General features: G+C 31.3%; 46 protein-coding genes, 1 tRNA gene and 7 pseudogenes (1 of these 54 running past the window's edge). 37 read left to right on the top strand and 17 right to left on the bottom strand.

What is annotated here, in order from left to right; all coding sequences use genetic code 11:
• A pseudogene (locus ILS93_RS23510) lies at positions 1–450 on the bottom strand (hypothetical protein) (its annotated part extends 180 nt beyond the left edge of the window); the annotation flags it as partial.
• 19 nt (positions 451–469) lie between these two features.
• Positions 470–1,422, bottom strand: a pseudogene (locus tag ILS93_RS23505) (hypothetical protein).
• 3,304 nt (positions 1,423–4,726) lie between these two features.
• Here ILS93_RS23505 and ILS93_RS23500 point away from each other — a divergent pair.
• Complete coding sequence (locus tag ILS93_RS23500) at positions 4,727–5,467, top strand: MerR family transcriptional regulator (protein ID WP_088047579.1); 741 nt, start codon at positions 4,727–4,729, stop codon at positions 5,465–5,467.
• A gap of 34 nt (positions 5,468–5,501) precedes the next feature.
• On the opposite strand, the gene ILS93_RS23495 is transcribed toward ILS93_RS23500, so the two are convergent.
• Positions 5,502–6,956, bottom strand: a complete 1,455-nt coding sequence (locus ILS93_RS23495; protein WP_088047578.1) for an FtsZ/tubulin family protein — start codon at positions 6,954–6,956, stop codon at positions 5,502–5,504.
• A 4-nt stretch (positions 6,957–6,960) separates the two neighbouring features.
• Entirely contained in the window at positions 6,961–7,383 is a 423-nt protein-coding gene (locus tag ILS93_RS23490) for a hypothetical protein (protein ID WP_016089810.1), read from the bottom strand.
• 1,683 nt (positions 7,384–9,066) lie between these two features.
• Between ILS93_RS23490 and ILS93_RS23485 the strand changes: the two genes are divergently transcribed.
• The 6 genes and pseudogenes from ILS93_RS23485 (at position 9,067) to ILS93_RS23465 (ending at position 14,716) form a co-directional block, all read left to right on the top strand.
• Positions 9,067–10,350 carry a replication-relaxation family protein gene (locus ILS93_RS23485; protein WP_222661412.1) on the top strand — a complete coding sequence of 428 codons (1,284 nt, stop codon included), beginning with the start codon at positions 9,067–9,069 and terminating at the stop codon, positions 10,348–10,350.
• Between the two features lie 190 nt (positions 10,351–10,540).
• Entirely contained in the window at positions 10,541–10,927 is a 387-nt protein-coding gene (locus ILS93_RS23480; protein WP_258126921.1) for a hypothetical protein, read from the top strand.
• 17 nt (positions 10,928–10,944) lie between these two features.
• Positions 10,945–11,751: pseudogene (locus ILS93_RS23475) on the top strand (hypothetical protein); the annotation flags it as partial.
• Between the two features lie 14 nt (positions 11,752–11,765).
• Positions 11,766–13,697 (top strand): annotated as a pseudogene (locus ILS93_RS23470) (ABC transporter permease); the annotation flags it as partial.
• A 592-nt stretch (positions 13,698–14,289) separates the two neighbouring features.
• Entirely contained in the window at positions 14,290–14,421 is a 132-nt protein-coding gene (locus ILS93_RS28785; RefSeq protein WP_261784306.1) for a hypothetical protein, read from the top strand.
• Positions 14,399–14,716, top strand: coding sequence for a GNAT family N-acetyltransferase (locus ILS93_RS23465; RefSeq protein WP_241949910.1), 318 nt, complete (start codon positions 14,399–14,401; stop codon positions 14,714–14,716). Before ILS93_RS28785 ends, ILS93_RS23465 begins: the two co-directional genes overlap by 23 nt.
• A gap of 266 nt (positions 14,717–14,982) precedes the next feature.
• On the opposite strand, the gene ILS93_RS23460 is transcribed toward ILS93_RS23465, so the two are convergent.
• The 4 genes from ILS93_RS23460 to ILS93_RS23445 all read right to left on the bottom strand — a co-directional run bounded on the left by ILS93_RS23460 (position 14,983) and on the right by ILS93_RS23445 (position 20,999).
• The gene (locus ILS93_RS23460; protein WP_229135896.1) at positions 14,983–16,206 is read right to left on the bottom strand and encodes an MFS transporter; all 1,224 of its coding nucleotides are present in this window, start codon (positions 16,204–16,206) and stop codon (positions 14,983–14,985) included.
• Entirely contained in the window at positions 16,203–17,318 is a 1,116-nt protein-coding gene (locus ILS93_RS23455) for a SagB/ThcOx family dehydrogenase (protein WP_088107211.1), read from the bottom strand. Before ILS93_RS23455 ends, ILS93_RS23460 begins: the two co-directional genes overlap by 4 nt.
• A gap of 884 nt (positions 17,319–18,202) precedes the next feature.
• Positions 18,203–18,346 carry a hypothetical protein gene (locus ILS93_RS23450; protein ID WP_165915447.1) on the bottom strand — a complete coding sequence of 48 codons (144 nt, stop codon included), beginning with the start codon at positions 18,344–18,346 and terminating at the stop codon, positions 18,203–18,205.
• A 943-nt stretch (positions 18,347–19,289) separates the two neighbouring features.
• Positions 19,290–20,999, bottom strand: a complete 1,710-nt coding sequence (locus ILS93_RS23445; protein WP_222661408.1) for a hypothetical protein — start codon at positions 20,997–20,999, stop codon at positions 19,290–19,292.
• Positions 21,000–22,481: 1,482 nt separating this feature from the next.
• Here ILS93_RS23445 and ILS93_RS23440 point away from each other — a divergent pair.
• On the top strand, positions 22,482–24,179 hold the full coding sequence (locus ILS93_RS23440) for a helix-turn-helix domain-containing protein (protein WP_222661406.1): 1,698 nt from the start codon (positions 22,482–22,484) through the stop codon (positions 24,177–24,179).
• A 161-nt stretch (positions 24,180–24,340) separates the two neighbouring features.
• On the opposite strand, the gene ILS93_RS23435 is transcribed toward ILS93_RS23440, so the two are convergent.
• Positions 24,341–24,808 carry an RsfA family transcriptional regulator gene (locus ILS93_RS23435; RefSeq protein WP_064474261.1) on the bottom strand — a complete coding sequence of 156 codons (468 nt, stop codon included), beginning with the start codon at positions 24,806–24,808 and terminating at the stop codon, positions 24,341–24,343.
• Between the two features lie 342 nt (positions 24,809–25,150).
• On the opposite strand from ILS93_RS23435, the gene ILS93_RS23430 reads away from it, so the two are divergent.
• From ILS93_RS23430 to ILS93_RS23395, 8 genes are all read left to right on the top strand, one after another.
• Positions 25,151–26,791, top strand: coding sequence for a S8 family peptidase (locus ILS93_RS23430; RefSeq protein WP_222661403.1), 1,641 nt, complete (start codon positions 25,151–25,153; stop codon positions 26,789–26,791).
• Positions 26,792–26,999: 208 nt separating this feature from the next.
• Positions 27,000–27,347 (top strand): YxeA family protein, encoded by a 348-nt coding sequence (locus ILS93_RS23425; RefSeq protein ID WP_098502132.1) that lies wholly within the window; start codon positions 27,000–27,002, stop codon positions 27,345–27,347.
• Between the two features lie 337 nt (positions 27,348–27,684).
• Positions 27,685–28,092: a type VII toxin-antitoxin system MntA family adenylyltransferase antitoxin gene (gene mntA, locus ILS93_RS23420; protein ID WP_000577223.1), complete on the top strand. Its 408-nt coding sequence runs from the start codon at positions 27,685–27,687 to the stop codon at positions 28,090–28,092.
• A complete protein-coding gene (gene hepT / locus ILS93_RS23415) occupies positions 28,082–28,495 on the top strand; it encodes a type VII toxin-antitoxin system HepT family RNase toxin (RefSeq protein WP_046956013.1) in 414 nt (137 codons plus the stop codon). The genes mntA and hepT overlap by 11 nt, the downstream gene beginning before the upstream one ends.
• Before the next feature lie 415 nt (positions 28,496–28,910).
• Positions 28,911–29,321, top strand: coding sequence for a hypothetical protein (locus ILS93_RS23410; protein WP_222661401.1), 411 nt, complete (start codon positions 28,911–28,913; stop codon positions 29,319–29,321).
• An 895-nt stretch (positions 29,322–30,216) separates the two neighbouring features.
• Positions 30,217–30,393 carry a hypothetical protein gene (locus ILS93_RS23405; RefSeq protein ID WP_222661399.1) on the top strand — a complete coding sequence of 59 codons (177 nt, stop codon included), beginning with the start codon at positions 30,217–30,219 and terminating at the stop codon, positions 30,391–30,393.
• A 328-nt stretch (positions 30,394–30,721) separates the two neighbouring features.
• Entirely contained in the window at positions 30,722–32,476 is a 1,755-nt protein-coding gene (locus tag ILS93_RS23400; RefSeq protein WP_222661397.1) for a methyl-accepting chemotaxis protein, read from the top strand.
• Positions 32,477–32,642: 166 nt separating this feature from the next.
• Positions 32,643–32,858 (top strand): alpha/beta-type small acid-soluble spore protein, encoded by a 216-nt coding sequence (locus ILS93_RS23395; RefSeq protein ID WP_061667306.1) that lies wholly within the window; start codon positions 32,643–32,645, stop codon positions 32,856–32,858.
• Positions 32,859–32,934: 76 nt separating this feature from the next.
• On the opposite strand, the gene ILS93_RS23390 is transcribed toward ILS93_RS23395, so the two are convergent.
• Positions 32,935–33,348, bottom strand: coding sequence for a hypothetical protein (locus tag ILS93_RS23390; RefSeq protein WP_064474265.1), 414 nt, complete (start codon positions 33,346–33,348; stop codon positions 32,935–32,937).
• A gap of 719 nt (positions 33,349–34,067) precedes the next feature.
• Between ILS93_RS23390 and ILS93_RS23385 the strand changes: the two genes are divergently transcribed.
• The 12 genes and pseudogenes from ILS93_RS23385 (at position 34,068) to ILS93_RS23335 (ending at position 43,079) form a co-directional block, all read left to right on the top strand.
• Complete coding sequence (locus ILS93_RS23385) at positions 34,068–35,165, top strand: S-layer homology domain-containing protein (protein WP_064474266.1); 1,098 nt, start codon at positions 34,068–34,070, stop codon at positions 35,163–35,165.
• 1,136 nt (positions 35,166–36,301) lie between these two features.
• Positions 36,302–36,595, top strand: coding sequence for an ArsR/SmtB family transcription factor (locus tag ILS93_RS23380; protein WP_064474267.1), 294 nt, complete (start codon positions 36,302–36,304; stop codon positions 36,593–36,595).
• A gap of 415 nt (positions 36,596–37,010) precedes the next feature.
• Positions 37,011–37,493 carry a hypothetical protein gene (locus ILS93_RS23375; RefSeq protein ID WP_222661395.1) on the top strand — a complete coding sequence of 161 codons (483 nt, stop codon included), beginning with the start codon at positions 37,011–37,013 and terminating at the stop codon, positions 37,491–37,493.
• Positions 37,490–38,095 (top strand): hypothetical protein, encoded by a 606-nt coding sequence (locus tag ILS93_RS28780; protein ID WP_255299861.1) that lies wholly within the window; start codon positions 37,490–37,492, stop codon positions 38,093–38,095. The genes ILS93_RS23375 and ILS93_RS28780 overlap by 4 nt, the downstream gene beginning before the upstream one ends.
• Before the next feature lie 247 nt (positions 38,096–38,342).
• On the top strand, positions 38,343–38,705 hold the full coding sequence (locus ILS93_RS23365; protein ID WP_222661393.1) for a hypothetical protein: 363 nt from the start codon (positions 38,343–38,345) through the stop codon (positions 38,703–38,705).
• A gap of 68 nt (positions 38,706–38,773) precedes the next feature.
• Positions 38,774–39,103, top strand: a complete 330-nt coding sequence (locus ILS93_RS23360) for a nucleotide pyrophosphohydrolase (RefSeq protein ID WP_222661391.1) — start codon at positions 38,774–38,776, stop codon at positions 39,101–39,103.
• 433 nt (positions 39,104–39,536) lie between these two features.
• Positions 39,537–40,040, top strand: coding sequence for a MutH/Sau3AI family endonuclease (locus tag ILS93_RS28775; RefSeq protein WP_258126928.1), 504 nt, complete (start codon positions 39,537–39,539; stop codon positions 40,038–40,040).
• Positions 40,041–40,265: 225 nt separating this feature from the next.
• Complete coding sequence (locus ILS93_RS28770) at positions 40,266–40,886, top strand: PDDEXK family nuclease (RefSeq protein ID WP_258126929.1); 621 nt, start codon at positions 40,266–40,268, stop codon at positions 40,884–40,886.
• 193 nt (positions 40,887–41,079) lie between these two features.
• Positions 41,080–41,511, top strand: a pseudogene (locus ILS93_RS28985) (hypothetical protein).
• Between the two features lie 40 nt (positions 41,512–41,551).
• On the top strand, positions 41,552–42,547 hold the full coding sequence (locus ILS93_RS23345; protein ID WP_222661388.1) for a type II toxin-antitoxin system antitoxin SocA domain-containing protein: 996 nt from the start codon (positions 41,552–41,554) through the stop codon (positions 42,545–42,547).
• Between the two features lie 234 nt (positions 42,548–42,781).
• Positions 42,782–42,855 (top strand) — tRNA-Ile (locus tag ILS93_RS23340).
• A gap of 71 nt (positions 42,856–42,926) precedes the next feature.
• Complete coding sequence (locus tag ILS93_RS23335; RefSeq protein WP_154401050.1) at positions 42,927–43,079, top strand: hypothetical protein; 153 nt, start codon at positions 42,927–42,929, stop codon at positions 43,077–43,079.
• 211 nt (positions 43,080–43,290) lie between these two features.
• Here ILS93_RS23335 and bla read toward each other — a convergent pair whose 3' ends face one another.
• Positions 43,291–44,226, bottom strand: coding sequence for a class A beta-lactamase (gene bla, locus ILS93_RS23330; RefSeq protein ID WP_222661386.1), 936 nt, complete (start codon positions 44,224–44,226; stop codon positions 43,291–43,293).
• A gap of 677 nt (positions 44,227–44,903) precedes the next feature.
• Between bla and ILS93_RS23325 the strand changes: the two genes are divergently transcribed.
• Both ILS93_RS23325 and ILS93_RS23320 read left to right on the top strand, forming a co-directional pair.
• Positions 44,904–45,524: a DsbA family protein gene (locus ILS93_RS23325; RefSeq protein WP_064474270.1), complete on the top strand. Its 621-nt coding sequence runs from the start codon at positions 44,904–44,906 to the stop codon at positions 45,522–45,524.
• A 173-nt stretch (positions 45,525–45,697) separates the two neighbouring features.
• Complete coding sequence (locus tag ILS93_RS23320) at positions 45,698–46,519, top strand: MBL fold metallo-hydrolase (RefSeq protein WP_064474271.1); 822 nt, start codon at positions 45,698–45,700, stop codon at positions 46,517–46,519.
• An 83-nt stretch (positions 46,520–46,602) separates the two neighbouring features.
• Here ILS93_RS23320 and tnpB read toward each other — a convergent pair whose 3' ends face one another.
• The gene (gene tnpB / locus ILS93_RS23315; protein ID WP_222661384.1) at positions 46,603–47,724 is read right to left on the bottom strand and encodes an IS200/IS605 family element RNA-guided endonuclease TnpB; all 1,122 of its coding nucleotides are present in this window, start codon (positions 47,722–47,724) and stop codon (positions 46,603–46,605) included.
• 210 nt (positions 47,725–47,934) lie between these two features.
• On the opposite strand from tnpB, the gene ILS93_RS23310 reads away from it, so the two are divergent.
• Complete coding sequence (locus ILS93_RS23310) at positions 47,935–48,462, top strand: nuclear transport factor 2 family protein (RefSeq protein ID WP_222661382.1); 528 nt, start codon at positions 47,935–47,937, stop codon at positions 48,460–48,462.
• Positions 48,463–48,685: 223 nt separating this feature from the next.
• Here ILS93_RS23310 and ILS93_RS23305 read toward each other — a convergent pair whose 3' ends face one another.
• The 3 genes from ILS93_RS23305 to ILS93_RS23295 all read right to left on the bottom strand — a co-directional run bounded on the left by ILS93_RS23305 (position 48,686) and on the right by ILS93_RS23295 (position 50,896).
• Entirely contained in the window at positions 48,686–49,681 is a 996-nt protein-coding gene (locus ILS93_RS23305) for a zinc metalloprotease (protein ID WP_064475109.1), read from the bottom strand.
• 85 nt (positions 49,682–49,766) lie between these two features.
• On the bottom strand, positions 49,767–49,958 hold the full coding sequence (locus tag ILS93_RS23300; protein ID WP_064475110.1) for a hypothetical protein: 192 nt from the start codon (positions 49,956–49,958) through the stop codon (positions 49,767–49,769).
• Between the two features lie 14 nt (positions 49,959–49,972).
• A complete protein-coding gene (locus ILS93_RS23295) occupies positions 49,973–50,896 on the bottom strand; it encodes a M28 family metallopeptidase (RefSeq protein WP_222661380.1) in 924 nt (307 codons plus the stop codon).
• 525 nt (positions 50,897–51,421) lie between these two features.
• Between ILS93_RS23295 and ILS93_RS23290 the strand changes: the two are divergent.
• Both ILS93_RS23290 and ILS93_RS23285 read left to right on the top strand, forming a co-directional pair.
• Positions 51,422–52,378, top strand: a pseudogene (locus ILS93_RS23290) (S8 family peptidase).
• Positions 52,379–52,592: 214 nt separating this feature from the next.
• Complete coding sequence (locus ILS93_RS23285) at positions 52,593–53,795, top strand: S-layer homology domain-containing protein (protein WP_222661378.1); 1,203 nt, start codon at positions 52,593–52,595, stop codon at positions 53,793–53,795.
• 262 nt (positions 53,796–54,057) lie between these two features.
• On the opposite strand, the gene ILS93_RS23280 is transcribed toward ILS93_RS23285, so the two are convergent.
• Positions 54,058–54,486 (bottom strand): ImmA/IrrE family metallo-endopeptidase, encoded by a 429-nt coding sequence (locus tag ILS93_RS23280; protein ID WP_222661375.1) that lies wholly within the window; start codon positions 54,484–54,486, stop codon positions 54,058–54,060.
• Between the two features lie 22 nt (positions 54,487–54,508).
• Entirely contained in the window at positions 54,509–54,937 is a 429-nt protein-coding gene (locus ILS93_RS23275; RefSeq protein WP_048543952.1) for a helix-turn-helix domain-containing protein, read from the bottom strand.
• A gap of 136 nt (positions 54,938–55,073) precedes the next feature.
• Here ILS93_RS23275 and ILS93_RS23270 point away from each other — a divergent pair.
• The 4 genes and pseudogenes from ILS93_RS23270 to ILS93_RS23255 form a co-directional block, all read left to right on the top strand.
• Positions 55,074–55,309: pseudogene (locus ILS93_RS23270) on the top strand (helix-turn-helix transcriptional regulator).
• Positions 55,310–55,395: 86 nt separating this feature from the next.
• Positions 55,396–56,292 carry a DnaD domain-containing protein gene (locus tag ILS93_RS23265; RefSeq protein WP_222661373.1) on the top strand — a complete coding sequence of 299 codons (897 nt, stop codon included), beginning with the start codon at positions 55,396–55,398 and terminating at the stop codon, positions 56,290–56,292.
• Between the two features lie 104 nt (positions 56,293–56,396).
• Positions 56,397–56,783, top strand: coding sequence for a hypothetical protein (locus ILS93_RS23260; protein WP_097864234.1), 387 nt, complete (start codon positions 56,397–56,399; stop codon positions 56,781–56,783).
• A gap of 237 nt (positions 56,784–57,020) precedes the next feature.
• Positions 57,021–57,671, top strand: a 651-nt coding sequence (locus ILS93_RS23255) for a lysozyme family protein (RefSeq protein WP_222661371.1), incomplete at its 3' end; no start/stop codon positions are given.

Here is a 57,671-nt window from a genome sequence, read left to right as displayed (position 1 = left end):
TGTTTGTTGCGGCGCCTGACTTGCTCCTACGATTTCTGCTACATTTTTAATATCCGATTCCTGCAGCAGCTGAGGGATGACTTTATTATCAAGATCAATTTTACGAGAGTTAAAAATGTCATAGATACCTAGATAAATCAATTTCGCCAAAAACTCATCATCATTTTCACGCTCTGTAAATACCACAATACGAATATCCCGATTAAAGCGAATATCTCTTAGTTTTTGTAAGATAATCAATTCACGTTTCTCTTCATGTCCCGCATCAATATTTAATCGTTTGTCATTAATACATAGAATATTGGGCTGTTCCATATCTAGAATTTCATCTAGGTACTTGATGTGCATCACATCACTATCAGCTAATTCAAATCCCGCACCAATAAAATCCTCACGTAAATATGCCGTATATACAGTATCACTAATAGCTAAAACGATTTTTTTCAACATAGTTAACCTCCTACAAACTCTAACGTTGGATTAATATCATATTTTCAATTGGAATCTGTGCCTGAAGATGAACCTTCCCAATAATCTCATTCAGAATATACTCGATTTCAACTTGTTCCATTGGACGTGGAGCCCCAAAATTTGAATTTAATTTTACTCGTATTTCTAATCAATCTTGTATCTCATGTAAAGGTGTATCAAGATAAAGAATGCTGTAGTATAAAACACCATCTTCAATATTTTTTTGAATCATATTCTTTGTTTGATAAATAAATATAACCTCAGCAACCTCAATAAAAGGGTCGTCAATTGTTACTTTACTATTCCAATTTAGATTCCAGATCTCACAATGCTCTTCTGCATGCACAACAACTCCATTAATTGAAGACGTAATAGCAAAAAGAAGATCTACAGGAGCTTTGGTTAACGAGGTAATATCACCTTTCTCTAATTCAAAACCTTTTTCCAATCGCTCATGTTCAAAAGCACATTCAGCACCAGCGAATGCGATTTCACAGAATACTCGTTCTAGTAATGGATGAATCCCCTCATATGTTCGTACGGCAAACACACAAAACTCCTGTGTTTCATCTGTTCGAATGATTTCGTATAATTCAAATTCAGATGCATTTGCTAAGGCAAAGGAATATCTTTTATAAAGTTAGGATCAGTATATAAAGTGTCTGGAATTTGTGTTTCAGGATGATGTATAAACTCTAGGCAAAGATGATACCCTTTTAAAAACGCATTCTTAGCTGCTGCTGGGAATAAAGTTTCAAAACGTTTTACATTATTTTTAAATTTTTGTTCTTCAACTTCGTTATTAAATTCTCTTTCTTGTAAGATATTCGTTCTATTACCTAACTGCAAAAAGTAATGATTAATCATCCGATTAATACTTTCCTCAAATGTTGTATTATCCTCACAATACTTTGTAAATCTCTTTTTACTCAGGTTTATAATTTCATTCATAGTCTGGATTCTCCCTCTCAAATGTTATATATACAAAAAAAAGACACACCAATGGCAGGTTATGTGCCTTCGGTGTGTCCGTTTAGCTAGTAATTAAATCTACTAATTTGCATATTAATCTTGAATAATTGTTATTCACAAATAAGAATAAAGCTATAATTTTTAAAAGTCAATAGCTTTATTGCATCCTTGTGCACATATAACTATTCCTCTTTCTCTATACTTCCATGTATCTAAACTCAAAAATACAGTTAATTACACAAACTTCTATATTATTCAAACAATTTTTAGAATAATACAATGTACAGAAGATTATTTACTAGGAATCTGCGATTATTATAACAAAATCTCGTAATTTTATTTACGATTAAATTTTTAAAACTACTTAACATACAATCGTCCTCATATTAATATTATGTAAACAATAAAAACCCATTTTATTAAGTACACTCACATTCATATATAAACAGACATTAATATACAAAGAAAAATCCAAGGAGAATTGTTAATTTCATATCAACATTTTAATAGAATAAGTATATATATTAGATAGCATTAAAATCTTATAAGATACACTTCTTAACAGGAAAAATTATAAATAACCATCTATTAATAGCAATATACATTTAGATTTTTATCATCTTCATGTAGAAAAACTATTACATTTCAATAAACCCTCTTAACAGACCACTATATTCAAAAGATTACTTCAAGAGATCTGGAGCTTTCATAAAAACACTATAATCTTTATATATTATTCAACTTTCGAAATTCCATTATCTCTGTTATTGATGTCATATGAACAAGAAAATCCATTTCGCACCCTAAACTCACATTGACATATCAACTCACATTGACATGTCAAACGAAAATAAAAAAGAAATGTTAATTTTATATCAACAGTTTTTATGCAATAAATACAAATACTCATTAATAATTTAAAAATACGTTTTACGGTAATATTATTCATAGCTATTAATGCTGTAATATAAACAGTTAATAAATAAATTAATTAATTACTTATTAACTAAATATAAAACTTCTAATCAAATGCAAATCTCAATCTATTAATATACTATCACATTAACATTTTATCCTTTTGGTTAACATGAAGTTAACAATAGAATATAGTAAAGTATTTAAATTCAATTTTATGTTAATAATAGTGGTGCAGATATTTGCAACAGATTCAACCAATCATTGTTTACATGTTAATTATACACACAAAATCAAGCAATTATACATTCAGATCCTTGTCACTTTCATTTAAATTAACTTTTACATGTCATTCAAATCTTTTAATGTATCACTTATTTAAATGATTACTTCAAGATGCCTGGAGCTTTTGTACAAAATACCAAGATGTTTATATACCATTTGAACTTTCAAAACTACATTATCCCTATTATTGATGTCATTTGAATAAGAAAATCCCCCTTTGAAACGCGCACTGACATTGACATATCGACTAACATTGACATGTAATCTCAGAAACTACAATATATGTTGATTTCATATCAACATCCTGGGTGCATTAACTATAAATATTTATTAACACCCCTATAGAAAAACACTTTTTTAATAGAAACATTGTTAATAGCTATCAATTCTGTAACTTGATCTTCTAATAAATTTATTAATCACTTAAATACTTATCACAAGATATAAAACTCCTAATCATGTACACAGTTCCATCTATCAATACTCTATATGAAACTATCGTATTAACATTTCATCCCTTTGGTTGACATAAAATTGACATTAGGATTTAGTAAGGTGTTTAAATATCAATCTCATGTTAAAGATAGAAGTGTAGATTTGAGGAATTATGCATTCAGATCCTCGCCACTTTCGTTTAAACTAACTTTTACATGTAAATCAAACCTTATAGCGTACTACTTATATTTAAATAATTACTTCAAGAGACCTAGAGCTTTTGTACAAAATACCATAATGTTTATATACAATTGAACTCTCAAAGCTACATTATCAATGTTATATGAACAAGAAACAACCTCTTCACAACACGTACTCACATTGACATATCAACTGGCATTAACATGTAGTACTAAGACTTAAAGTAACGTGTTAATTTCATATCAACACCTATAATGCAATAAGTATAATTACTCATTAATAACTCTATTAAAAACAGTTTATAATAGGGTATTGCTAATAGCTATTAATTCTGTAACTTGAACTTCTAATACATTAATTACCAACAAGATATAACTACCATATTTACATTTTATCCTTTTGGTTAACATGAAATTGACAATAAACTAGGGTAATGTGTTTAAATATCAATCTCATGTTAATAATAGAAGTTTAGATATTTGCAACAGAATCAGTCAATAATTAATTATATGTTAGTTCATCCGCTAAATTAAGCATTATTACAGAGTTGTTAAAAGACTTATTCGGTTAATTTGAATGAGTCTTTCTTATATTTGATCCCATATAAATAAGAACATCATCAATACAACAATAGCTAATGATAGTTCAGTTGACAAGACATTGATATTTATCCACCAAAAATCCTTACTGTGTCAATCTCACATCTCGTGTTAATATCAGTAGGGGTGAAATTTCATCCAAAATGAGTGCTTTCAACCTTTAACAACAGCTGTCTTGTTGAAAATTAAACAAATGACATCTTGTGATTGTTTGAAAATCACGAGTGTTAACACGGTGACATAAATCTATCTCAAATATTCCATACACTATTAATATCCTATTGATCGTGACATAGAGTAGGCATTAAACCTTAAAGTCGATTCACATTAATTCTAATCCTATATTCCTAGCAATATTTGTTCTCATAAAATACTGCTAATTTGGTTATATTATTACCTTTTTTTCTAGCGATTATACATTATAATTTAAATTCCCTAGCTTACATTAGTTGATTTTTCCGCACTATCATTGATTATCTCCTCATAACTTGTTTACAAAATACCTATATTTCCTTATCATTAGTATTAAGTAACGTGTTTTGTTAATCTCATGGCAACTATCAGTAATCTTGCTAACATAAAAGATAGTGTTATCCATTGATAGAACATTGCCATTTGTATGCTTTAGGGTGACAATAGTATCAACAAGTCCAGCGTATTCTATTTAGATAGGTAATGTTCTGTTAACAAACATTCGATTACATGTTAATTTTATATTTCATGTGAGTTACTGATTACATAGGGATTTGCATACGTATTAGCGAAATACTACCTAACATGTTAATTTCAGTCCACATGTTAATTTCAAATTGAGTGTTCATAAGCTGATTTTTAAGGAGGTTGTTACAATGATTGAACAAAAAAGCGAATCACAAGACCATCAAATTAACGATGATGACATATTAGATGATAATATTTTTGAAAAGGCATGGCGAATAACTGAATTCTCTAAACTAGTTGGACGTCATCACAATACCGTTTATAATTGGTTCAATATTTTAGAGGAAAAAGGGCTCCATGAAACGTTAAGAACCCAAAATACAAATGAAAAACTTTATAATACATTAGATCTTGAAATTGCTCTATTTATTAAGCAGAAAAGGGATGAGAAATGGTCTTTAGATGCAATTATTGACCTATTACCACACCAATTCGATTTAAGACCTGTATCACTAGAAAATCAATCAAATGAAGTGTCTACTGAATTAAACCTTCAGGCCACTGCAGAAATCATTGAAAAAATGGTAACTAAACAGGTAGAAGAAAAAATAAAACATATTGAGTCTCGTTACGAAGAGAGGGTAGACAGTATACTTAAACAGTTACCACAACCCGAAGATGCAGAAACCATAAAATTACGTCAGCGCCAAGATAGACTTGATAATTTCATTATTGAGCATAGGGCACGTCAGGAGTTAAGAAAGCAGGCAGAAGGCCTGTGGAATAGTAAAGCTGAAGAGGAACGTACTAGAAAGGTAGGATGGTTTAAAAAAGAGGAAGATTTGGGTAAAAAACAACTCTTCATTGAACAGTATATACAGGATAATATAATTGATTATATTAAATCTCTTATGAATTCTGTGGAATAATAAAAAAGTCTGGAACTTAGTCCAGACTTTTTTATTATTTTGTAGTACCAAACATCTTATCAGGATCTAGAAAATCTGCTAAATCTTCTTCTTCATTTGCTCCAGCATTATTATTTTCTTCGTCACTACCCATATCGATAAAATCTCCAAATGCAAAGCCTAAATCCTCATCCTCATCAATACTCTCGATAGTACTAATTTGAGACTTAGTAAACTGAATTTGGCTTTGTCTTTCTTTAAACTCATTAAATTCTTCAACTAAACCTTTAGATAATCTCGATGGTAATGCATCAGTTTTATAGAACGTATATACACTTCCTAAGAAATCATTTTTACTTACCAAATATCCGTTAAAAACTGTACCGTTTATTGGTAGATTATTTGAAACCTCTACCTTAGCATCATCCATAAAGGAATCATTAATATTTTTTTGCTCATCTAAGATAGCAAGCATACCAAAATGATGTACTTTTGACGCTTCTACAGAACCATCGTTATTCTTCTTCATCAAATCAATTGGGGGATGGAAAGAGCTACCTCTTAATGATTCTTGGAACATCTCGATAATTGCATGGCTATTTTCTATCTGGTTCATATTACGTGAAACCTTATTAATTACTAAACAGCCCGTTTTCTCAAGTAAAATACGCTTAAAGTCTTGGGAATCGAGTATTACAGATGTACCAGATCCATTGGCAGCGGTATTTAGCTCATGAATAATTTCACTAATGCGTTGATTTGCATAATCCCGTGAATTGGCGATACCTTTTTTCTCATTTTCATTTAATCCCTTAAATTCATCGTAGAAGTGCTGATTATCAGCAAATACTACAAAGGCTACACCTTTGGATTTATCATTTGCTAATTTCCAAATCTCCTGTGAAAATTTATTTACTTGTCGTAATACATCCGGCCCATCTGCTCGGACAGGAAGTGTTACAACAATCCCCATTTTAATAAAATCTTTGCGCTCAATAGCATTTTCAAATGCAATTCTCGCAAACTTTGCTTGATTTGCTTTGATTTCAGACATTGGATATTGCTGCGCAACTTTTTGTAATTCTTGTCTGATTACTGGTTTGTTATGAAAAGAAGAAAATTCTTCAATAGCTTTAATGATTGTAGAAGTTCCTGTTCCTCCACCTAAACCCGCAAAGAAAAGAACAAGTTCATCAGAAGGTCTTACACGTTCAGTAATAAATTCTTTTAATTTATCTTTTGCTTCCTCATTTGAATCAAGAACTTTTACCGCACGCTCAGGGTTCTTACCTAAACCACCTAATTTAAGTGAAACTTGATTACTTTTTGGTACATTTTTTAATTCAGCTAGATCTCCATCATTACTATTTAGTGCTAAGCAATTATATACTGCTGTGCCATCTGTATGTGTATATTCCGCAAATTTATCTACCATTCTAGTACCAGCTTGACCAAATCCAACCATTGTCATTTTGACTGCTACTTCATTTTTCAAGAAGTTTTTTGCCATTATTTTATCTCTCCTTATTTACCTTTTTTCTTTTCCCTAACTCAATAAGTACTTGTTGCCCTCTATAAGTTGAGATTAAAAATTTATATGGATGCATAGTCTTTTCATAGATTAAAGACATTGATGATAGCGTACTCACACTTATTTCTGCTGAACGCCTAGATATATTCGTACGTTCAACTTCTAATGAATAGGATTTACCTTTTTTCTTCTTTACTCTCCTATCAATAACTACATTTTCCACTATTTCATTAATCGATATGCCTCTCATGTACTTTGTCTCTTGAAATTGTTTATTTACTACGTTTCCTATGTATAGAAATACACTGTAGAGTATCTCATCTTGTTCAAGTATATCAGCAAACATGTTTACTACTTCATCTGCAAACTTGATTGTTTGATATTTTTCACTTAAAACCTCGTTCAAGTTGTCCCCCCCTTAAAGCATTGGTTAATTATTCCTAGAAACATAGTACATCATTACACGTTGTATATCAAGTCATTATAAATAAAACTTATATATAGGACTTATATATAAGCCTTATATCAATAAATCATAAAGAATCTATGCTTTATAAGGGTTTATATATACAACGTATATATAACGTGTATATATGTTATATCAATCTTAAATTTCATGTGATTTACATTTTAATTGCGGGTAATAAAATACTATAAAAAAAACTGCTAAAAACACAGGAAAAATTACTCATTTTTATTAACATGAAACTCACAATTAATAATATACGACTTATATATAAATCTTATATATAAGTCGTATATACAAACACCTTTATAAAAAGGATAAATTAAATTATATTTACAACGTAATACGCTATTATTTTCTTGTAAGCCGCTTATATAAGTTTTATATATAAACTTTATTTATACAACTTATATAAATCACACGTAAAATATTTAATATTCAAATAATCGATATCATACTTGCGTATATATGTTACTAAGAAGATTTCATAAAGATTTTTTAATAATTCACACTAAGTTTTTTATTACTTAGTTGTTTTAAAGGGATTTATCTCTTATAAGGATGACAATTGTTAATGTTATGTTAATGCACTATTCTTTACCTATTACTTGTTAGTTCACGTGAATGTATCTGTTGACAGAAAAAATTTACTCTGTGCCTCATTAAAATTCAATTCCTTGTCAATTTCAGTCATTCTTAGAAAGCCATTAGGAGCGGCTGTTAATTTCATATGAACAACAGAGATCATCTCAATTTATAATTAACATGTTAAAAAGGGGATCAAAGGTTAAGCTGACTGATGCAATAGTTCTTAAAATCCCTGTAAATAATCTCTTAAACTAAGACATTCTAATAGTATTATGCTAAAAAATGCATCACTGCTATGAAAAAGAAATATTTCTGTAAATTGGATTATTAACAGAAAATCCTTATCTTATTAACATCAAAGTGATACTTACATTACACTAAAAGTTTTATTAATTTAGTACGAATAATGATAGCAATTAGAACTTCACATAAAATTAACAACTAATTGATTTCATGTGAATGGAACCTTCATGTTAAATACATGTAGACACATTTTTAACTTACCAACAATTATGTAGAAACACTCATTATTTTTTTGTCTAAATGAATTAATAAGTATAATAAGATAAAAATTACCTAAAAGAATAAGTCGAATTTTTACAATGAATCAGTAACAAAAGTAGGAGAGGGCACTTCAACAAAGAGTTTACTTTCTAAAAAAATATAGAGAAAACTCCTCTTTATAATTCTTGAATAATTGTAATCAATCAAAATGTTATTATTCCTATCTAATAAATGTTAGGACGTCATAACATTATTTTTATAACAGAATTTCATTATAACTATTGTTAGATGTCTAGTAGTATATCGGCCTAACAACATGAAAGATTTAATAGGTCCATATAAACCCATGATTTTTAATGGATTTATAATAGTAGTTACCATCCCAACTCTGGTGTACAAAATAGGGTATCTCTGAAAAGCAAAACCTCTTATTCATGTTTTCTTATTTTACAACCACTATATCAATGTAATAGTATATTAAAAATGACAATTATTTAATTTAAGTCTAATTCAATATAAGAGGTGTATACTTTGTCCGGAGAAGTGTATAAATATAAACGACCAGGTACCAAAAAACATTTTCACTTAAAAGAAGCAGACGTTTTTATGTTAACAGTTTTATATTACAAAAGAGCTCTTACAACACGACAAATCACAATGTTATATAGTGCATTTGAGGGAAGAGAATGTTCTGAAGCTAGCATATTTACAAAACTTGACCGATACTCACAATACGGGGCTATGCTAACTAAAAAAATAGATAAAAGGGATGACAGCATTACGAAACGTGCCTTATTTTCCTTAAAAGAAAAAGCAATTGAATTTTTAATGGGGATAGGGAGAATTCCCATTAAAAGTTCCAAAAGAAGGTACTCACGAGCAACTTCTTTTCACACAGTATGTTCACGCGAAGTCATTATGCGTACTCTTCTAGCGACTACAAAGAAAACTCAAACCAATGAATTATTATATAAAATGGATATTCGTTCTTTTTACCAGAAACAAAATATGAAAATTGAGGATGACCAGTTGCCTTTGATTCCAGATGAACATATTTCATATCAAGGTAAAAATATCTATATCGAGATGGATATGTGTAAAGAAACAAATGCTACCTTAGTTGAAAAAGTAGGTAAGTACATAGAATTCTCACAAAAAACGACTGAGAATATAACCGTTGTTTTTGTTATGTACGACAAAACTATGTTTCTTGCAGAAGATGCTGAACCACCATACGTGCGGATGAAAAATCTATTATTTTCTATGCGGAAATATCATGAAATTTTAATGAATCAAACCAATCTACATCTACACGTCTGCTCACTTAAAAATGCTGGAGATGTTATTTCAGATATCATCCTTGGAAAAGATGATAATCAAAACTTCGAACAAGATATTCTTTTATCTTTATCTCAACGTACAGTAGGAGATGCCGATTGGCGTTACGCATTTGTTGAAAAGGTTCAAACGTTCAAAGAATCAATAGATGGAGGACTTCGACGAACGTATAGGAGAGATAAAGATGTGATCCAAGATTTCTTTTTTATTTTCGGAAATGAAAATGATTACAGGATGATTGCTAGACTAGACGATGTCGTATTTTCAAGAAAAGAAGGGGACGAAGGCGTTCCACTTGTTGTTATTTATCCGAAACGTGAGAAACCTAGAGATATTCTTTTAATGAACACTTATAACAACGTACTACTACTATCCTTACAAAATGAGAGTGTCACTATGGACGCGAATGAACAGATCATGGCACGTACTGCAAATAACATTCATCCAAAAAGACGTAAACTTGTAGAATTATATTAATCTATTGTTTTTTATATACTTATATACAATTTTATTGATTTCTATTTTTTAAGGTGTTAGAATAGCGATTGAACATATAATAAAAACTACAATCAAATCAGAACATATGAAATTAAGGCAAGCGACACACGCTGTTTTTACAGTGGGTGTCGCTTGTCTTTTTTTATATGGAGAAAGGTGGAAAATGATAATGAATTTACAATTTGTATCAACAACGAATGGAGGAGTGCTCTCTGCAAGAGAAGCATTTAAGAATCCAGAACTTGTCCTAAAACATATGACAGAAGAGGGGGCAACGTTTAGTGTTTCTCTACAAGATATCCAAATCCCAGGAAAACCGAATTACTTTTGGTATGATGTAATAATTGAAACGGCAACGAATAAAAAAATAGAAGTAAATATTGCGGTACTTTCACAAGAAGAATACGAGCAACTATGCGAAAGAAATAGCATTGATTTATATTTAAAACAAACCGAAGATGCAGCGAAATTCTTTTTAGAAAAATCAAAAGAACAATTTAAACAAGAATTCAATAATCGATTTACACTCCATCATAAAGCTCAATTATATCTGTAAAAGGTAGGTGAGCCTATATGGAGACATTTAAACAACGATTATCTCTATTTACTACAATTGGTTTAATTAGCGGGTTTATTCTTTCATTTGGATTCGGTTTAGTAAACTACATAAAACTACTTTACTATGCATTTGAACCACCGTCTTCTCCTATAGAAATCACATATGTACCGCTCATTTTAATGTTCTTTTCTTTACTATTAGGAGAGTTCAGCTTTAGGTTTTACAGCCGTATTCCTGCTTTGCATGTAAAAAATGGGAAATTAATAATTTTGATTGCTTCTCATATTGCAGTTGATATTCAATTTTTATGGTTTGCAACTGCTCCGATCCATGCAAAGGTTATTCCATATCTTACGGATAAATCAAATCATTTAAATTTTGGTGAATATGAGGCCTTAGGTCATGTTTTAACAGGGAATTTTCACACACTCACTATGATTTTTGTGTTTTTACCTTCAGTATTTATGATTTTATTTACACTTTGGTATAGTGGCCATATTGTTCGTTACCGAGTGGAGATATTAAAGTGGGTACAAAAATACGAATATAAAAATCACAAGTTACAAAAATGGTTTAATAGCCAAGAAGAACAAATATATCCTGATGTAGAAATTGGGCCTCATATTGAGCATAAAGAAATGGTTCGGATTTAGGGGAAAGATAGAACGCTAAATGCAATTATTATTGGTCCAATTGATTCTGGTAAAACATCAAGTTTAATTATTCCTATGATAAATCAAGATTTACACTGGATGGTACGTTTCATAAATAAGTTTGAAACAGCGTATAAAAAGAATGATTATGATACAGAAGAAGTAAAATGAAGCATTAATCATTATTAAATGAGAATGTTAATACTACTTCTTTTAAAAAGAATATCCAAAAACAATTACCACAAAGTAGCGTAATAGATGTTCAGGATAAAGAACTAGAGAGACAAAAAGATTTACGGATGTTGTTACCATTTCTTCAACTTTTCAGTGTATTAGTCCTTGGAAGTGCTGCTATCACTACTTCTAACACAATGAAAGTCATTATTGCTTCACGTACACATGATATCGCTGTTATGAAGTCAGTAGGAATGAAAACTAAATATATTATTCAATATTTTCTATTAGAAGCATTTTGGTTAGCAATTCTCGGAACTGTTGGTGGGATTGTACTTGGCTTATTAGCTAGCATTTGGCTAACTTCATATCTAGCAGACGTGCTTTCACTACCCCTACATTGGGGAATTTCATGGTCTGTAATTTTCACAACTATTATTGTGGGATTAATTGTAACCTTCGTAGCTTCTTGGATACCTGTAAAAAGTGGCATGCGTGTATCACCACTTCAAATGTTACGTGATACTGAGAATACAAGTGTGAATTATACTTTACCATTTAAAAAGAAATTTCAACTCTTTATATTTATTTGTGGCATTGTTTCTATTTATGTTTATAATATAGCTTTTACAACAAATACAAATGGCAACGCCATCTTTAAGTGGTTTCTTGCTTTTTTACTTACAAATGCAGTTCTATTATTTATTTTTGCTTTTATCCGTTTTATAGGATTTATATATTCTTTATTATTTAAATTAATTGGTGCTATGAAAAACATAATGCCACAAACTCAATTCCTTGCTTTACACAACATGGCTACTACAAGTAAACGAAGTGGTTTATTGGCAGTTACTTTAACTATTGGTGTTGTTTCTGTTGTCTCTAGCCATGTATTTGCAGACAATTTAATTGAATCAGTTCAAGGCCAATTGGAAAAAGAAGCAATGGGAAATCTTCTTATTACTAGTTTCATTCATGATGAAGAGAAAGTTGAAAAACAACTAAACTCTATTAAAGACATAAAAGGATGGAAAAAAGGGTATCAATTAGATGGAAGACTCCAAAATATTAACGGGGTAGAAGCGGCATCTATATTCATGAAGAATATAAAAGATGATAAATTTTTTAGCTCAACTAAAATTTCGATAGAAGGGGTAGATACATCCCTTAATTCGAGAGCCTATACGATAGCTGAAGGGCGTGACTTAGCTTTATCGGATGCAAAAGGGAAAAAGGCAGTGCTTTTGGACAGCTATAAGAAATTAGGTATGAAAATTGGCGATACAGTTGACATTCAAATTGGAAATGAATCAGTAAACTGCAAAATTATAGGTTTCTTTAAATCTGGTGTAGTTAAAACCGTTGGCATACGTATCCCAACTGAAACATTAGCTACATATGGGAAACCAAGCCGAATTACTTATTCCTTAGATAGTGATCCTCAAAAAACCAATGCTATATTAAAAAAATTAAATGAAAAACTTCCTAGTTCAGCAATGGCATATTCAATTGCTGCTACAGCAATCGATAGTCTTCAGTATATTATTCAAATGTAAAGTGCTTTCTTCTCAATTGTAGCGCTGTTCGCATTTTTAACGGCTGTTCTCACAATTGGAAATCCAGTTGTCATTCGCTTAATGCAACAGACACGAGATGTTGCTATTCTGAAAACAGTTGGTATGTCTTCTAGTAATTTGATGAAATCCATTTTATTAGAAGATACAATTATCTCCCTATCAGCTGGATTAGTTGGTGCTGGAATTGCATTAGCCTTTTCAGGTATCATTTTGCGCTTCTTGTTCCAAATGCCCATAAAAATAGATATGACTTGGTCTATTTTAGGCATACTTTTATCTGTTATAACAACAATCATTGTGGTTTGGATAGCAGCAAAACAATCATTATCAGCTAGACCTATACACCTTTTACAAAATAAATAAATAAAAAAGCGTATTTTGATCCTTAGTCAAAATACGCTTTTTTTCCATTCCTAACATATTAAAAATCATAATTATCTCAATCAACTTAGATTCCTTAATTACAACTTTTTAAATATAAAAAATAATAAATAGTAATATTTTTTGTAAATAAGTTTTAAAAATCAGAAAATACCTTACTACAATAATCTCAATTATGGAATATATGGAGATATTTTTATTTTATTTGATTCCGTTTATTCCCACACCTCTTGCATTGTGGTTAAGTTATAGAAGCCCTTTTTGTGTTAGTTTGGATGTATTATATAATCAAACGTCTATTTAATTCCATTATCCGAGGGAGGGATTTGAATTAACGAAGAAGTACAAAGTAAACTGAACCTATTATTACAAAAAATTCGTGAAACCGTGTCTGCTGTCGCTAGAAAATCGTAATTAGGCGTTGCATCACTATAAAGTTTTTAATAAATTTAAGTTATTTGATAATTACCATTATATAGTTCCACTGCAGGGCATATTTTTAAGAAGAAGTGGTACAATAGATGTGATAATATGTTCGGAGATTTATACGCTTAGTAACTAATAAGGAGGACGTATGGAAATATTAAATGCATCTAAATCGGATTTAGAAGAAGTATCACAACTTACCGGTCAAGCTTTAAATGAAGGGTCTGTAAACAGTTATACTGTTGATAATGTAAATAATGGAAAAAGTATTAGCAAATAACGGTAAGCTCTTAGTAGTAAAAGAGTCGGAACAACTGGCGGGATGGGTGCTATTTGGCTCTCAAAAAGATAGTATCACTGATGAAGAAATTGGATTTATTTATGAGATTTATATTTTGAAGAATTATAGGAAAAAGGGCTTCGCTAAAAGATTACTTGAAAAATGTATTACTGACCTAAAAACACAAGGTCTAAAAAATGTTCGTCTTGTTGTATATAAAGGGAATAAAGCAATTCAAATTTATGAGGAATTTGGGTTTATTGAGAATCGAATTGTCATGAATAAGGAGATTTAAGATGAGTGTCCTTGTTGTACTGACGGAGGGCATTATGGAATAACTCATAGAATTAAATGATCTTATTGTTATATTTTTAAGTTTAGTGAAATATTTTACATCGAAAACTTAATAACTTTTAACCTCATTAACCAAATTTAAAATCCTTGCTACACTTCATAGGCAGCAAGGATTTATTTTTCCACATCAAAATTAAGCAAATTTGTTATTTCTCTATACGACGAGAATATTGTAATTTCATAGTTTCCCCCTAAAAATGTAATTATTTAAACATCAGAATAATTACTTTTATTTTCGGTTGTATAGCTTTTAGAGTTCACCCTAAAGTCAATGATAATAGCGGAAACTAGAGTAAGGGTACATATACCTAACAAAACCATTAAACTACTATACCCTATTTGATCTAGCAAAAACCCAATTAACACTAAACATAATTGCATAATTGTTCGATCTAACATTGTTTTAAATGAAAAAAATCTTCCATGAATACTTGAAGGGACTTTTTGTTGCGCATATGTATATAAAAGAGGATTAAACATGCCGTATGCCAAACCAAATACACTAAAAGCGAAAATAGTTAGATAAAGGTTTGTCAATGATAATAAAATTTGAGCTATCCCCATCAAACAGCAAGCAAATAAAAGGATATTCACTTGTTTATGATATCGTTTTATTACTCTTTTGATGAGTAGGCCTGCAATTAATATACTTGTCCCTTCTATAAAATAGAGTATCCCCATGATTGAACTGGGTTGTCCCTTTCCAATCTCAATAACAAATAAATTAAAGCCAGAAATAAAGATTAGAGGGATAATGGATAATGTAAGAACTACTTTTATAGGATGATTATTTATAATAATGGGAAAAATATCCTTAAAATTAGTCTTTAGTTTTTTAGGAAGCAATTGTATATCGTTTGGAATAACTAATAAAAAATTAATAAAGTATAAAATTGCATAGGCGATGAGAGCAATGATAAATAATGTATATAAAGGAGCGACGGTTAATAAAAGGCCAGCTAATACAGCTCCAAAAATTCTTGACAAAGTGATTATATTTATATTAATAGCATTAACCGTAATCAAGTCATCTTCTTTAACTAAAGTTGGCAATATTGTTTGTATAGTAGGGTTAAAAAATGAAGCAGAACAGCCAATTCCTATGCTATAGATAACCATCCAATAAATTGACCCCGTATATATAGCAACTAACATTGATAAAACAGATGCAATTCTCATCAATCCAACTAATTGTAATACCTTTAATTTAGAAGTAGAATCTATATAACGCCCTGCATAAGGGCCTATTATAACCCCAAGGACACCACCAATAACAAGAAAAAAAGCCTGAAGAACATGAGATTTTATATGTATTTGTAAAAATTGCAAATTCCCAATTGTGCCAAACCATATACCTAATTGAAAGACTAGTTGACTTCCTAATACAATACATAAATTTTTGTTATGAATGATGGCTTTAAAGGATTTCATTTCAAGTCCTCACCTCTAAACCTAAAATCTCTCCCATAATTTTTAGCTCCATCACTAATATGTCCTATTCCAGATAGTCCGCAAACAATTTCTTTTTCCTTATCTATAAATAGTCTTTCTTCTACTAATTCGTCTTTAAGATGGCCAGTGAAAAAGGCTCCTAATTTTAACCATGAAGCAACTAAATAGAAAGTCTGACTTAGATGACCTACATCCATCATAATAATACGATATACCCTTGGACTCTTGTATTTCCACATAGGTCGTTCTAAACATGCTGTATAAAAAAAGAGGACCGATGCATTTTTTACATATTCTTGACCTGCGGCCATATCTATAATATCTGTAATTTTTTCTTTTTTAATCACATTCAATGAATGATTTTGAACATTGTAGTGATATAACCCTTCTTTTATCCCTGTTACATTAGTTATATAAGGATATACCTCAATAGGATGTCTAGCACCCCCAGAAGGACTTGTTTTAAAAAGATTGGCACCCACTCCAAAATCCCTTTTACAAGACTGTGCCCCCCAAACAAAATAAAGAATTGTAGATAATTCAATTAGGGTAATAGGTTTTTCTGAGAAAGAACGTATAGTTTGTCTTTCTAAGAGAGTCTCTAGGAATTTTCCTTCTTTTTTAAAATCAGGAGTAGGTAATGGTATTTCTTCTACATTGTCATATATTTTATATATAGATGGTGCTTTTATATTTTGTTTCTTATTAACCAATCTTTCATAGTCTTGATTTACATCTAAATAATTATCTTTATGGAGTAACCTTGTATTAAAATGAAAATATTTAGCTGGAGTTCCCCATTCTCTCCAATTTTCAAGCTTCATATCTTCTAGATTTTCTTTTTCTATTAATATATGAACTTCTTGAAGGCTTTTAATTATTTCCATCATTTCGTTTCTTGTTAAAGATGAAGCTCGATCTTTCTGTAGCTGTAGATACGCACTATCAGGATCATTCCATTCTTTAAATAATCCTAAAATAGGGAAAACCGAAAGCTCTAAGCTATATTGTTCGTGTCTAATAAAATCATCTATCATAAGATGACCATTTTTCCAAAAATAAATCATATTTTCGGATATTTTTAACTGCATATCAATGTCTCCTAACTTAAAAAATATGTATCTCTTTTTTTAACGATAAATGACTGCCCCTAGTAGGACAGTCATTTAAGCATTTTTAATTATTTTGATGGAGAAGTCTCACCATGTTCTAAATCAACGCGATTTGTGTACTCATTTTCACAAGGTTTAAAAATTTTCATTTCTCTCAACTCCTTTCTATAATTAGAAGATTATTACAATGTATATTTTTCCATAAAAGATTACTTTTGTCAATTAATAGTCTGAAAGTATTTTTTCTTCTGAATATTTAAACCGTAAAAAAAAAACTAGGTTATTAGAAAATATGATTTACGAGCCTTGGGGAAAGAGGGTTAAATAGCATAAAGAGATACTTATTCAACTGTTCATTCAATCTATGAAGAATAATCACATGTTTAAAAAAGAAGAACCAATTTTATCAACGTTAGTATAGCTCTTTTATTAAACAAACATCTAGTTGCTCACATTTGACAAGTAATCTTAAATTTAATCAACTTTTTTCACAATAGGTGAGTTTTTTCTATTAAGTACTTCTAGCAAACTGTATATGGCTCATATTAAGCGATACAAGCTCTTTCAAAGATAAAGCATAGTTTACTATTAAATTGATTATACAAGCGTTTCTATCCATAATTGGAGCTCGATATTTAGCCTGTCTTTCAGTTAACCTCTTTGTCTTCATTCAAATAAGCAGAAAAGGCTTCTAAGATTTTCTCTAAACTAATTGTCACTTTCATTATAATCACCTAGTTTCTTTAGGTGTATTATAACAGAAAGTAGGGTGAAGACCTGCTATCGTCTTTTGCTGCGCATAGTTGCTGACATATTAAAAAGCAAACGGACAAACAAGTTTTTGCTTTTTGATATGTTGATTATTATTTACAGAGCCAAATGAATAAGGCTATCATCATACTCCAAAAAGGAACTACAAAGACTATTCCCCAAAATATCCCTTTGAAAAATCTAATCTCGTTATGCGTATTCATTTCTATATAAGTTGTATCTTTTAGTACAGCCATATTTAATCCTCCCAATAAGAATTGTTTACTACAATAAAAAAAGGACAAACCTGGCCCTGATAGGGATACGTAGGTTTGTCCTTTTGTATGTGGGTAATGATATGTTTAATTACCCTTATTATAACGGAATTTACAAATATTTTCAATTAGGTCAGACATCTTATTAACAAGCATACTAGTAATAATAAAATCTATTATAAATATATATCTTATATATTAAAAAGAAATAAAGATAAAACTATTATAGGTCATCAAAAATAGAGGAAAGATCTACTCCCACAAGAGAAAATTTGATGTTAGAACCTAAAAAATCATAAATAGTAAAAAATGTATCCGTAGATTCAATGATTATCAGACTTTCAATTCTACAAAAAAGCAGAAAGAAAATCATATGTTTCTACATGAAATCGGAAAGAAATAAATACAAATCACTTTATATTTATTCAACTATGGGAATAAGCTTTATTTTCTTTAGTTTGGTAAATAAGGCAGTATCTAACGTTCAATTATCCACATTTTTTTCAGAAAATGTGGATAATTGTTAACATAACTCAGTATTTACACATAACTCACATTATTATTGATGATTTTTATTAGATGAAATAAACGACACTAGTATTATCAAGGATATTGAGAAAATATTATTCACATTTAATCATAATTGTCCTCATATCCACTGTTTTTATAAATATCCTTCTGATTTTTTGTAGGTATAATAGGATAGGTTTTATTACAGAAGAAGAATACCCATTAGTATTATGTGGAGAGTTATAGACAGAAAGAAGAAAACTTGTATAGAAATGCATAAAAAAAGACTCCATTTTACATGAAGTCTTTTTGATTTGATATGTATTAATAGAGAAGTGGAAAAGAGGTATTAATGAAACAAACACGAATAGCCCCCCACTTTTGATTTTTTCAAAAATAGAGAGCTTGTAGCTTTTTATTTTATTTCCATTGCGGTTAGCACCTGATCCGGATCTGTTATTGTTACACCAGAACGTACTAAACGTTCGAAGGTACGCATAAACTCTAGTAAATTAAACTGCTTTGGTAGCTCAATAACACGAAGTTTTTCTTGTGGCAGCTTATCAATAGCTTCGATAAACCATTCACGCACATCACTTGGAATCGTACGTTCTTTATGACCACGAACTTTTAGTTTTTCACGCATTTCAATTTCTAAAGCGATATATGCATGGAGATTTACTCCCTGATCATATGCATATTTTCTAAATAACGTTTCTTCCTGGTATTTTAGATAATTACGGTGATAAGATTCTTCCGTCACTGGTACCGCAAACTTCTGCTTCAGTAGTGCATGTACATTTTTAAACATCTTCTTAATGTTATGAAGAGAGTACATAGAATAATGTAGACCAAAATTAAAGACAGCTTGTTCACGGTCACTATTTCTCTCTTTAGGTATATGCTGGGCAATAAGAGGGTAGATGCCTTCTTTAGCCGCTGTATCAAGAATTTGATATTGAGATGTTTGATGCAATAGTTTTTTCAATGTATATACAATTTTCGTTGGATATCCTTCTTTTCGATCAACCATGTCACGAAGACCACGAATGACACTGCGAATTTGACGATGACAAGTATGCTTTAAAACATGAATGAATTTATTCATATCTGCAGACAGTTCACTAATGTTCATTTCTTGTAGGACTGACTCGATGAACTTCGCTTTACGAGCATAAGTAGCTTTGGGTGTAAATGGATCCCTATGTTGTTCTTCTCCAGCTTCTTTCGAACATAAGAAATCTGAATGGATAGACAGATATAATGTCGTATATCGTTTTGTATGCTTTACACCTTTTTGCATTTTACAAATTTTGAATAGGGGATTCCCCGTACATGGTAATGCAGTTGTTAATTCCTCGATAACCGCGCGGATCTGATGCGGATATTTTTTATGTAAGAAACGATACATCCCACCGAAATGAGTTTTGTTGCCTCTTTCATCCTGCTTGTCTAAAGAACGTTTTAAAGTTGTTTCTGTATGTTGTTGCATTGAGATGTCTAAGAATAGTTTCTTAGCCGCTACAGATAGCTTAAAGAAATCCTTTGTAAATATAACAGGACTAATATATACGTACGGATTTGCTTTTTCTGTTTCCTCATTCATAAAATGAGTGAGTTTGATTGTATAACGGCCATCTACTCCATTTTCTATGGAGATAATGTTATGTAAGTTTAATTTCTTTAATGCAATATAGAATTGAGAGTGTTGGATATAAGCAAATTCTTCTTTATATTGCTTGTAATCTTCCCACATCATATGTATTGTTACATTTGGAATGACACCATTAGTAAAGCATTTCTTATGTAGATATAAGAAAACTTCGAGATCAGCATTCGTAATGCCGTATAATTTATGCTTTCTGCCCGTTTTTTCTGCAATTGCAGACATTGCGCGACGTGAAAAAGATGGCTTGGCTTTTTCGACAAAGCCTTCTACGTCAGCAATACGTTCTTCGTATGTCATGTGCTGCAGAATATCTTCTAAATATGTATCTTTATAGCTGTAGTACTTCTCCTCAAATGTTTCCACAAATTTTTGCCAAGATTTTAGTGTGACTAAAACTGCGTTTGTTTTTTCTCCATTTAAGCTACGTTGATTTTGAATAATAAATGATTTCCCCATCTTTTTCACCTCCGTTCTGCAAAATTCGAAATGAATGCCAGAATACTATAAAATATACCAATTTTGATTATAGCAAATCGAAAATTGACGAAAGGTGCTCCTTTAAGAAGAAAAATATCAACTTGCAACAGCCTCTAAAGCCAAGTGTGTCAAGGGATTGGAGAATTTCATTTATTTTTTTTGTGTTAAGGATACCGCAAACGTGTTGCAAGTTGTGTGATATGTATAAAAGTAAGTGGAAAAGTACCTAAACCCATGGTATATAAAGGGTTAGAGTGAAAATGGTAGGAAAATTAGGGAAAGGATACCGCAAACGTGTTGCAAGTTGGTGAACGCAATTATTAAAAATGGATTACAATGATTAACCTTGATATAAAAGGATTTGTTCGCACTTATAGATTAAAAGTAGGTAGAGGATACCGCAAACAGTGTTGCATCTTGTGAGAAAAATAAGGGTATGCATACCGCAAACGTGTTGCAAGTTGTGTGATATGTATAAAAGTAAGTGGAAAAGCACCTAAACCCTTGGTATGTAAAGGATTAGAGGGAAAATGGTAGGAAAGTTAGGGAAAGGATACCGCAAACATGTTGCATTTTATGTATGTAACTTATTCAAAATATGAGAAAAATAGCTTAATAACCTTAAAATCACATGATTTTTTTAAAATTACTTGGTTGAGAAATAAATTATACTGTTGCAAGTTGAAAGAAATAGGGAAAGGATACCGCAAACGTGTTGCAAGTTGAGTAGAAATAAGGAAGAGAAAGAGCAAATGTGTTGCAAGTTAAAGAGTTAGGGAAAGCAAAGCGCAAAAAGTGTGCAAGTTGAAAGAAATAGGGAAGAGAAAGAGCAAACGTGTTGCAAGTTAAAGAGTTAAGGAAAGCAAAGTGCAAAAAGTGTGCAAGTTGAAAGAGATAGGAAAAAGAAAGAGCAAATGTGTTGCAAGTTAAAGAGTTAAGGAAAGCAAAGCGCAAAAAGTGTGCAAGTTGAAAGAAATAGGAAAAAGAAAGAGCAAACGTGTTGCAAGATGAGGAGTTAAGGAAAGCAAAGCGCAAAAGGAATGCAAGTAAAGAAGAATAGGAAAAAGAAAGAGCAAATGTGTTGCAAGTTAAAGAGTTAAGGAAAGCAAAGTGCAAAAAGTGTGCAAGTTGAAAGAGATAGGAAAAAGAAAGAGCAAATGTGTTGCAAGTTAAAGAGTTAAGGAAAGCAAAGCGCAAAAAGTGTGCAAGTTGAAAGAAATAGGAAAAAGAAAGAGCAAACGTGTTGCAAGTTGAAGAGTAAAGGAAAGCAAAGCGCAAAAGGAATGCAAGTAAAGAAGAGTAGGAAAAAGAAAGAACAAACATGTTGCAAAATGAGGAGTTATGGAAAGAAAGACGCAAAATCTTATAAATATCTGTTACAATGTATTAAATAAAATAGTAGTAAAGAATTTATGATAAAAACTACTTTGTTGTGATCCATGGTTTAGGGAGGAATATAAAGTGGATAACTTATTACAAATGTTTCGAGATGCCTTGCTAATCTCTGAGCCAATTTATAAAACGAATGAGCTAGTATGGAATAAGTGGAATGCATACTTTAAAGATGTTGAAAACAATAATAATAAAGTATTAACCTCACCTCATGCTTCCCCATCATTTACTGCATTAGTGTCTTGGCTAGAAAAAAAGGAAGAATCCGGTACTACATTAGTACAAATTTATGCCAAAATTGATTCCTATAAGGAAGAAATATATAAAGAAATTGAAGGATTTATAGACAAAGAATTTCAAAATGTAGCATCTTCAAGTTCCATAATATTAGAAAGAGATCAAAATATAGAAGAGACCAACATAGTAAACCACGAGGATTATTATGAGGTAAATAACTCTGCTGTTTATTATAAATTAAGAGACGGAATTGCAAAGAATCAATTTGAAGAGGATGACAATACCAAAGTTTTACAATATCCTATTGAAACGAAGTCTTCTAATGGGATGGCTCAACTTTCTTCACATAAAGACGAGGATTTAAGACTTACAAATATTGAAGAAGCTGCCCGATGGAATACCCTTGTTGATGATGTAATGAGTAATATGGATGATTTAACGGCAGATTGTTTAGATGCAATTACAATACAGTGGATCAACGAAGCAAAATCTCCAGATGAGTTTATTGATTTTTCATATGAACAAGTTTTAGAAATGTGCAACATTCCAAAGACAGTCGTTAAAAATAAAGAATATTATCGAGCTGAAGATAAAATTAAAATAGCAAAGAGAATTGCTGCTTTAGCGAGTATTTTTATCTATTTAAATGATGAAAATGAGGTTGTAGTATTAAATGACCGCGATGATGAAGGAGAACGACTAGAATTAAAGCGTGAGGTTGTTAAGAGATTATTCGTATTAGATTCGGTTGTATTGTGGAGACATAGTGTTACAAATGAGTATATGGGTATTGAGTCTTGTCGTATTAAGCCAGGCAGCTTTTTAACTAATTACTTATATGGATCAAATAATACAACGGCGTTATTGTCTAAAAAAGCACTTGAATATAATAGTTATAGACATAAATATCATAAAAGGTTAATTCGATATTTAACGTGGCAATGGAGAATTAGGCAAATGTATTCATCATTGAAAAAGCCTTATTCTATAGGAGGGGACAAGGGATTACTAGCAGTAATGGATATTCCAAAAGATTGGAAGCCAAATCGTATTAAGGAACAGCTAGAAAATGTTCTAATGGATTTGGAAAATGAGAAAGTAATCTCTCATTGGGAGTATAGTGATCCGCTGGATGAACAACAAATTGGGAAACGTAACTGGTTTAAAAATTATTACGCTAACTTAGGAATAACTATTTTACCTCCTGAGGAAATGCTGCAATCAATGGATAGGGTAATTGGAAAGAAGAGCATAGAAGAACCTCAAGAACAATTACCTGAAGTAACAGTTGTTAAAGAGATAAAGAAGACTGTAGAATCGGTCGAGCAAATAGAGAAAAAGATTCGTGACCAAATACTGAAAGTACACAATGAAAAAAAGGTAAGCATTCGTGAAATAGCAGATGAAATTAGTATTTCACCGTCTACATTATCGAGATTTTGTAATCATAAAACAAAACGTTTATCTAAAAAAGCATTAGAAAAGCTAACAAAATGGTGTGAAAGACAAGAAATATTAGAAAAGATGTAATATAGACTAAGTATTTATCTTAATAATAGTCAAATTAAAAATACACATACATTATGTATGTGTATTTTACTTATTACCAATTATAATAGTTAGAATTTTCTTTATAAGTAGTGATTTTGGAGGGTAAAGGTCCTACTTGTAACTCGATATAGTTATGCTGTTTAATCCACTACAATTAAATTTCTTGTCTTTTCGATATGGTTCAGTAACATACGATACTCTTCTTCATACATAGTTAAACGTTGTAGAAGGGATTGATTCTCTGCTTCTAAATCTTCAATTTGATTTTGTAAATTTGTCAATTCATTCACATTTTTATAATTTTGTAGAAAGAGAATAATGTCATCTAATGTAATAGACAAAGAGTTTGTTTCTTTTTCTGGTGGGGAGAGGGGAATGTTGGTTCCCACTTTTCGCTCTTGTTTTGCTTGTTGTATTTCTTTTTCGTATTTTTTTCGCACGTATGAATTCCAACGGAATCCGCAAGCAGAAGGTGTTCTAGCTAGTAGTTTTGCGACTTCTTTGAATGCAGCTAATTGTGTTCCCCCGTTATGAATATACTGAAGTACTGTTGATGCGAGAAGTAAATCGTTATCATCAGTCCATGAATCTTGTCTTGAGATTACCACGTTTTAACCCCCTTATATGTTTTATATTACATATATGCAATTACTCAAAATGATAGAATCTCAACTTTTCTTGAAATAATTAGGAGTAAGTTGATAGAAGTATGTATGGTTTTAAATGCAAAATTGCATTTAAGGTTGACTATTTCGTAAAGGTGTAACTATAATGGTTACAGTCATGCGACTTAATTAATAAAATTGTCGGTATGAATTAGTTGTATTAACAAGTATTAAATAATGAATGGAGTTGAAAATATAATCCGATATATAAGAAGTTTGCATAAAAAAGAAGTTAAATAATCTATAGGTTTTATTATTATATATTAATTAAAAGAGGTGCACGTTTTGAAAATTTTTAAGGGAATTCTAGTTTCTTCAATTGCATTAACAGCATTTAATGGAATAGGCGGTATACTTCCAAGTGAAAAATCAGAAGTTGCCTACGCAGCTACTTACAATTATTCAAATAAGCAATTGAATTCTACTGTACATAAGCAAGTTACTAAACAATTAATTTTGAAATTTAAAAATGAAGCGAATTTACCATATCAGGATGGAGTAGAAAAATTCATTACAGAAGAAAAGCAAGATCCTGAATTAATTAGAATTTTAGCTGAATACCCAAATGTAACTATAAATCGACTTTTTAGTTCTTTAAATCCTAAAGAAATTAAAAATCTAGGTAAAGAAATAATAGATTCCGATCAAATTTCTTCTAATTTGCTAAACTATTATATTGTAGACACTCAAGATAATATAGATGTACAAGCATTACTTACAAAAATTGAAAAATCATCTCTTGTTGAAACGGCGTATTTACAGGAAGAAGAGGCGCCACCAGAAGATCGTTTACCAAATTTATCTGTAAATCCATATGATGAGCCTAGACTTACAAGACAAGGTTACCTTGAACCAGCCCCATTAGGAATTAATGCACCTTATGCCTGGAGCATAAAAGGTGGAGATGGAAAAGGAACTACTTTCGTAGACATGGAGTATGGCTGGTTATTTAGTCATGAGGATTTAGTGAATCAAAAGATTGAATTGATATCCGGACAGAATAAGAGTGAACACCATGATCATGGTACCTCAGTCTTAGGGATTGTTTCGGCAGAAGATAATAACATAGGTGGAATTGGGATTGCACCAAAAGCTAAGGTAAAGGTTGTATCTCAGATTAGAGATAATGGTAGATACAATACAGCTGATGCTATCTTAAGTGCAGTTAACAATATGCAAGCTGGAGATATCCTTTTATTAGAAGCCCAAGCTACTTATGATGGATATGGAGATAAGAACTATCTTCCTGTAGAAGTAAAACCGGATATATTTGATGCAATTCGTATAGGAACAAATAAGGGAATTATTATTATTGAAGCAGGTTCAAACGGTGGAAATGATTTAGATCAATTTAGGGACCGTAATGGTAAACAAGTCTTAAATCGTAATAGTCCTGATTTTAAAGATTCAGGGGCAATTATGGTTGGGGCAGCTTCTGCAAGAGTTCCTCATAAGCGTTCATATTTCTCTAATTATGGTAGTAGAGTAGATGTGTATGGATGGGGTAATGCAGTAGATACAACAGATGCTAAACCAAGTGAATTTACAACAAATCTATATACTTCTAGCTTTAGTGGAACATCTAGCGCATCACCTATTATTGCTGGTGCTGCTGCATCAATTCAAGGAATTGCAAAAAATAATCAGGGAAAAGTATATACACCAAGCCAGCTTAGGGATATTTTAAGTGATTCTAGTACCGGAACGAAATCTAATGATCCAATTAATGATAAAATTGGTGTTTTACCTGACTTAAAAGCCATATTATCTAAACTTGGTTTTTCACCAAACTTAGGTAATGATTCTTCCATTGTATTTCCTGAGGAGCAAGAAATAAATAAAGGGAATCAAGGTTCTACTATTACGTTCCCGAAAGAGGATTCCGATAACAGTGAAGGAAACTCTAACTTCATTTTCCCAGAATAATAGAAATATCTCCTATTTAAAATGAGGCAAAATAGTTTACTCAATAAGAACAAAGGATATGAATTCAATAGAAATATAAATTCATATCCTTTTAATTATGCTATTTTTACTACCTTACAAAAACGTAATGTTAGCGTAATGGAAATGAATTTTGGCAACCAATAGATTAGGATATAATTTTTGTGAGAAAAGATATGAGGTGAATAATATGAAACGAATAGTGCTTATGTGTAGTGTTTTTGTGATGTTTACTGTGTTGTTATCGGGGTGTAATTTAAATCGTCTTGGTACAGATACATATTATGTGCAAATTACCAAGGATGGTGAAAAATTAAAAGAGAAAAATGTAAATGGGGATACGACTTACGAATATAAATTACCTGGATTTGATAAGGATGGTAAAGAGAAAGAAATGGAGTTTACAGCGTTAAAAAACCTTCGTAAAGAAGCGTTTTTACGTATATATTACTCTGAGAAAAAAGGTGTGAAATCTTGGGAAGAGGTTAAGAAAGACGAACTCCCTACAAAGGTGAAAGAAAAATTAAAAGTGAATTAATATATATAAGTCTTTGTTAGAGCAATATATCCTCAAATTATTAGAATGTATATTGAAATAGGCTAAAGTTCTTTAGAGTTGCAAAAGCAAGAGGCTGACAGTTATTGTCAGTCTTTTGCTTTTGTAGGATGAAAATATAAAAGGCATTTAACAGGCGAAGTGTTGGATTATTAACAATTATTTAAGAACCAAAGCTACAATATACCTATTCCTGAATTATAATAATTTTAGGTCAGAAATAAGCTTCTAATTTAGTTTAAGTATTTGTAGTCGTTTAAAGGATTTATGATTGGTTATGATATAATAAAATTCAAGTATAATAAGGGGGATTAATTAGATGATTTTTCAAAGCATGATAACAGCTATTATAGAAAAATTACAAGAGACGGTGAATCCCTATTGGATAATTGTGTTTGGATCAACGGCTGAGAACAGAGAACGAGAAGATAGTGATATTGATATAGCTTATTTAAGTGACACAACTTTAGGGAACTATGAACGTTTTTTATTAGCACAGGAGTTAGCTAACATTGTTCATAGAGATGTTGATTTAGTTGATTTATCCGAAGCTTCTACAGTTTTTCAAGCTCAGATTATACATACAGGAAAGACAATATTTTGTTCGGATGAAAAACGTAAAGTTATTTTTGAAATGAAAACCTTAAAAATGTATTCAAAATTGAATGAAGAACGACAGATAGTATTTGATGATATAAAGAAAAGAGGTTCTATATATGAAGAATGAGGTTATTTTAAATAAAATTTCTACAGTAGAGCGTTGTATAAAAAGAATCCAAGATGTGTATGGAAATGACCCTGAAAATTTAGAGGATTTTACAAAACAAGATTCAATAATATTGAACATACAAAGAGCTTGTGAAGCAAGTATTGATTTAGCAATGCATATTGTTGCAGGAAAAAAATTAGGACTACCCCAATCTAGTCGAGAGGCCTTTGATTTATTGGTTACAGCAGGATTACTTAGCGCGGATTTAGCAAATAAGTTAAAGGCAATGGTTGGATTTCGTAATATTGCTGTTCATGATTATCAAAGTGTAAATTTAGATATTGTTCGTCAAATTATTGAAAAACATTTAACTGATTTTAAACTATTTACGAAAGAAGTAATGGGGATATTGGAATTTTAGGCAAAATAACATAATAATAAGGCTGAGAAAGAAAGTAATTCTATGATTCCCAAACCAGCTATTGAAACAATCACTTAATTTCGTAAGAAGAAACGCGGTCATAAGATGAATTTCTTTATGTTGTAGTGAAGCTTTGCATGAGATGCGTGTAGATAATATTAGGAATAATATCCATGTACAATTTTATCAACAAATAAGTAAATATTTTCAAAATTAATTTTTATACATATAATTTATACCTAAAATAAAAAGTTTCCTTATGGAAACTTTTTTGTTTTTGGGTAAATTTATAAAGGTTAATTAATATACAGTTTTTGGGAATAATGATGAATTATGTCAAATCATCTTCATTTACACGAACATGGACGTAGTATAAAAATGAAGCATATCCAAAATAATTAAAGGGGCTGAAAAAATGATTAAAAAACTTATTATTGGTTCTATTGCTTTAGGCGCAACAATAGGAGTGAGTATACCTACATTTGCTGCTACAATGCATTCTCCATCACAGTTTAAAGAAACTCAAAATTTCTATGTGCAATCCCTACATTCTCCATGGCAGTATCTAGGACAAACTTCAAGGGAACTTCAAATTAAAAGTAAGGATCCAAAAGTACTAGCTTTTGAACTAGCGAAAGAAGCGCCATTTTACGAGGAAGAGTTAGTTGACATATGTTCTGTAATTTTAGATGCAAATGTAGATGTTGTATATTGGAAAAGTAAGGAATGGGTTAGATTTGAAGAAGGAAATTATGAGTTTAAACATGAAATTAAAATTTTTAGAGATAAAGAACGTAAGCAATTAATTACTGCACTAGAATCTTAGATCTTTTACAAAAAGAAGCTATACTCCCCTTATAGTAGATAGGATAAAGAAAACACATTAACCTATTTACTATGGAGGGGAGTTTTCTATGAGTAAAATTAGCACCACTGATGAAGTAGAATTTAAGAAAAAAGCAGTCGATTTATATTAAAAGAAGGAATGACATATAAATAATTGAGTCTTTTTTTGTTTAACATGTGTACGTTTATTACTGATGAAAATCGTACTACAATTACATCCATGGCTTATATTTTAGGAGTATGTCCTTTAGTATTTATTAATACATAAGTTTCGTAATAAGAATTTACTGATTGTGCTATTTCAGATGACTTTAAGATAATTGAAGAAATATATTGGATTAGGCTAAAAGGGTTTAGGCTAACTTTGTACAAGTAGATAGTGAACTACTCACCACTTAGCAAAGCTTGAAGTGGGAGCTTCTCAGTTCCGTGACGAAAGTAACCTTTCGTCTCCCTGAGCGTTACTTCGGGGTGTTCCACCCCTAGATGTCCAACGCATGGATGTTCTTTTGGTACGGTTGATATTTTACGCAGGAACCGAATGGCTTGGTTTTCGCACTCTATTTTCTTCCTGCAACCTTTTATATCAAGTTATCAAAGAACTTCATATAGCTAGTTTATCAAAAGTTTTTGGCTATGCCAAACCGAAATTCATCTCCCACCTATCGTTGGGCTACGCCCTTCACACGCTTGAGGAAGGAGAATTCTTTCGGGGAATACGTTAAAATGTTATGGAAAAATAAGGAAAGTAGTTATAAAATAGGAAACTGGAAGGAACTTTCCAGTTTATTTTTGTTGTGCGAGATAAAGATGGCCAAAGATGAGAGCTTAAGAATTCTTTTCTTTGTCTAAAACTAACACTAACACTTAACATAATGGATCTAGAAGGTATCAGTACAAATGGAGAAGGTGAAGTAATAGAAGGTAAACGTCTTCCTACTAATAGATTTCCAAAATCAGCTGGATATATAAAAGATGAGATTGCAAATGGGAAAACTGATATTTGTACAATAGATCAGAATTGGCTTCGAAAAATAGAAATTAATCTTTAGCATTATTATTCAAAAGTGTTATAACTATTATTTCTTTAGTGCTGCTATATAAAAGAGTGTTAAAAATTAGCTGCATTTTAATGCTGATTACAATGGTATCATGCTTTGGTATTTGTATACACAAATGCTTAGATTCGTTAAATTATTGCTTTAATTATAGTGAAACTATCAGTATAAAAGGAAAAAAACTCTATCAAACAAAAAAATTGGAACGTTTGATTAAATGACTAGTATGCTATTTTCATGTTTAAGTTAATAACAGAAATAGAACCTTTTAATAAGTTACTACTTTGTTTTTGTATTGTTGAAAATAAGAAAGGTGAAATTAATGAAAAAATATTGGCATAAGTTATCGTTGCTTCAGAAAAATGTATTACTAACGGTATTAGTAATTCTGACGCTTGTGGGAAGTATGGGGGCGTTAAGTTTTAACATGTTTCAAAATAGTATGATGTTTATATTTGAAAGGCAGTCTTTTGAAACAGGAGATACAATAATAAATCAATTAGATCTAGAAATAGTAAGAGATGTAGCAAAAGAACCCACAGCACAAAGAGTGAAGAAAGAAAAATTGACAGATCAATTAGATAAAGCCATAAAAGATATGAAAAGTGTCGGACAAACATATGTTACAGGAGCCAAGCTAAATGATAAAGCTCAATTACAATTAGTAGCCTTGGATACAGAATTAGCAGATACGGTTTCTGTAAAACTAGGTTCTGTAAAAACAGGTGACTATTATGAGCATCCTACTCATTGGAAGAAGACATACGACCAAGTAATGAAAACGAAACAGGCACAAATGACAGAAGTGTATGAAGATGTACTAGGTACATGGGTAACAATTTTAGAGCCAATTAAAGATGAAGATAATAATATAATTGCAATTGTTGCAGCAGATTTGGACGCATCTATTATTCCTCTTACAAAGAAAGAATTTATAGTGCACGGTTTACTATTTATAATCATTTCATTAACAATCGCAATTACAATTCAAATATTCATTTCACGAAACTCTCTATCGCCTTTAAAGGATTTACAAGAAGGGTTACGTAAAGTTGGTGAAGGGGATTTAAGTATTAAATTGAATGAAAGGTCTGATGATATAGGGATAACTAATATCTATTTTAATAACACTATTAAAAGGTTTAATAGGATTATAGATAAAGTAAGGCAAACTGCTGAACAGGTTTCGATATCTTCACAGGAATTGTCGGTAAGTATAAAAGAGAATAGCATAGCCTTTAAAGGAATTGCAAGTGCTATTACAGGATTAAATTTAGGAGCACATTCTCATGAATATGTAGTGCAAAAATGTTTAGGAATTGTTCAAGAAATGGAAAGTAAGCTGAAAGAAATTACAAGAGCTGCAGAACAAGTTAGGAATACTTCGGAAGACATGGAACAGCATTCTGGAGAAGGAAAAGATTTGATTAAGCAAATTGTGAATCAAATGAAAAGAAACCAAGATACAGTTCAAGATGTATCTTCTAGTATGTATGCATTAGAAGCACGATCTAAGGAAATTAGTGAAATTCTTACTGTAATTACAACTATGTCAAATCAAACAAGTTTATTAGCTGTAAAGGCCTCTACTGAAGCCTCATGTGCTAGAGAGGTGGGGAAAGGATTTTCAGTTGTTGCGGATGAGGTACGTATATTAGCGGAAAGAACCGAGGCATCTGCAAGGGATATAGCTAAATTAATTGATGAAACCCAAGCTGAAGCAGATGAGGCTGTAAGATCCATACAGAAGAGTTCAAAGGAAGTAGAATCAGGAATAACACTTGTTCAAAGTAGTGGTGCTTTCTTTGAAAAGATTTCAGAATCTGCACAATCTGTTACAAATCAAATTAAAGAGACTTCGAATAATTCAAGTGACATTTTAAAAGATAATCAAACTATTGTTCAGATTGTAAATGAATTATCATACATTACAAATACATATGTGAATAGCAGTAATGTAGAGATAATTATGAAAGAGCAAGAACTGTATGTACAAGATATTGCAGAGTTGGCAAATTCTTTAAAATGGCTTTCCCAAGAGTTACAGGAGTTAATAGGGGAATTCAAAAGTAAGTAGGATAGGAGAAAGTGTAGGTATAGGTATGACCTATACCTTTATTTATTCCCACCTAAGGGATGAAAGCTTAGGTATATATGAAAAATGGCTAAACGAATAATTTTTTATGCATATTTTGTTGGAAATAGAGCATGATATTACCAAATTCAACGGAGGTGTGTAAAAAATGCAAATTCACGAAAATAATAATTCAAACGAAATCTTAATAGCAGCTGCAGCAAGTGCAATTGAACAAATGAAATATGAAATTGCACAGGAGTTTGGTGTTACTCTTGGACCGGATTCAACAGCAAGAGCAAATGGTTCAGTAGGTGGAGAAATTACAAAACGTTTAGTTCGTATGGCGCAAGAGCAGTTATCTGGTCAATATAAAATTCACTAAAGTTAAAGGTATATCCCATAGAAGGGATATACCTTTTTAATTTGCCTTTAAATGAGGATAGTGAAAATTTTTATTGCTAGTTAAATTTAGACACTGCAAATTTGGCTGTGAAATTCATCTTCTTCATGTAAGAAGAATTTACTCCTGCTTGAAATTGAACAGAAATATTACCGTCTTTTTGTGCTTTGAATACGCGACCGTATGGTGAATTAGCATTGTATGTGCCAATTACTTGATCATCCGCATCAAAGACTGTATAAGAAATTGGGAACCCGGAATTTTGTACAAAGACCGTAAGTTCTTCCCCTTTATTAAGATTAAATGATTCTTTTTGAGAAACTTCATAGGAACTCATAGAGTAATATTTTGTCACTTCTTGAATTTCTAAATTCGTAGTTGCCGCACTCGCTTTTGGTGCCTCTATTCCTGGTAAGTTCATACCTGATAGTACTGCAATTCCTAATGCCCCTGCTAAAATAACTTTTTTCATAATGCTAATGCCTCCTTTAATATATTGTGAGATTTGAAAACGAAGTGAAAATATCACTTCTTGAAACCATTATAGTTACAATGAGAATGATTTTCAATGAGATTTGATATGTAATTCTGCATACATAAGATGTCGATATAAGGTAATCTATCCGAAGTTTAAAGTATTTTTAAAGAAGGAGAGAACAACTTTTCAAAACTATGAATGGTATGGTAGCTGATTTTTACATACGTTGGTTCTATAAGTGAATATTTTGTTGTTTTTTATTGTGCATTGCATGTAAACAAACACTCAAATATTGATAAAGTTGTATAAAATGGAATTATTAATTAAAAACAAAGGATTACATGCTATAATAAAGATGCAATAAGGTTCAGCATCATAATCTTATTGTGTATATTTAGCCTATGTATGTCGTTTGTATTAAAAATAAGAAGTCTCTCAAAAAGAGGCTTCTTATTTTTTGTATGGAGGGGGATTACAGATGATTGATTATTATCAAATTTTTTATTTACTATCAACATATCTTTTACATACATGTTCAGGGGAATTCCGAAAGTAGAACAGAGATTATTAATGTATAAGGGAAATATTTAATTAAATATTGATATATAACAATTAATGTATTTTATGTTAATATTAATATGCTAGGAAATGAATTATATAAGACAAATGAAATTATTTGTAATAATAAATTATAGAAATAAGGGGATTACAGTATGAAACTAACAAAAATGCTTTTAATAGGAGCTACACTTGCTACGACGACATTAACATCGTTAACGAATGTACAAGCAGACACAACGTTTAAAGATGTTCCTGCAAATCACTGGTCTTATGATGCAATTATGCATCTAAAAGATAAAAAAATGATAGCTGGCTATGGAAATGGAATGTTTGGATTAGGCGATAATATTACGCGAGGACAAGCAGCTCGTCTGCTATATGTGTATCTACAGCCATTACTTGTAGGTGATAGGTTTGAAGATCAATTTAAAGATGTAAAAGGTACTATGTTTGAAAAAGAAATTTATGCTGTTGTCAGTTCGGGTCTTATGAATGGATATGGGGATAATGAATTTGGACCAAATGATGTATTAACTCGTGAACAATTAGCGGCAATTTTACAAAAAACATTTAATTTAAAGCAACAATCTATAACTACTTTTAATGATGTGGAAAAAAATTATTGGGCTACTGAGGCGATTAGTGCCCTACAAGAGAACAAAATTGCTGTGGGCACAGGTGACAATTTATTTGAGCCTAAAAAAGTAGTAACTCGTGAGCAATATGCACAGTTTCTATATAATGCAATGCGTAAGTTAGAGAAGCCAGGACAACCTGAAGTAATGCCTTTGGGGATACCGAAATCCATGGTGACAGATGATTTCACTTTTGATAAATCGTTAGTGGATATTGTTCCTGTGTATAGTAAATCTATATCTAAAGAGGCGCAGAATCTCATTAAAGAGATAAATGAGAAGTATAATCTAGATATAAAGTATTGGGAAACAAGTGCTGTAATATATTTAGCTTCATCTAAAATGGCAAAAGAAAATAAAGATTGGTATGGACCATTGAGTATTAATGAAAAGGGCGGTAATAATTTTACTATTAGCTTCGAAAATCATAACCCATCTATTGAGTTGACGAAAAGATGGGTTACTATGATATACCCTGATTTAAATCTAGATAAAGAGATTGATAGATTGGTCAAAAATGTAAATGTGGAATATGCATTTGATAAAGGCAGACATAAAATAAAAATGGGACAAATGGCTAATTATAAGAGCTGGTACATTTATATTGGTGAATAATTAAGATTTTCCAAGGGCTTACACTGATAAAAGAAGTTATTATTTTGATTGAAGAGGCAAGTAATTGGATTGAAACAAATATTCACTATGTAGCGTAGATTTTTAATAAATTATGAAAAAACGTAGAGTTGATTCATATAACACTGTTGTGAATTAGTACTGTATGAAAAATGTAACGTCTAGGAGCTAATTTGAGTAGGGCTAATAGAAATGATGAAGTTTATAAAAGAAAATAGAGAAGAGCAATTTCGTAAATTAATTGCTAATAACGAGCGAGAAATTGCAAAAAAGAAGAGTTAATCAAAAATTAACTCTTCTTTTTATTTAAAAATAAACTTTATTTCTATACCCGTCATACCACAGTTTATTAATTAGATTGTGCATAAGATCAATTTTTACTATAAAAGAGATTTAAATGGGGATAAATTAGCATTCGTGAGCCAAATTTGATAGAAAAATAACCCCTCTTATAAGAGGGGTTTCTAATAATTATTTTGAGATTATACATTTAAAATTAGGTGATAAGATAATTGGGATAAGTAAAAGTGATAAAACGTATTTTAATCGTTCGAATTATTTTGGTTCTGGATAATGATGGTAGTATGAGGTTCTAATAAATTTTTAATAGACATTTGTTAATTTAGCAACTCTAAATGGATGAGTGTAAAAGAGATTTAATACATTAAAAGAGGAATACATATTATTGAGATTAACTAAAAAATTTAAAAGGCCTTGTCATTAGAGACAGGGCCTTTCAAAAAGGGAAACAATTGACAACTGAAGGTAACTTTATATTACCATTATTGGGATTCTAGTTCCAATTATTTATATTGAGAAATAAAATTACTATTTTGTAGAGTGTGAGATGGAGTGATGCAGCTTATAGATTTTGCAAGAATGGAAGGTAAAAGCAGAATGTTTTATTTGCTTTAAACAAAGGATAGGAGAAGTAATTTTGCTTAGCAAAGCGTGTTAATCATAGTTCGAAGTTATGTAAAAAACTGTTTTCAGGATAGGAGCCCTTTTGTTTTAAGAAGAGAATATATTTTCTCAACAGGACAAATGGTTATTATCTATAAGTACTATTTATAAGGATAATAAGAAAAGTAGAAATTAATAATAAAGGAGAATGCGAAATGAAAACAGTAGTATCTGATAGAGATTTAGCTGAAATCCGCGAAGAAGACGTAGATGTTTTAAAAGTAATGGCACATCCGGTGCGATTACAAATTGTAAATGAATTAATGCACCATAAAATGTGTAATGTTACGCAGTTAACGGAAATACTAAGACTCCCACAATCTACTGTTTCACAGCATCTATCAAAATTAAGGGGAACTGTACTTCGTGCAGAAAGAAAGGGATTAGAGATGCATTATTATATAGATAATGCTAAGGCTCGTCAGATTGTTGGAATTTTGGGCTTGTAGGTTAATAAAAAGCAAAAAAGTTACCTGTTATTAAGCAGGGAACTTTATATATATAATAATTTTATTTTGTGAGGATTACTGTGTAAATAAGAAAATATTGTTCATAGAATTTCTGTACCTTTCAAAGGAGTGTAATGAAATAAGATCTACTAATTTGTTTTCAATAGAGCTTATAATTATGTTTATGTTATTAAATATTTTTTTGGTTACCTATATTGATGGAATTTAGCTAATTCATAGGAAGATGTGGAGTAGGTTTACTATTTTCTTTATAAATAATAAACCTACTGTATTAACTGAGTTTTCTTATAAGAATTATAACAAATTATTTTAGTAATAAACAGACTTGAAGTCACTTCCTAATAAATCGTAAAATTTACATGTAAGGTAAATACAGGAATATTTGGAGGTTGTTATGAAAAGGTTATTAGCAAAATCATTATTAGGTATTTCAGCATTTTCTCTATTAACTACATCATTTACTATGAGTACGCAAGCAGCGACTCATGAATTAGATAATGTACCGGTTATTAGTGTAGAAACAGTAGAAGATAGTAAAATTGAAGTGGCAGAATTTAATCAAGTAGAACGATTTGCATTCCCATTAGCCATTCCTGTGATTATTTGGGGTGCTAGAGGCGCACAAGTAGTTCATAAGGTATGGAAAGCAGGTAAATTAGTTACAATTGGATCTGCTGTTGGTATTTCTGGAATGAAAGCACAAGATGTCATTGGTAAATATAAAAAAGGTGCTATTAATAAGGAATTTCCAGGATCGATGAAAAATAAAACTGTGAAGGAGATTGAAGATTTAGCTAAAAAAGGAAATAAAGATGCGAAAAAGGCAAAAAAATTACTAACAGATAAGAGGTTTAACAAGGGTGATAATAGAAAATGAGTATAATTACTAAAAGTGATATTTTAAATACAGTAGATTCATTTTTTTCTTATGAAAGACCTACGGATAAATCATCAGTAAAAATTTTGAAGCCAAATGAGAGGTTACTTTCTTTAAAGCAAAATAGTCAAGAAGATAATATAGATAAAATTTGGTATACCGAGTTTCAAAAATTATACTCTAATAATGCAGTTGTTAATTGGACGGATTTACCTAATAGCCAGTGTTTAGAGTATAAGGTTTTAGCTCACAGTAATCAGAAAATTTTAGATGATGATATTGAGTTAATTAAATTATTAGGCGGAAAAAGAGTGGATTTAAGGATATTTATTAGTTTACTGGGAAATTATTATTACTGTATGTTAGAGGAAACTAGCTATATTAAAGAAACAGACGAATGGAATTTCAATAATATAAGTGATAGTGGACAATACGTTAAACTTCTAGAAGAGGCTAAAATTTTCATGGATAAAAAAGGGTTTAGTTATATCTCTAAAGAGTTATTAAATACTACATTAGAAGGTATAGAAACAGAATATATTTCTTGTAATAAGGTTACTTTATTTAATTGCTTATTCTCTGAATTTGAATCTATAGATTAATAATAGGATGATAGCTTTCATTTTGATTAATAAGCTATGAGGAACTTTCTTAAAACAATATTAATTATTAGGTTACTGTCAAATAGATATATAGACTAAAAAACCTTCCTTAATGGAAGGTTTTTTAGTGCTTAATTTAAGTAGGATGGGAATAATATGTAAAAACCTGATAGTATAATATGTAATTTTAGGAGAGTAAAAAATATAGGAGAGACCAATTGAGTTATCCATTAAAGGAGATTGCTACATGTATAATTATAATCAATGTGGAACAGAAATAATTACGCAACTGCAAGATAGATATAGAGAATATTGCCCGAAATGTGAAATGCCTAGGCCGAGTAGCTTATTGTATTATAATTTATATGAGCTGCTAGAATATATGGAAGTTAATGAATACTTGAGTAAGGAAAGTATGCTACATAACTTTCTAAAATGGGAATTTGAGTTAACGAAAGGAAATATATTCAAGATGTATTTAGATGTAGAAAGATATGATCAAGTCGGGGATGAGAATTTTACAAAACAATTAAAAACATATATGAAAGGGCTCCGCTCAAAATTAAATGTCAAATATGAGGATGATTATATCTGGGTTAAGGTTAATTAGTAGGGAATCTACCTATAGTGTGTTCTAGTTTGAAAAGATAGTAAGAAATAGAGAGGAGATTAATAGTAATGGAAGATTTAAAGAAGGAAGTAATAAAATTTCGAGATGAGAGAAATTGGGGACAATTTCATAATGCAAAGGATTTAGCCATTTCATTGAATTTAGAAGCTGCGGAATTGCTTGAGACTTTTCAATGGAAGTCCAGTCAAGAAGCAACGGAAACTAAAATGCAGGAAATGAAAGAAGAAATAGCTGATGTAATGATTTACTTGCTTCTGCTAAGTGACCAGTTAAATATAGATTCAGAAGAGGCAGTACAATCTAAACTTATAAAAAATGCTGAGAAATATCCAGTAGATAAAGCATTTGGAACGAATAAAAAATATAACGAACTGTAGAAGGAATAATTATAGTGTTATATTTTCAAAAAATATCTTGATATAAACATGTGTCTTTTATAATATATAGGTATATTGTTAGTTTATTTGATTCCGTTTATTCCCACACCTGATGTGTAGTGGTTGAGTTGTAGAAGTAAGTTTTGTTCTTACTTTAATTTTGAAAGGGCTTCTTTGAGCCGATTAGTGTAAATAGCTTATTTTGCTATACACAATTAATCGACTTGAGGAAGCCCTTTTTGTTTTGGGTGAAACAAGTATGAAAAAGTATTTCTGTATACAATAACAGATTAAAAAAGGAAGTTTATATAGGAGGAGAACAATTACGAGTAATTGTTTTGTAGGGGTATGTAGTTTTTTAAATTTAATGTATGAATAGTTAATTGTTCAGTTTTAGTAACTAAATAATAATGAAAAATAGGTGGGGATGAGTATGAAATTTAAAACAGAGGAAGAACTAGTAGCATTTACGGAAGGAATTATTGGGAAGAGTTTTAAAGAAATTGATACAAAAGGAATTTTACAAGGAAATAGTAACGATAAAGGAATATTGGGTAAGGTTGTTGAGACAGGATTTTACGAGTATGAATTAAATAATTGTCCTGAGGCAGACTTTGGAGAATTAGGAATTGAGTTGAAGGTGTCTGGTTTTAATAAACTTCGAAATGGATCATGGTCGGCAAAGGAAAGAATTTCTTTAAGCTTGATTAACTATAAAAATATTATTCATGAAGAATATGAGTTTAGCAAAGTTGTTTCTAAGAACAAAAAGTTGCTAATTATTTGGTACGAATATATGAAAGGTGTTCCGTATGGAGATTTTATAATTCGAGATTTTCAACTCTATGATATGTCGCAAGATGAAGCAATAATCAGAAATGATTTTTATACAATAAAGCAAAAAGTGCTAGAAGGATTTGCTCATAAATTGTCCTAGGGTGATACTGTTATTTTAGGGGCAGCCACAAAAGGACAGAAAGGACAAAAAGCCAAACAGCCTAATTCGGAAATCTCTGCACCTACAAGAGCATTTTCCTTAAAAAACTCTTTCTTTCGTGGTGTTTTGAGAAGTCATGTAGAAAGAACGGATAGAGGTGAAAAATCTAATGTATTTGTCACACCTGAAGGATACATTTGGAATCAACTAAAACCGTATAAGGGGATGAATCAATTAGATATATTAAATCTTTTTGAGAAGCGTGATCCAGCTAAAAAAATACCTAACAGTATTAGTAAAATGGTATCTAATAGGATAATAGGTACAGATAAGGAATTACCAGAGAAGCATGAGGTATTCAGTAAATCTAATTTTCTAATTAAAAATATACCAATTCGAGAGGATAACAGTCCTATAGAAAAAGCAACGTTCAGAACCTTGCAACTTGCAGATTTTGAAACTTCTTGGGAAGAGTCTTCCTGGAAAACATTCTTTGAAGAAGTAACTTTCATATATGTAGATTATCTAGGAGAGAAAGATGGTAAGAAGCTAGGTAATGGCCAAAGGATTCTGGATAAAATTTTTAAGGTTACATTTACTCCTGAAGAAGTAGATGAGTTTGAGAAAACTTATAACATGATAAAGGAGACAATTGAAACAGGGGACATTCGTATACTTCCAAAAGTTTCACATGATTTAGGAAAGGAACTTAAATTGGTTGTTTCAACAAAAGGAAGTGGTACAGGGGGCGATGAGAGATTTTTTGATGATACAAGAGAAACATGCTTTATGTTAAATAAAGATTGTATTCATCAGAAGTTTAATGAAGCTGTGATTCTAAAGTAGATACGTAATTAATTTACGAATTAAATTACAGCAAAACAATCATATAGAAGTTTCGTAGATGACATAAAGGCTCTGATTATAAGAGGAGAGAATGGAAGTCTACTGTTAATCAACAAAAAACGTATCAATTGATACGTTTTTTGTTGTTGTTCAGGTAAATATGAGGTATGATTTGAAAGGGGAAAGAACTTTAATGCGCATTAGCTTACAAAATAAGGAGACAAAAAAGCACACTAATTTTACAATTGGTGAGATTGAGCAGTACATAACTGAGCTTAAAAAATTAATTAAAAATAATTGATTTACGATTTCTCGAAGTGAAAAAAGGAAAGAGAATATTGAATTTTTAGAGGCTTATAAGATTAATGTGAGTAAAGTGAAAGAGATTCTTCTTAATATAGGAGTACATGATTTTTGTTATGCAGTTGATAATAAAAATCCAAATTTTTCTTATGAAAAATTGTATATCTTTAGTCCACAATATGAGCTAGATAATTGGGGACAAAATAAGTCGGTAGACATATATGTTAAGACGAATCTAATTGAAAATAAGGACAAGAACAAATACATGATTGTTGTTTCTTTTCATAAAAGGAATAAACCAGTCACTTATCTTTTTAGATAAAGATAAGTGACTTATGGTTCTATAATGAGGGAGGATTTTTATGTTAGTTTTATGTGAGTGTTGTCGAGTTATGGTGAAGTATTCTACTAAAGATGTTCCAAAAATGACAGTCATTAGAGGGAAGCAATATCATTACGTGGGTAAAGAAGCAAAATGCGAAGAGTGTAAATCTGAAATATTTGTTCCTGACATTCATGATTATAATTTAGAACAATTAGATCATACATATAGGCAACAGGAGCAGTTAGTTACTATCTCTGAGATAAGAGGGATTTTAGAAAAATATAAGATTGGAAAACGTCCATTATCTTTACTCTTAGGTTGGGGTGAAGTTACCTTAACAAGGTATGTAAATGGGGATATTCCGACAAAGCAGTACTCGGATATATTGAAAAGATTAAGTAGGGATCAAACTTTTATGCTAGATATTCTGGATAGAAATAAGGATTTAATTACTCAAAAAGCATATAGGGTTTCTAAAGAGGCAATTGTAAAGCTGCAGGAAAATGAAGAATTTACTTCTACACAGACTACAAAAATTGAGACAGTTACTAATTATTTGCTATATAAAAATGATGATATTACTCCTTTAGCCCTTCAAAAACTTTTATACTACGCGCAAGGATTTTGTAGGGTGTTTACTGGAACATATTTATTTGAAAATGATTGTGAAGTAGGAAGTAACGGCCCGGTATATCGAGTTATTTTGGATAAATACAAAGGATATCAGTACGACAATCTTGAAGTTAATGATGATAGTGCAAATCAGTTAACTCAAATAGAAAAGGAACTATTAGATTGTGTAGTTAACACTTTAGGGTGTTATAGTGGGAAGAGTTTAGAGAAAATGATTCTATTTGACTTACCATGGGCAGTAGCTGATCTAGAATTAGAAGATAATAATTTGTGTAAACCTATTTTAGAAAAAGAGGAGATAGATAATTGTTTTAATACAATGAAACAGGCATATAATTTAGTTACTATTTCTGATATTAAACAATATAGTATAAGGGTATTTGAAAATATAAACAATTAATTGTTGTAATTATATTATTTTTAATATGATTGATATATCGATTTTTTTACTGTTAACCAAACCCCTGTAAAGGTATTAAAAGATAGTAATAATTACAAAGGATAAGGAGTGCAGAATATAAACACTTTTAACATGATGTAAATATGCATATTAAATAAAATGTAAAGTGAATTCATACATTATATGGTAAAATGATATATGTGAATACGTCTTATGAAGTGAATTTTATGCTTTGGACCTTTAGCTCAGCTGGTTAGAGCAAACGGCTCATAACCGTTCGGTCGTAGGTTCGAGTCCTACAAGGTCCATTTATAAACAAGGAGAAAGCACTCATTTGAGTGCTTTCTCCTTGTTTATAATAAATAAAGGGGTTTGTGACATGAAAATAATTGATTTAGAGACAGAAAGAAAAAAGAAGGAAAAATTAATGGTAACTATTCCAATTATAGAACTAATGTATGGAGAAAAAGGGGAAATTGAATTTAAAGTAGTAGGAAAAAAAGTTGTTCCACAATCCATGTTTGAGAATTAAACTACTTTTATTTCTTATAGGCTGTAGGGTCGTTATGTGGGAGATTTCTAAGTATGGAATCCTCTTGGGTACCAATAAAAGGAAAAACTAAAAGTTATGTTCGAAATGGAGGTGAATTTATAGTGATAATGGTAGATTTCTTGTAAAATACACAAAAAGACCGTCACAGTATTGTGACGGAAAATAGAAAAATTCTGATGACTTACTACTATTATTGTTTATTTGGAGTTTTTAAAGCATCTAACACTATTTTGGTTGCTTCTGCAATAAGTTTATCATCGTATTTAGCATCCTCTTTGTCATGATTAGAAAGTATTGCAAGAACAATTGGCTTTTTATTTGGTGGCCAAATAATTGCAATATCATTTCGGGTTCCATAAGATCCTGAGCCAGTCTTATCAGCTACTTCCCATTCTCCTGGAACTCCAGCACGAATTAAGTTGTCTCCCGTAGTATTCCTTTTCATCCAATCTTTTAATAAATCCCGTTTCTCAGTTGAAAGTACATCTCCTAGCGCGAAAGCCTGAAGACTAGTAGCTAATGCCTTTGGGGTACTAGTATCATGAGTCTCTCCTGGATGCACTTCGTTTAATTCTGGTTCAAAACGTTCAGGGTTTGTAACAGTATCTCCTATTTCTATCAGTGATTTTTTGAATTCACTTGGCCCACCTAATTGTTTAAGAATAAGATTTTGTGCAGTATTATCACTATATCGAAGGGAAGCATCTGCAAGCTCTTTCAGAGTCATACCTTTATCAACATACTTTTCCGTAATTGGATTGTAATTAACAAGATCTTCACGAGTATACAGAATTCTTTGATTTAGATCTTCCATTGATTTCTTTTTTAAAAGTACTCCCACAGCTAGAGCTTTGTGGGTAGATGCGTATGCAAACCGTTCATCTGATTGATAAGTAACGGTTTGATTTGTATCAGTGTCCAAGGCATAAATACCGAGTTTAGCATCAAATTCTTTTTCAAGCTTAGCGAAAGAATGATTAACTGTATTTTCTTGTTTGGCTTGTTTAGGTGGTTCAGATTGAGTATTAATATTGGAACAGCCTATAAGCGTTGCGCATGAAAGAAATAATACAGGTACAATCTTTTTGTAAGGTAACATGTTAAAAAACTTGTTTAAGACTATCATAAATTTTCAACCTCTTTCAAAATTAAATGGTTTTTGTCTAGGTGTTCTAAATATCAATACAATTAAAGAGTGTATAGGGTAACACTCTTCTTGCATCACTCTTATCATAAACACCTGTTTTATACGTATAATTAATAGACAATCTAAGTAGCAAGTTTGTTCCATTTAAAGAGAAATAAGAAGATGTTTTTAGAATTCATTATCTTAAACAATAGACATTTAGGGTAAAGGAGATTTATTTTAATCCCATAATTGTGGAAACGTTAAAGTAGAAATTTAATATTTTTTGTAAAAAAGAATTGACTTTCGATTATGTTGTAACTAATATGGTTACATGATATGTAACTTATTTAGTTACAAAAAAGTCCTGTTTTAAGAAAAAAGATTTATATATGTAATTGAGGATAGCGGTCTATACGTTGTCGTCCAGTACAGGAAGTTACTACTATATTAACAACTATGCATATTCTAATCGGTAGTGTTTTCTGCTTTAGAGCCATAACGTGCAGAGTTATCTTTTATGAATAAATTTAGTTGATTTTTTTTTTGGAAAGATTAGTTTTTGGGGAAAATAATAAGGTTTCTAAAAAAGATACAATTTTACAAACCAAAAAGCTAGCTAGGAATTTTTAAGTGATAGCTGGACTAGCTAATAAAAATAAAGGTAGGAGATTTAAATGGAGAAAAAACAAGATAACCTTATATACGTGTGGGACGCATATTGTGGATGGTGCTATGGTTTTTCAGAAAGTATTAAAGGATTTTACAAAGAACACACTGAAATGCCGTTAACAGTTTTATGTGGAGGATTATTTTTAGATGATCTACCAATAAAAAATTTCTCATATATAGAAGAGGGAAATAAAAGAATTAATCAACTTACAGGTGCAGAATTTGGTCCTTCCTATCAAAAATTGGTGGAAGAAGGGACTTTTAAAATGAATTCGAAAGATGCTGCAATTGGCTTTTCAGCTTTACGTTCATTAGCGCCAGACCGTTTGTTAGAATTCACGTCGGCTATGCAAAAAGCGTTTTATTATGATGGACAAAGCCTAAGTGATCCTGAGACATATCGTAAGATTGCAATTGAGCATGGTTTGGACCCTGAACAAGTATTAGAGCGTTTAAATGCGCAAGAAACCATTGTAGATGTCCAAAATGATTTCAATAAGGTTCGACAGCTTGGTGTTAATAGTTATCCTTCTTTACTTTTACAAAAGGATAATCAAATTATTCCTATTGGTGGTGGAGTAATGACGCCAGATAAAATTGAAGCACGTTTTAAAAATTTATATTAAGAAAAAGTAGGCTATAGTAGCAAACATGTTAGTTGATGCCAACCGAAATACATCTCCCGAATATATGCTGGTGCTATTACACTTTTAGGTGAATTGAAGAGGGAGCTTCTATCGGAACAAGATAAAAATATGTTAACTAGTTAATAACTTTAACAAAAGGAGAATAATATTCTATGTTTAAAACAATCGATATAAATCAAAAAGATGTAAAATTGACGGTGTTTAGTTCAGACGAAAACAGTTTTATGGTCACTGCAACTTTGGTTGAGAAAGCAGGACATGCATTTTTAATAAACTCAAAATTTACTCAATCTGATTCGAAAGAAATTGTGGGTTATTTGAAAAACAATAACTTATCTCTAGATAAAATCTTTATTATCCATGGGGATCCTGATTACTATTTTGGGTTAGAAAGTATTAAAGCTGCTTACCCAGATGCCATAGCGTATGCTACAGAGTCTACGGTTGAACATATTGTTCATTCTGTATTAGGGAAATTGAAAGTTTGGAAAGATGCGCTTGGAGAAAATGCACCAAGTAATGTGGTATTACCTCAAGTCTTTAAGGAAAAATCCATTGATTTTCAGGGACTAACATTTGAACTAGTAGGCTTAGACGATTACAGAACTAGCTTATTTAACAGAGAACTAAAATTATTAATTGGGGGAATAGATGTATTTAACGAAATCCATCTATTCTTAGCAGATACTAGTTCAAAAGCAGCAATGGAGGCATGGATTGAGAACTTGAAAGTGTTGCAGGCTTTAAATGCTGACGTAATTGTACCGAGCCATGGATCAATTGAAAAATCCTTAGATAATCATGCGATTACTGCAACTATGGCTTATTTAAGAACTGCAATTCAAGCTTCTGAGGAAAGTAAAACTTCAAAAGATTTTGTAGCAAAACTTGAAACAGCATATCCAGGCTATGCTAATAAAGGTGTATTAGAATTAAGTGCAAAAGTTGTAACAAAAGAAATGCCTTGGGGTTAATGCTATGATTGAACTACCCCCACTTTCACTTCGTTTAGAAGTGGGAGATTCCTAAGTAAAGAGTTCTATCGAACTCTAATTGATTAGGCTAACCCCGCAGTCCTTGCGGTTAGAAGCCTTATTGCTTCATTCTTTATATTGATACTTGCGTTAATATCCCTATCATGGTGTGTACGACAAGAAGGACAGTCCCATTTACGTAGGTTTAGATTTTTAACGTCTTTGTTTTGATATCCACAACAAGAACATAATTGGCTGGAAGCAAATGTTTTCGATACGACAATGACTTGTTTGCCATACCATTTTGCTTTATATTCCAACATGGTTCGAAACTGTGACCAAGATACTTCACTAATTGCTTTTGCTAACTTACGATTTTTTAACATATTCGATACTTGTAAATCCTCTATACCGATAACATCGTGGCTTTTGATGATTTCAGTTGAGATTTTGTCTAAGTAATCTTTTCTAGCATTTGATATGTATTCATGAATTCTAGCTACTTTTACCCGTTGTTTATTCCAACGAGAAGATCCTTTCATTCTTCTAGAAAGAACACGCTGTGCTTTCGCCAACTTATCTTCTAATGATTGGAAAAACTTCGGATTTTCATAGGATTTCCCATCTGACAAAATAGCGAAATCTTTGAGTCCTACATCTATCCCAATGTAAGAATGTGTTTTCGGAAGTTCTTGTACTTCTGTTTCAACTAATAGTGACACAAAATATCTACCAGAAGGGTTTCGACTAACTGTAGCATTTACAATACGTCCCGTTATTTCACGACTTTTGGCAAATCGAACAAGACCTAGTTTCGGCAACTTTATCCTGTTTCCTACAACAGCAATGTTTTCATTTGTTTGTTTTGTGATATAAGATTGTACGTTATTCTTCTTGGATTTAAAACGCGGGGCACTATTTTGTTTTTTGAAAAATCGTGTATAAGCATCCGCAAGGTTGCGAACAGACGACTGAATCGCAATACTATCCACTTCTTTGAGCCAAACAAACTCTTTCTTCATGGCAGGAAGTTTGGCAGAGCATGTACCATATGTTAAACCTTTTCCAGTTTCTTTGTATGCGTGATCCCATAGGGATAGGAAATGATTGAATACAAAGCGAGAACAACCTATCGTTTTGTTAATTAGAATTGCTTGTGCTTGATTTGGATAGATACGAAACTTATAGGCTTTATTAATTATCATTTGATTCACCTCCATTTCGGTATATGACTATTATATACCAAACATATATTCGGTGAATAGTGAAGTAACACTTTATGTATGTCGAACAATTAAGATGGTTTCCTGCCATCTCTTGTTCGAAGCCAATTTATCTCCCACCTACTCACTTCGCGTTCCTTGAGGAAGGAGTATTGTTGGCTAAAATGATAAAATTAGAAGAGGTAGGTTTATATGAAATTAGAGAAAAATTTAATAGTAATAATTATTTCTGTGTTTATTTTAGGAATTGTGTCGACTTTGATATTTCAAGCTTCAACTGGTAATACCAAAGGTCATTCAACAAAGAGCGAGAATGTTGCAACAGTATCGAAAGATAATGTGACAGAAAAAGAAAAAAATAAAAAGATGGTAGTTGATTTCTATAATGAAGTTTTTAACAAACATAATATCGATATTATCCCTAAATATGTAAGTGAAGATTATAAGCAACATAATCCTTTTGTTGCTGATGGACGAAAAGCCTTCATGGATTTCTTTAAGGAGGACTTTGTAAAAAATCCAAATTCCTCTGCAGAGATTAAACGTGTAGTAGATGAAGGAGATACAGTTGCCCTTCATGTACATTCTCGTACTAATTCTCAAGATAAGGGAGTTGCTATAGTGGATATTTTTCGTATAAAGGATGGAAAGATTGTCGAACACTGGGATGTAATTCAAGAGATTCCAAATGAGGCAGCTAATAATAATACGATGTTTTAGGTAGAAGATATCTCTAATAATTGTTAGAGATGAATAGAATCTTGAAATTTAGACAAGTTAATTTTAAGCTGAGTAAAAATGAAGGGATGCCCTAGATATGGTACTAGGACATCTCTTTTTGTTTTAACGAGATTTAATTTATTATGATTTGTAGGGTGCTTATTGCATGTATATACTTATTACTTAATCCTAACCAACATCGTTTTAAAAATATGTTACCGTATTAATTTGTAAGAAAGGATGAACGTGGTCCGGCAAGACATGCATCTATACGATCTACTTGACCTTTTGTAAACATTACCATAGTATCATCATCAACATAATCCATATAGTTCATATACATATCACCATGAGGCACGTCATTACATGAAGTGTGAGGGAATGTAATCTTGGGATTATGTTGTGTAGCTTTATGTGAACTTCCGAAGTTTGGCACCCCTTGATTAGGCGTATCATCAACTCTATCTGAACCACTACAAACGTCAGGTAAACGTTCATCGTCACCCCAAATATGGCGTAAGTTGAACCAATGTCCAATTTCATGTGTGGCTGTACGTCCTAAATGGTAGGGTTCTGTCGCAGTACCTATAGTACCAAAAAATTTGTATGCTATTACAACACCATCTGTTTCAGATGGACCACCAGGAAATTGTGCATATCCTAAGACACTGTTACCTTCTTCATCTAAAATATTTGGACATACCCACAGATTTAAATATTTGTCAGCTGGCCATGCATCTACTCCACCTGTACTTTGTGATTTGACAGAATTATCATCCGCTAAAAATGATTGTTCATTTGTATGGGTACGAGTGATACCATTTATTTGATTTCCGTCAGGATCTTTTGTAGCAAGAAAGAACTCTACTCTAGCATCACTTACAGAATCTTTAAATGCAGAAGGTACATTTGCTATATCAGGGTTCGTTGCTCGAAAATCACGATTTAAAACATCAATTTGACTATGGACTTGTTCATCTGAGATGTTTTGTTCCTCAGTATTCCATACAACATGGACTACTACAGGGATTTTGACAACTGGTCTTTCTGATTCTATACGCGCACTATTCAGAAATTCGTTTGTGACACGTTCAATTTCTGCACGTGCATTTTTATATTGCTCAGACTCTTCTAGTAATTTTTGATGAAGCTCAATAGTTGCACATCTACGCAAAGTAGGTGTATTTGTTCTTTCTGATGAGTTAGTTTGATTTGGCATTTTAATTTCTCCTTTTAGCTGATATCCTGTAAGTTTCATTCAATATTTCAAATAATGTTTGATTCGAAAACTATTGTAAAAATGTTTATTGTTTTTTATTCTTGATAAATTCTTCAGTCATTTTTTCAATTTTTTCTTGTTCTTTTCTGTATTCTTCAGATTCCTTTAATAATTTTTCATGCATACTCATAGTTCCACAATTACGTCTGGTAGGGGGCGGGTCTTTAGAATTGTCTGTTGAGTTATGGAAACTTCCTTCATGAGTAAAGTTGTTCATGAAAATTCCCTCTTTCATTCTAAGTTTGTAACTTGAGAAGCAATATAAGATATATTCATTCGTAAAATATCGAGAGCAAGTGGATAATGGATATGCTCAAGAGTATCGTTAGCGGTATGGTCATTAGGATTCAAAGAGTCTTCGCCCTCTATTGTTAAAACAGCAGGTATTCCCTTATTAAGAAAAGATACATGATCACTATCAAATGGATTAAGAGATACTTTAACATCGATATCTGTATATAAAGATGCTGCATTTTTTAATCCATTAATGAGCTCTTCAGATAAAGGTGAACCTTCAATTAATACTGCTGGTGTCGAAGTGTTTAATTTTCCTATCATGTCCATATTAATAACTGCTCGAATGCGATTTTTATCTGGAGTAGTTAGGTTCTCAACATATTGTTTACTACCTAATAATCCTTGTTCTTCTCCTCCAAAAAGGATAAAGCGCAGATCATGTTGTACGGGAATGTCTTTAAATACACGAGCGATTTCCAAAACTCCTGCACTACCACTGGCATTATCATCGGCTCCAGGGGCATTAGATGAAGGCCCTCCACTATGGTTAACAGAATCGAGATGGGCAGTAATAATAATTAAGTGTTTCTCTTCATCACGATTTGTACCCATTTTATTTGCGATAACATTTTGGCTATCTTCATTATTTACACATATTGTTTCGCTACTAGTTGTATATCCCATTTCATTTAATATCTCACGAGTCCACGTTGCGGCTTCTTCATAAAAAGAGCTAGTAGAAAACCTTGTTGGATATGAAACTAAATGTGTTAAATATGATTGGAACTGATTTTCGCTTATTTGATTAACTAGTGATTGTATAGAATTTACAAGTGTAGACTGATTATGAAAACTGCCGGAAATAAGTAATTCGTTTTCAGTATCATTAGTACCACCAGGGAAAATAGGTTCTCTCATTCTTATAATTTCACCACCTTAATTATATTTTTGCTTAGAAAGCAGTATTTCAAATATAACTTGTGAACGAACTCATACGTTTATACAAGCATTAACTGGTAAATTTACATTTATCATAGTTAATTATTTTTTAATATATATATGAAATCAAACGACATTTTTGGATGTAAATACCATTTGTAAGTATTGTTTAAATCTTAGATAATCCTCAAAAGTTTCAGGGTTAGAGAAATATAAATATCTTATTTTAAAAAATGTATTAGACTAAAAAATGAATATTAGATTTTTATAATGTAAAGAACGTGATTTTGAAAAACTTCTTTGAATAAAATGAGTGGCTATAGATTGTTGTTCATGGGTTTTAAAGAAAAAAATTAATATTCTTCATGATGTATATAAGGAGAAAATGAAGTTATATTTTCGATAAGTAAAAAATAAAGTTTTATGCTGCATTTTATATTAATCACATTCAAATCAAACAATAGCATCCGATGGTCTTTATTTAAATCTAATGGGGTGAAGTTAATGAGTCATAGAAATTCATCTGTGAATAGACAAAATGCAATATCTTTAATTCCTTTCAAAGTATTAGAAATGACTTCAAGTGTAGCTGAAATACCTAGTGGAGTAAAACTGATACATGCTCCTTCAGTATGGGAGAAAAGTGAGAAAGGAAAGGACATAGTTATTGCGGTTTTAGATAAAGGTTGCGCTACTGAACATATTGATTTAAAAGATCGTATTATTGGGGGATACAACTTTACAACGGATTATGAAAGTGATCCCAATAATTTTTTAGACAACCACGGGCATGGTACACATGTAGCTGGAATAATTGCGGATTCTGAGAACAATACGGGAGTTATTGGGGTAGCCCCATTAGCTAAATTACTAATTTTAAAAGTGTTTGATGGAAAGGGAAAATCATCAAATGAATGGATTACAGCTGGAATCATTAATGCAATAAACTGGAGAGGCTCTAAGGGAGAGAAGGTTAGAATCATTTCTATGTCCCTAAGTGGAAAAAAAGATGCCTATTGCTTACATGAAGCGATAAAGTTAGCAGTAAAATAACATACTTGTTGTATGCTCGGCTGGAAATGATGGGGACTGTAGAGAAGAAACAAATGAACTGAGCTATCCAGGGGCCTATCAAGAAATAGTAGAGGTTGGTTCAGTAGATATAAATAAAAAATTGCGTGTAAAAGTAATTCTAATAATCATTTAGATTTAGTGGCACCAGGTGAAGAGATTTGGTCAACTGATAGAGATGGCGGATATGCTAAATTGAGTGGTACTTCAATGGCAACCCCACATGTTTCAAGAGCAGCTGCATTAATTATTAAACAAAGTGAAAAAGAATTTAAAAGAATATTATCAGAAAGTGAAATTTATGCCCAATTGATAAAAAGAACTACTAATATTGGATATTCTCTATTTTTGGTAGTAAATGGAATGATGGACTTATCAAGAGAGTGTTAAGTGAAATGTAACAGTGAAATCGTAGTAAAAACTCTACTATAGGCAAGAAGAGTTTTTTAGTGAGTCTATAGCGTTCTGGGGGATTAGTATTTTTATCATTAATAACAATAAATAATTATATATAAATATAATGTATTTATGTTATTATATTTATATTGGAAAATAAAGTATATTTTTGTTCGCAAAAATAATTAGGATAAGAAGGGGAAATAGCATGAAAATGAAAAAAATGATTTTAACAGGTGCAGTACTTGCAGCAACAACTTTAACAACTTTAACAAATGTACAGGCAGATACAACATTTAAAGATGTTCCTACTGATCATTGGTCATATAAAGCAATTATGGATCTAAAAGAGAAAAATATCGTAGCTGGTTATGGAAATGGCATTTTTGGTTTCGGCGATAGTATTACACGTGGTCAAGTTGCTAGATTGCTTTATGTATACTTGAAACCAGTAGATGTAGATGCTAAATTTCAAAACCCATTTACGGATATAAAAGGTTCTATGTTCGAAAAAGAAATCTTAGCAATCACAAAAGCAGGGATTATGAGTGGATATGGTAATGGAAAGTTTGGACCAAATGAGGTCTTAACTCGTGAACAATTAGCAGCTGTTCTAACACAAGCATTTGATTTAAAAGGAACAACTGTCACCACTTTTAAAGATGTTGACAAGAATTATTGGGCTACGAAGGCAATTAGTGCAGTGCAGGAGAGTAAAATTGCTGCTGGTACAGGAAGTAACTTATTCGAGCCAAAAAGAGTTGTAACACGTGAGCAATATGCACAGTTTCTATACAATGGAATTAAAAGTGTGAACAAACCAGAGACAAAACCAGAGACAAAACCAGGAGTAACGCCAATAGGTATTCCCAATGCGTTAGTGACAGATGATTTTTTCTTTGATAGATATTCAATTGAAATTTCACCTGTAAGAGAGCAATCTATTTCTAAGCAAGGTCAAAATCTTGTTACTGAAGTAAATAAGAAATATAATGCGAATTTAAGATATAGATACGTAGCATCAGAAATTGATCTATATACTCCTAATTTGCCAAGAATGATTGATTCTCATGGTTCATTTTCGTTTGTTGGGAAGGATGCAGATAATTTCTATTTCGTGTTTGTCGTTGACAAATCAACTGTTGAGCTAGCGAAAAACTGGATGCATATGATAAATCCGAATTTCACACTTGATAAAGAAATTGATAAATTAGTAAATCCAAATCCAGAATTTAAAAAAGAAATTGATAGTTTTGTAAAAAATAATAAGGATTATATCAATCGTTTTGAAAAAGATAATCATAGCGTAGAAATAGCTATAAGTCCTCTACATTCAATAAGCCCTGGAGAGTCTGTAGTTACTCTAAATCCAGATTACTCTATATTACACGTTTCTGTACAAGCAAAATAATATTTAAGTAATGTCTCGATTTTCGAACAGGGAAGTATGGACAATATTAGAGGTTAAAGATTTTTCGAAAAAGACCGACTGTTATTGAAATGCACCCCAATTGTTAGAAACATAATTAACAATTGGGGTGCATTTTTATATTCGATTTAACTGTATAGATTCTTTTAACAATAAATACCATTTCATTTCTTTTGCTTTAACGATGGAGCATTCTCTTTTTCTCGTCAGCGTTTGAACCAATAATTAAAATGTCTTAATTGCTTTAGCAAGGCTTGTAAAATTCCAACAGTTCAACTGGTATATTATTTTTGTATGCTATACATGCTTTTGTATCACCAGGTTGAATGGTCTTTTTGTCAATTAACAAAAGCGCAGCAAACGTGTTTGCTTCTATCTCTAATTTATCAACGGAAAAGAATGTATTCTTACGCAGAAAAGGTGTATTTGCATGAGTATGTAGAACCGCATGTCCTAATTCATGAGCACAAACAGTTCTCTGCATAGATGGAGATAAATTAGTATTAATAACAATGAAACGATTTCTTTTTTCATATTTATAAAAACCATTTATTTCTTCATGTAAATCCCATGTTAGTACATGTATTTTTAAGTAATCTGCAAGCTCATAGGGGTTTGTCGTGTTGTATTTGTTGCTAAGTTGTTGGACTAGATCTCTAATGACGAATTTCAATGTATTCCCTCCTAAGCTCGCATCAGTTATCGTCTGGTTTACGATATTTCTTAGGCACGTATTTTTTATTGATTACTTTCGTTTGTTTTACAATATACTCCATTGCATCTAATAGTGATTCTACAGCTTCTTGACTCATAGGTTCACCAGAGAACATTAAGCCATCTTCTCCTTGAAGGTCTTTTTTTATTTCTTCCATTCTTTTTGCTATGTCTTTCTCATCTTTTGGCGTTAATTGCTTCTTAGTTTCGTCCGTAACAGCTCGTCCTAGTAAATAGTCAGCTGAAACTGAAAAACAATCCGCTAATTTAGTTAGAACATCATGTGGAGGGAATCTTTCTTCTGATTCGTAGTAGCCTATCATTCTTTGGGATACTCCAATTTTTTCAGCCAATTGTTTTTGTGTTAAATTTTCTTTTTTTCGTAAGGATTTTATTCTAACTCCTATCACATTGTTCACCTCTCTAATTGAACTAATTGTTCTCTTTGGATTTATTTTAGCACAAAAAGTTCCTTTTTGCATTGACAATGAACAATTAGTTCTTTAATCTATATTTAGAACTGATTGTTCTTACGGAGGTGGATTAATGGGTAACAAAATGTATGAACCGGAAAAGAAGTTATATAAAGAACTTGCTGGTTATTGTGGGGTTACGGAACGATATATTCGAATGATTGATCAAAAAGAAAGAATCCCTTCAATGAGAATTGCTAAAAAGATTGCACAGTTTTTTGATATGAGTGTAGACGATATTTTTTTAATAATAAATCGAACTTTAAGTTCTTTTTAACCTCGTGTAGGTGTGAAAAGGGTGGAAAATAAATTTCGTAATGAGAAAGTGAATAGTAGTGAGTACCGAACTTTGAAAGTAGATAATTGTTCTTAATAATAATGGAGAGGTAGATATTATGGGAATTCTTCGAGTTAAAAAGGATCATAATTATTCCGTCATCAATAATACAGGGTTAAAAGATAAAAGGCTTTCTTGGAAGGCGAAGGGGATATTAGCATACATACTTACACTTCCAGATGATTGGGTGTTTTATAGAGAGGAATTATCTCAACATGCAAAAGATGGTATTAATAGCTTAAGAGCTGGAATGAAGGAATTAAAAGAGTATGGATACATTAAAAGATTTCCGATTAGAGATGAAAAAAATAAAATTGTAAGATGGGAGACAATTATTTACGAAATCCCAGTGGTTGATTTTCCACCAGTGGAAAACCTACCTGCTGAAAATCCTGTTGATGGGAATCTACTGGTGGAAAATCGCAAGCTACTAAATACTGATTTAAAAAGTACTAAAAAACTAAACACTGATACACAAAATAAGGATCATCATCATGATAATAAGGAAAAATCACTCCCACAAATATTGATAAATGAAGATTTCAAAATAAGTTATAAATTTTTTCTGAAGAATGGAATATTGTTAAGTGAAATAGCTATTGCAGAGCTGGGTGAATTTTGCGAAGCATTAGGTAGTGAACTAATTTTGGAAGCAGTAAAGAGATCAATTGATGAGAATATACCAAAGTGGAGGTATGTACGTGGAATTCTTAAAAATTGGGAAAGTCAAAAAGTAAAAACAATTAATGATGTAGTTGTGTTAGATGCACAGTTTGATCTTTGTAAGAATAAGAAGCAATCTAGGTCAGGATATACCAAACGAAAAGAACTGGTACCAGAATGGCTACGTGAAAAAGAAGAAGTTCCAGAAGAGCAGCCTATACAAAATAATGAGTTAACTATTGAAGAAGAGCGTGAGAGATTAAAAGCTTTATTAAGAAAATATAAATCATAATTAATATTCGTGAATTCGATTAAAAGGATAATAAAGGTTATTTTACCTTTGGTGATATTAATAAGAAACAGAATTTAATTAAAGAAAAGTAGGGGGATTATTAGATGCTTGACTGGATGAAAGATTATCAGAAACTAGAAGAAGAAATTACGTATATAGAATTTAACTTAGACAAATCAAAAGCAGAGTTAAAGCGATGGACTAGTGGTGACTTGCAACATGTACGATTAACTACTGAATCAGAAGGTGCTAAGGTAGAAGGTCGTGTTGAAGCTATTGAATATGAATTAGGACATAAGATGAATGAAATGTTCGATTTAAAGATTTTAATTAATAAGTTTACTGGATTAGATCATCAAATACTTAAAATGAAGTATGTTGATGGAATGACTTTAGAACAAATAGCGTTTGACTTGCATTATAGTACAGGCTATATCCGACGAAAACATGCTGAAATAAGAAAGATTGTCAAGTTTTTAGAGGGGTTTTAATGTTACCTTTTTGTAGGCTACATGCAGTGTACAGAAAGTATTGAAAAAGTGATTTATAGTAGTAATATAAGATTTCGACGAAAGAGCAACTATTTTATGGTTGCTCTTTTTGTTGTGAAAGAAGCTAAGTACTATGGAGTAATTCAATAGGTTAATAGGTATTTAGAAGTTAAAAGTACTTAGTAAAATAGTAGTGTTTGGTCCAAAAATAATAGGGAAATAAGGAGATGTTTAGTAATGGGTATGTTAGCTGCTTCAGCTACAACAAAGAATCTACCACAACAAGTATTACGTTGGCAACCAATGGTAGAAAGTGAATGTTCTGCACAAGGAGTAACTGAGTTAATTCCTTACGTACTTGGAATCATTATGGTGGAAAGTGACGGGAATTCTGAAAAAACACCTGATATTATGCAATCAAGTGAATCCCAAGGAAGACCTGCGAATTCAATTAATAATCCGAAGGAATCCATTCACTATGGAGTAATGCACCTAAAAGGAGCTTTTGCAGATGCAAAGAATAACGGTATTACTGATTTAAGTGCTATTGTGCAATCGTATAATTTTGGACGTGCGTACATTCGGTGGTTAGCTTCTAATAATAAACAGCATTCATTATCTGTGGCAGACCTGTATTCTAAAACCGTTGTTGCACCATCTCTTGGTAATACAAATGGTACAATGGTTCGATATAGTCATCCTATCGCAGTGGCGTACAATGGCGGTTATCGATATAAAAATGGCGGGAATTTTTTCTACGCTGAAATTGTAAAACAATATGTAGATTTTAATGCAGGCGGTGTTCCGCAACCAGAGGGGATTGGGATGGCAAGATCAATATACTGGGAAGGATACGGCATTAACTACTACGATGGACCACATGGTAAT

Source organism: Bacillus sp. 16GRE42, from assembly GCF_019837435.1.
Lineage (GTDB): Bacteria > Bacillota > Bacilli > Bacillales > Bacillaceae_G > Bacillus_A > Bacillus_A wiedmannii.
This window is presented reverse-complemented; position numbering and strand designations above follow the sequence as displayed.

Coding starts and splice junctions, on each gene's coding strand:
- ILS93_RS23500 (WP_088047579.1), top strand. CDS start 4,727: ATGATTGAACAAAAAAGCGAATCACAAGACCATCAAATTAACGATGAT.
- ILS93_RS23495 (WP_088047578.1), bottom strand. CDS start 6,956: ATGGCAAAAAACTTCTTGAAAAATGAAGTAGCAGTCAAAATGACAATG.
- ILS93_RS23480 (WP_258126921.1), top strand. CDS start 10,541: ATGAATTTACAATTTGTATCAACAACGAATGGAGGAGTGCTCTCTGCA.
- ILS93_RS28785 (WP_261784306.1), top strand. CDS start 14,290: ATGGAAATATTAAATGCATCTAAATCGGATTTAGAAGAAGTATCACAA.
- ILS93_RS23465 (WP_241949910.1), top strand. CDS start 14,399: ATGGAAAAAGTATTAGCAAATAACGGTAAGCTCTTAGTAGTAAAAGAG.
- ILS93_RS23460 (WP_229135896.1), bottom strand. CDS start 16,206: ATGAAATCCTTTAAAGCCATCATTCATAACAAAAATTTATGTATTGTA.
- ILS93_RS23455 (WP_088107211.1), bottom strand. CDS start 17,318: ATGCAGTTAAAAATATCCGAAAATATGATTTATTTTTGGAAAAATGGT.
- ILS93_RS23450 (WP_165915447.1), bottom strand. CDS start 18,346: ATGGCTGTACTAAAAGATACAACTTATATAGAAATGAATACGCATAAC.
- ILS93_RS23445 (WP_222661408.1), bottom strand. CDS start 20,999: ATGGGGAAATCATTTATTATTCAAAATCAACGTAGCTTAAATGGAGAA.
- ILS93_RS23425 (WP_098502132.1), top strand. CDS start 27,000: ATGAAACGAATAGTGCTTATGTGTAGTGTTTTTGTGATGTTTACTGTG.
- mntA (WP_000577223.1), top strand. CDS start 27,685: ATGATTTTTCAAAGCATGATAACAGCTATTATAGAAAAATTACAAGAG.
- hepT (WP_046956013.1), top strand. CDS start 28,082: ATGAAGAATGAGGTTATTTTAAATAAAATTTCTACAGTAGAGCGTTGT.
- ILS93_RS23410 (WP_222661401.1), top strand. CDS start 28,911: ATGATTAAAAAACTTATTATTGGTTCTATTGCTTTAGGCGCAACAATA.
- ILS93_RS23405 (WP_222661399.1), top strand. CDS start 30,217: ATGGATCTAGAAGGTATCAGTACAAATGGAGAAGGTGAAGTAATAGAA.
- ILS93_RS23400 (WP_222661397.1), top strand. CDS start 30,722: ATGAAAAAATATTGGCATAAGTTATCGTTGCTTCAGAAAAATGTATTA.
- ILS93_RS23395 (WP_061667306.1), top strand. CDS start 32,643: ATGCAAATTCACGAAAATAATAATTCAAACGAAATCTTAATAGCAGCT.
- ILS93_RS23390 (WP_064474265.1), bottom strand. CDS start 33,348: ATGAAAAAAGTTATTTTAGCAGGGGCATTAGGAATTGCAGTACTATCA.
- ILS93_RS23385 (WP_064474266.1), top strand. CDS start 34,068: ATGAAACTAACAAAAATGCTTTTAATAGGAGCTACACTTGCTACGACG.
- ILS93_RS23380 (WP_064474267.1), top strand. CDS start 36,302: ATGAAAACAGTAGTATCTGATAGAGATTTAGCTGAAATCCGCGAAGAA.
- ILS93_RS23375 (WP_222661395.1), top strand. CDS start 37,011: ATGAAAAGGTTATTAGCAAAATCATTATTAGGTATTTCAGCATTTTCT.
- ILS93_RS28780 (WP_255299861.1), top strand. CDS start 37,490: ATGAGTATAATTACTAAAAGTGATATTTTAAATACAGTAGATTCATTT.
- ILS93_RS23365 (WP_222661393.1), top strand. CDS start 38,343: ATGTATAATTATAATCAATGTGGAACAGAAATAATTACGCAACTGCAA.
- ILS93_RS23360 (WP_222661391.1), top strand. CDS start 38,774: ATGGAAGATTTAAAGAAGGAAGTAATAAAATTTCGAGATGAGAGAAAT.
- ILS93_RS28775 (WP_258126928.1), top strand. CDS start 39,537: ATGAAATTTAAAACAGAGGAAGAACTAGTAGCATTTACGGAAGGAATT.
- ILS93_RS28770 (WP_258126929.1), top strand. CDS start 40,266: ATGAATCAATTAGATATATTAAATCTTTTTGAGAAGCGTGATCCAGCT.
- ILS93_RS23345 (WP_222661388.1), top strand. CDS start 41,552: ATGTTAGTTTTATGTGAGTGTTGTCGAGTTATGGTGAAGTATTCTACT.
- ILS93_RS23335 (WP_154401050.1), top strand. CDS start 42,927: ATGAAAATAATTGATTTAGAGACAGAAAGAAAAAAGAAGGAAAAATTA.
- bla (WP_222661386.1), bottom strand. CDS start 44,226: ATGATAGTCTTAAACAAGTTTTTTAACATGTTACCTTACAAAAAGATT.
- ILS93_RS23325 (WP_064474270.1), top strand. CDS start 44,904: ATGGAGAAAAAACAAGATAACCTTATATACGTGTGGGACGCATATTGT.
- ILS93_RS23320 (WP_064474271.1), top strand. CDS start 45,698: ATGTTTAAAACAATCGATATAAATCAAAAAGATGTAAAATTGACGGTG.
- tnpB (WP_222661384.1), bottom strand. CDS start 47,724: ATGATAATTAATAAAGCCTATAAGTTTCGTATCTATCCAAATCAAGCA.
- ILS93_RS23310 (WP_222661382.1), top strand. CDS start 47,935: ATGAAATTAGAGAAAAATTTAATAGTAATAATTATTTCTGTGTTTATT.
- ILS93_RS23305 (WP_064475109.1), bottom strand. CDS start 49,681: ATGCCAAATCAAACTAACTCATCAGAAAGAACAAATACACCTACTTTG.
- ILS93_RS23300 (WP_064475110.1), bottom strand. CDS start 49,958: ATGAACAACTTTACTCATGAAGGAAGTTTCCATAACTCAACAGACAAT.
- ILS93_RS23295 (WP_222661380.1), bottom strand. CDS start 50,896: ATGAGAGAACCTATTTTCCCTGGTGGTACTAATGATACTGAAAACGAA.
- ILS93_RS23285 (WP_222661378.1), top strand. CDS start 52,593: ATGAAAATGAAAAAAATGATTTTAACAGGTGCAGTACTTGCAGCAACA.
- ILS93_RS23265 (WP_222661373.1), top strand. CDS start 55,396: ATGGGAATTCTTCGAGTTAAAAAGGATCATAATTATTCCGTCATCAAT.
- ILS93_RS23260 (WP_097864234.1), top strand. CDS start 56,397: ATGCTTGACTGGATGAAAGATTATCAGAAACTAGAAGAAGAAATTACG.